Source organism: Marinifilum sp. D737 (assembly GCF_026672275.1).
Taxonomy (GTDB): domain Bacteria; phylum Bacteroidota; class Bacteroidia; order Bacteroidales; family Marinifilaceae; genus Marinifilum.
In genome coordinates this window covers 1-57671 of the sequence record NZ_JANQCD010000021.1, presented here as the reverse complement: position 1 = coordinate 57671, position 57671 = coordinate 1, and the positions used below count along the sequence as shown (strand labels likewise).

Genomic DNA, 57671 nt, shown 5'->3' with positions numbered 1-57671 from the left:
AAGTCTAAATATAAGCAGAAAGAAATAATAAGAAAAATAATTAATAAGACTAAAGCGCGAAATATCAATCTGTTGTGTTTTGTGTGGTAATTTTTTTGAAAAAAAACTTCATTTTTTGGGTTACCTTTTTGGAAAAAGGAGAATATATAGGTGTATATCAAATTTACAATGCACTTGACAATGTAAAACAAGCATTTTGTGTAAGGGTATTGTAATTAACCACTTAATCACTAACTAATAAAAATTTAATTTTTATGAAGAATTTTTTAAATTCTATGAAAGCCATGCTATTATTAGCGCTAATTGGTTCTTTAGTAACATCCTGTGATAATTCTATTGAGGATGAAATGTTGAATGAAAGCTCAGAAGCTACCTTAAATGTGAAATCGGGATTTGCTGATAATAAAGGCGGTAAGAGTACCTATGTTGTTCAATTTAATGATGATGTTGTTTTAAAGAGTGAATTAAAAGGATTAAAAGGCTACGAAAAGAAAGCAGTTCGCATGAAGTCGCACGTAGTTAAGTTCCTAAAAGGCAATGGAATCTCAGAAGAAAATGTTGAGCATACTTACAGTACTGCAATTCAAGGTTTCTCTGTAAAACTAAATGAAAATCAGGTAGCAAAATTGTTACTTGATCCAAGAGTAAAGCGTGTTGAGAAGGATATTCAAATCTCATTGGGAAAACCAGGAGGTGGAAGTACTCAACCTGCACAAGAAACTCCATGGGGAATTACACGCGTAGGTGGTGCTGGTGATGGTACTGGAAAAACAGCCTGGATTATTGATTCTGGTATTGATATGGATCACCCAGACTTGAACGTTGATGTTGCAAGAAGTAAAACTTTCATTACTCAAGGTAAAACTACTCCAGATGATCAGCATGGACATGGTACTCACGTTGCTGGTACTGTTGCAGCTTTAAACAACTCTATTGGTGTTATTGGTGTAGCTCCAAATGCAAAAGTTGTTTCTTGCCGTGTTCTTGACAGAAGAGGTAATGGTAATATGTCTTGGTCGATGGCTGCATTGGATTATATTGCTGCTGAAGGTCAGCCTGGCGATGCTGTTAATATGAGTTTAGGACCAAAATCTCGTTATACTTACGATGCTTACGATGAGACTGTAAAGTCTGTTGCTGATTTGGGAATTTTGATTTCAATTGCTGCAGGTAACTCATCTGATGATGCTTTATATTATTCTCCAGCTAGAGCTAACCATCCAAATGTTTATACTGTATCAGCTTCTGATATCAATGACAATTTTGCTTCATTCTCAAATTATGGAACACCTGTTGATGTTTGTGCTCCTGGTGTAGATATTAAGTCATGCTATTTGAATGGAGGGTATGGTACTATGAGTGGAACTTCAATGGCTGCACCTCACGTTTGTGGTTTATTGTTATTAGGTCCTATCCATACCGATGGATATGTGAATAATGATCCTGATGGAAATGCAGATCCTATCGCACACAGATAGATTTTTTTTATAAATTTTAAGAGGCTGTCGGTTGACAGCCTCTTTTTTGTAGGGGGACTACAATCATTACAAGAAAATAATTCCTGCTTTTTTACAAGTGTCTCTCAGTTCATCTGGCCAGATACTCGATTGGACTTCTCCAATGTGTGCTTTGCGCAATAAGAACATGCACAATCTCGATTGACCAATTCCTCCACCAACAGAGTAAGGTAATTCTCCAGACAATAATTTTTTGTGGAACATTAGTTCTTTTCGCTTTTCTTCTCCCTTAATCTCAAGTTGCTCCAACAATGCTTTTTCGTCTACACGAATTCCCATTGATGATATCTCGAAAGCTTGTTCAAGAACAGGGTTCCAAAGAATAATATCTCCGTTTAAGCCTTTGTATCCGTTAACCGATGGAGTAGTCCAATCGTCATAGTCAGGGGCGCGACCATCATGTGGTTCACCGTTTTTCAATTCACCTCCAATACCAATGATAAAGATTGCGCCAAACTCTTTTACAGCTTCAGTTTCTCTTTCTTTTGGACTTAAATCAGGATACTTTTCCAATAATTCTTCAGAGTGAATAAAAGTAATTTTTTCCGGCAATTGAGGGCTTAATGCCGGGTAATATTCACTTAAAATGTATTCTGTTCTTTTAATTGATGCATAAACCTGCTTTACAGTTTTCACTAGAAAATCAATGCTTCGTTCTTCTTTACTGATTGATTTTTCCCAATCCCATTGATCCACATAAATGGAGTGAAGGTTGGTAAAATCTTCGTCAGGGCGAAGGGCGTTCATGTCGGTATAAAGTCCTTTACCTTCAGGGATTTGAAGTTCGCCAAGCATGTATCTTTTCCATTTTGCCAAAGAATGTACAACTTCTGCAGTTTGTTCTCCCAGTCCTTTAATTGGAAATGCTACAGGGCGTTCAATTCCGTTCAAATCATCGTTTAAACCAGTACCTTTTAGAACAATCATAGGTGCAGTTACTCTACGTAGTTTCAGTTCCGAAGAGAGCTGTAGTTGAAACTGATCTTTAATAAATTTAATTGCTTTTTCAGTTGCATCAGGACATAAGATGCTTTTGTAAGCCTTAGGAATAATTAAGTTTTTCATGATTTTTAAAATTTTAATTAATAGAAATAAGTTGATAATAAAAAAGCCTTTCTCTGTGGTGAGAAAGGCTTGTAATATGGTATAACAATGCTACTTCCTCACCTTGGGGGAGAATTATTAGTGTTATTATTATTGTTGTTGAAAAATTGTACCATTTGATATAAATAAAAAAGCCTTCCCAATTTGGGAAGGCTCGTGTAAAATATTTTTTCGATAACAACTATAGCCTTCCCACTTCTGATGAATTATTCATCAAATTATTGAAAAGATTATTATTGTTGTTGAATTGTCTCATTTCCTTGTCTTTCTTGCTTACAAATGTAGGATTAAAATTTAAACTACCAAAAGTCATTTTTACAGATTTTTATTTTCTGTTCATCATTTTGGTATGTTTAATTCCCTGGCTTTTCTTAATATCATATTGAAAATCAGGTGTTGTATGCTTAATGGTAATTCTTTGTTAAGAAAATTGAAAATAATCAGATAATTGTTTAGTTATTAAATCAATTTACGTACATTTACTACGTAATAATTTTAAAATTTTTAAATAATGCCTACAGGTACAGTAAAATTCTTTAATGAAACCAAAGGTTTTGGTTTTATTAAAAACAATGAAACACAAGAAGACATTTTTGTTCATGTTACAGGTTTGATTGATAAAGTTGATCAAGGTGATAACGTAACTTACGATGTTGTAGAAGGAAAAAAAGGATTAAATGCAGTTAATGTAAAAATTGACTAATTTTTATTAAAATATTTTTCCTAAAGGTAAAGCTCAATTTAATTGAGCTTTTTTTGGCTCTATAAGCAAGTAATGAATGTAGTCTTAACGAAAACATTATTTTTGTAGAATGATTAAAAATACTGAGGCATTAGAATCTTTAAATAAGATGTGCTCCGAAACTTTAATGGAGCATTTGGGCATTATATATACAGAAGTAGGTGAAGATTATTTGGTAGCAGAAATGGAGGTGACTTCAAACCATTGGCAACCCATGAAGATATTGCATGGAGGAGCTACTTTGGCATTGGCGGAGTCAGTAGGAAGTGCACTTTCTGTAATTCATACCGATTTAAAGAACTACGATGTGAAAGGTATGGAGATTAATGCCAATCATATCAGAAGCCTGCGAAAAGGAAAGGTTATCGCCAAGGCTAAGTTTGTTCATAAAGGCAAAATGACTCATATTGTTGAAGTGAATGTGCTAAATGAACAGGAGAAACTTGTATCGATTTGCAGAATTACCAATGTGATCATTAAAAAATAGAGAATGAGCCAATTGGAGGACAGAGAAAAATCAATACAATATTTTTTAGAGCAGTGCTTACAAAAAAGGCTTTCGTTTTATGCTTATTCCTTGCCGGGAGATCACGAAATTAAAATCGGAATTCAAACAAGTCCATCTAGGGTTATTAATTTATTGGATTTGAAAGGGAAGGAAGGTTTTTTATTTGCGCCTTTCGATTTGGATGAAGAACAGTCTGCTTATTTCATAGATCCAGAATTCGAGTTTAGTTCAAAATCAACACAGTTTGTAGATTTTTCAGACTTACCTGATCAAAAGGATGAGGATTCGGAAGTTTACGAAAGTTCGAAGGAGGATTACCTGGAGCAAATCAAGGAAATGCTTGCCGATTTAAAGAGTAAAAAGCTTGATAAAGTGATTCTTTCCAGAGTACATGTGTTGAATGGCAAAGGACGTAAAGATGCAGCATCAATTTTTCTTCGGTTGAATAAAACTTATCCCAATGCTTTTGTTTCCATGATAGATATACCAAGTGAAGGATTGTGGATAGGTGCTAGTCCGGAGAGGTTTTTAAATTCGGATGGAAAAACCATAGAAACAGTAGCTTTAGCAGGAACACAGAAGTTAGGTGATAGTGCAGTTCAATCTGTTGAATGGGAGAAAAAAGAGATAGAAGAGCAAGCATACGTGAGTAAATATATCGAAGAGCTTCTTTCCAATTATCAGATTGATGATTATCAGAAGCAAGGTCCTTTTACAGTGCAAGCGGGTAATGTTGTTCATCTAAAAACTACCTATAAAGCAAACACAGCATTAAGTTTCGATCAGATCTCCAGTTTTGCTCAAGCCTTGCATCCAACACCAGCGGTTTGTGGCTTGCCAAAAAATAAGGCAATGGATTTAATCCGAAAAGTGGAGAAACATAAGAGAGAATATTATGCTGGATTTTTAGGCCCTATTCATGCTGATGGCGGTTTGGCTTTGTTTGTGAATTTGAGAAGTATGAAGGTGCTTCAGGAAAGTATGGCACTATTTGTAGGTGGAGGAATCACTGCTGATTCTGATCCTGAAAAAGAATGGATGGAAACCTGTTTTAAAGCGCAAACTTTGCTTAAAGTGATTAAATAAGCGAATTTGTTTTAAATTTGGATTGCGAAAGGTAGAAGTATTAAAGTATTCTACCAATAAGGTCAATAGAAAGCGAATGAATTCAGAAAGTACCACAATAATAAAAGAAAATACAAAATACATGGAGCGCAATTATTCAGATATCAAAGGTGTGAAAGAACTGATTGATATCTGCTGGGCCAAAGGAATGGAGTATGTTATCGTATCGCCAGGTTCCAGAAATGCTCCGCTAAGCATCTCTTTTGCAAAAGATCAGCGAATTAAAAGTTTGGTGATTGTGGATGAGCGCAGTGCTGCTTATTTTGCTTTGGGGATTGCACAACAAACCAGAAAACCCGTGGGTTTGGTTTGTACATCGGGAACGGCGCTGTTGAATTACGGACCTGCTGTTGCCGAGGCTTTCTATCAACGATTGCCTTTGGTGGTAATCTCGGCCGATCGCCCAACGGAATGGATCGGTCAGGATGATAGCCAGGCCATTCCACAGCCTGATGTTTTCAAAGGTTTTGTGAAAGACAGTTACCAATTGCCTTTGGATGCCAATAATCCTGATGATTGCTGGTATTTGAATCGCATGGCTAACGAGGCCTTAACAAAGGCGCAATCGGGTAGAATGGGACCGGTTCATATCAATTTTCCTTTGCGAGAGCCTTTGTATGGTGTAAAACAATATCCTGATACGGATGAAAGGGTAATCCGTAAAGTGAGTTCGGTAGATGAATTGAGCAAGGAAAGTGTGGAAGATTTGGCTACAGCTTTCAATTCGAATAAAAAGATTTTGATATTGGCAGGTTTGCTTCATCAGCAGCCAGAACTGAATGAATTGCTGAGACAATTGGCTCAAAAACCAAATGTGGCGGTAATGACCGAATCGGTTGCCAATTTGCATGGAGAAAAATTCTTGCCCTGCATTGACAGGGTAATCTGTTCGGTGAAGGAGGAAGAGAAAAAGAATTTTCAGCCTGATTTGCTGATTAATTTTGGTGGACCTTTGGTGTCAAAAATGATCAAATCTTTCTTACGTGATTATCGTCCAAAGGAACATTGGTTTGTAGGGCAAGAGGATCATTTTATTGATACTTTTAAGAACCTGACTTCTCAAATTGATGTGTCTCCACTTGCCTTTTTCCGTCAGTTGTTGCCAGCATTGAATCATACGCAAAGTGGATATGCAAATCTCTGGAGAGAGAAAGATTCAGTAGTAGGCGAAATTCATGATACTTATCTGGATAATTTACAATGGAGTGATATGAAAGCTTTCGAGAAGATTTTAGATGCTATTCCTGAGGGGGGAAATCTACAGTTGGCGAACAGCTCGGTAGTTCGATATGCGCAATTGTTCAAGACATCCGATCAAATTACATATAACTCGAACCGAGGAACCAGTGGAATAGATGGCTGCACATCAACAGCGGCAGGTGCTTCCTTGGTGAATGGCAGAACTACTACGCTGATTACAGGAGATATCAGCTTTTTCTATGATTCGAATGGATTGTGGAACAAATACCTGCAGCCAAATCTGAAAATTATTCTCATCAACAATGGAGGAGGAGGAATTTTCCGATTCATATCTGGACCATCGGGTGTGGATGAGTTGGAAGAATATTTTGAGACGGTACAGGAATACCGTGCCGATAAGCTGGCAGAAACCTACGGATTGGATTACTTTTACGCCGAAAATGAAACAGAGGTAGAAAACGTTCTGCCTGAATTCTATGCAGCAAACGAAAGAGCTGCCGTTCTGGAGATTAAAACGCCAAGAACGATAAACGATCAAGTGCTAATAAATTATTTTAAAACTATAAAAGAGAAGGTATGACAACTAGAAACTGGACTACCATTAAGGAATACGAAGATATTAAATTCGAATTTTTCGAAGGAATCGCAAAAATCACCATCAATCGTCCTGAGGTGTACAATGCATTTCGTCCGCAAACCAACTTCGATATGTTGGATGCTATGGATATCTGCCGCGAGCGAAGTGATATTGGTGTAATTGTGTTGACCGGAACTGGCGATAAGGCTTTCTGTTCAGGTGGTGATCAGAATGTAAAAGGTGTTGGTGGATACATCGATGAGCACGGTGTGCCTCGTTTGAATGTATTGGATCTGCACAAGGCTATCCGTTCTATGCCTAAGCCTGTAATTGCTATGGTTAACGGATATGCAATTGGTGGTGGGCACGTACTTCACGTGGTTTGTGACTTGACCATTGCTTCTGAAAATGCAAAATTTGGACAGACTGGTCCTAAAGTGGGTAGTTTCGATGCTGGTTTTGGTTCGAACTATTTGGCTCGCCACGTAGGCCAGAAGAAAGCTCGTGAGATCTGGTTCCTTTGTAAGCAGTACACTGCCAAAGAAGCTGAGGACATGGGTATGGTAAACACTGTGGTACCTTTGGAAAGATTGGAAGACGAAACTGTTGAGTGGTGTAAGACAATCATGATGCGTAGCCCAATGGCAATTCGTATGATCAAGCGTGGTTTGAACGCTGAATTAGACGGACAGCGCGGATTAATGGAATTTGCCGGTGATGCAACCATGATGTATTACCTAATGGAAGAAGCGCAGGAAGGTAAGAATGCATTCCTTGAAAAGCGTGATCCTGAATTCCAGAAGTTCCCGAAATTCCCAGGATAGTGATTCAATGATGAATTATTAATGATAAATTATAAATGATAAATTATAAATTGATGCTCTCACTTTAAGTGAGGGTATCAATATCAACATCCCCCTCTTGAGAGGGGGTTAAGGGGAGTGTTTTCTGATAATTTCTTTTGTGTTTACTTAGTGACTCCCTTCGTTTATCTTTGTGGTTAAGCCCTTTACAATATGCAAATCCGACTTGCTACCCATACAGACTTAAAAGCCATAAACGAGATTTACAACCAAGCCGTACGCAATCGATTCTGCACTGCCGATTTGGAAGAAATCTCCATGCAGGAACGTAAAAAATGGTTTACCTCTCACAATCCCGATACTCATCCCGTTTTTGTGGCTGAGGAGAATAATGAAATTATTGGCTGGATGTGTTACTCACCCTACCGACAAGGAAGAAGAGCCCTGCAAACCGCAGTTGAGGTAAGCTACTACCTGCATGATGATCACCAGGGCAAAGGCATTGGCAGCCAGTTAATGGATTTCGCCATCAGACAAGCACCTCAATACCATATCAAACACCTTTTTGCCATTCTGCTGGAACCCAATACGGCAAGCATTAAACTACTGGAAAAATTCGGATTCGAACGCTGGGCATGCCTGCCCAATATTGCCAATATTGATGGAGAGTGGTGCAGTCATGTGTACTATGGTAGAGAAATCAATTAACAAGTAAATAAATAAACGAAATCGTATGAAAAGTGTTTTAAGTCTAATTGGAATCGTATTTTTTTTGTCATCGTGCAATATACAAAAAGCAAGTAGTGAATATACGTATTGGGTAAATAGTAGAAAAGTTAACTGCGAAGGTGTAGCTCCAACGAAATGTTTGCTGGTGCAAAAAGGAGAAAGTCCTGATGATGCAAAATGGGAGAACTTCTATTCGGAAATTGAAGGCTTTAATTTTGAGCACGGTTACTTTTACAAATTATCGGTAAAAGAAGAAAAATTAAGTTCCGATCAAGTACCTGCCGATGCTTCTTCAATAAAATATACACTTGTGAAAATATTGGAGAAAAAGGCCGATCCAATTTTCAGGTTACATGATATATGGGTGTTGGAATCCATTAATGGGGAGTCGATCAATATAAAAGGAAAGAGACCAAGCCTGGAAATTAATCTTTCAACAATGATGGTAGGAGGCAATAATGCTTGTAATAGCTATGGTGGAAAAATTATACATGTTGACAATGATAGGCTTGAATTTGGTCCTATTGCCAGTACGAGAAGGATGTGTCAGGATATGGATGTGCCGGATAAGTTTGACCTTGCTATTGTAAATACAAGGAAATACAAGCTTGATGAATTGAAATTATTTCTTTTAGATGAAACAGGCAATGTACTCTTGCAGTTTAAAAAAGCAGACTAATAATTAAACCATTTTTACATTGATGCTCTCATTCCAAGCGAGAGTATCAATGCTATCAAAACCTTTGTGGATTTTGTGAATCCCCTTCGTGTCCTTATTGGTTAATTTATTTGTATTGACTTGGGTAATTTATGGATATAAAAAATCCCGGCAACAGACTTACCAGGATCTTTTATTTCGTTGTATAAGCTTCACCTTCTATTTGTAATCCTTCACATTTTCTTTAAGCGAGGTAGAAATCAGATTTTTCAAACGTAAGGTTTGTTGCTCTAATTTTCCTTGCTTTTCAGGATTGTAAAGGTGTTTGTACTTACATGGTACCAGCTTGTAATCCAAATCTTCCAGGGTACCGCTTACATTCAATCCCAGTCGAACTGGCAGAGGCGTATCGGTTACCGAAATGTGATAGTTAAAATGATTATCCAGGTTATGACGTCCTGAAAGCACAGCCTTGTAATTGTCCATTTCAATCAAGAAAGGGTAGAGGTCTATTTCATCCTTGTAAAGCGTCATTTCAACACTTAATCGATCGATCACGTTCTCTGTTTTTTTCTTAAACATTAGTTTGCTGGCAATCATGTCGAAGGTTTCGCTATCCATTAGTGTTAGCTCCTCACCCTGAAATGCTGCTGCACCTCTAATGGTTGAATTTTTAAGAGAGTAATCGCTTTTTAGGTAGGTTTCTCCCGCCAGGTGAAATTCGCCTTTTCCCTTAAAGGATTTAAGCATCGGAATCATGGTATCAACTGTAGGAATCAAATCAATCAATTCGGCGATATCAATATCTAAAAGGTGAAAATCGATACCGGTAAAGAGGTGATTTTTTCTATCCGATCGGTAAATTGCCGTTAGCTGCATATTGGCTGCCTTGCTTGTAAAACCCATCTGATCCAGAATCAAGGTACCATCCTTTACGGTTAATCCTCCTTTGATATTTTCAATCACATTGTTGCTTACAATGGTCTTGTCAATATTTGTATTCAAACAAATTTCTACACCTTTGGGTACCATAAAAGGATCGTTTTCTGCTTCTTTATTATCAGAGGCAGTTTCTTCGCTTCCCATGCCATTAAAAATATCCATCAGTTGGTAAACATCGGTATTTTTTGAAGCCAGGTTAAATTTCCCTTTCAGCAATGCTTCCTTCTTCAGGTACTTGCTGATATCGGTAAGTTCACCATCAAGGCTAAAGTCGGAATCTCCCAAAATTAAACTTGCCTTCTCAATTTTCATGTTATCCCTGTTAAGGGCAAATGAAATATTAGGAATTTGTCCCTTCAGCTTTTCATTCAAATTAAACATTGCCTGAGAGAAACGAATGTCCACTTCGGGCTGCCATTTTAGCATCACATTTTTTTGCGATTCGTCGTACTTCAGATTGGTTTTGGCATATAGCCCTTTGGTATCGAAAAGAACAGTATCCTTGCCCGAAACAGCTAGCTTTTCGCTATTAATTGTTGAATTGATAAGGGCAATCTCCTGTTTTCCTGTCAGAGTTGGAATGTAGGCAAGTTCTCCATTCCCATTGCCGGCATAAACCGATAAGGTATCGCTTTTAGCACGCAGGCTGGCAAATGCAAAGGCACATGAGCTGATTGGAGCAGATAAGCCTTTTGCAAGATTGTTAAGCTTCACAGAAAGCTGTAAGTTTTCAGTTGCCGCATTCATATCGGGTGACAACTCCACATCCATATTTGCCGCATCAAGTTCAATATTTGCAAACAAAAGATCCTTGTCGACCTTGTTGTGTCCCGGCAATTTCAGCTTAATATTAGCTGTGTCCAGATTCAGGTTTATGCTGTCATTATAGATGGTATGAAAATCCTGAGCCTTAAAATCCCCACTTAATTTAATGCGATGATACTTCTCTTTGAGCACATCGCCCTGAGAAAATTGCGCATGTGCATTTCCCTGCAGCGATCCCTTTAGAACTACATTCTGATCTTTTGGAATGAAGGGTTTCAAATCTGCCAGAGTAAAATTGCCTTTGGTATACAAATCATACACCGGGCTTTCGAGTATATTCGAAATGTTTCCTTTCACAGAAACCGAGCTGTTCGCAATACGAGCATAGCTGTTGCTGATACTGATAACAGAAGGCTGTTTTCCATTCAAATCCACATTGGTGACCAATGAGCATTGAAGATCTTTCACTCTAGGATAACCTGTGTATTTCACCTCTCCCCTGGAGTAGTCTAGCTTGGCTTTTACCAGTGGCATACTGGTATCGGATAGCTGACCTTTTACCGATCCTGATATTTTAGCAAGCCCTTTTGCCTTGATATCTTCTAGCGGTTCTGCATATGTTTTGGGAACAAGGGCCAGAATCTTTTCAACATCCAATTCATTGGTAGCATACTGCAGATCTGTTGCCAGGGATTCATCCTTCAGGATGCTGACAGTACCATTGCAAGTGATTTCCTGATTATCCTTAATTGTGAGTTTTGCCTTCTGTAAATCGCAAGAATTTTTCGAGATATTCAAGTCAAATGGCAAGTGACTGTCGATTTTCATCTGCGATAAAAGTTCATCACCGGCCATAGCAAGAGAAATTTCCTTGCACGCAAGCACGATATCGGAATGGTACAGGTTTTTGTCTTTACCATCGGATTTAATTTTTAGATCGCAGCCTTGAGCATCCACATGAAGAGCCATGGAGTTGGCAGTTTCAAAAAGCAGGCTGTTTGCATGCATGTCCAAATCGACCAACTGTTTCTTTCCGGTGTATATCAATGCCAGTTTGGCATTCAGGTTCTGAACTTTAGCTTTTCTCTTTGCAGAATCATCGGTAAATGTCGCATTGAAATTCTTCAGTTCCACATTGCTGATATCCATATCGCCAAGAGACATAGGTTCAGAATCCGTTTCTTCTGAATCGGAGCTGCCTTTGTAAACATCCAGATTCATCCGCCCCTGAGCGTCTATTTTCACATTCACATTACCTCCATCCACAAGAAAGGGACTAAGAATGATTTTGTCGTCGAAAAGGTAGGACATTACATCTACCGAGGTAAAGCATTTGCCAGAGTACAAGATGGTATCCTTAGGACTCTCACTCAAACAAAGATTTGTAAGCTCTAGTCCAAAAAACGGATAGGTACTAAAAAAAGTTGGCTCAACTTTTTCGATAGTAGTAGTACACGTCAAATAATTTTTTGCCTGCTTATTGGCTAATGGAGTTATTTTTTCCGGTGTAAAAAGATACCACAGCGATATAGCCGCAGCTATTGTCAATACAACAACCAATACCAGAAAAGCCAGCCCAACTTTTTTCAATATTCGCATTGTATTATATTTTGCTGAATGATTTAGATTTTCCGTAAGCATCTTCGTACTCTAAAGTAGTTGCTGTTAGATTGGTAATGGTGTATACTTTAGGAACTTTTCCACCATTTTCGATGATATGAATTTGTTCCAACTGATCTTTGGTAATTGTCCAGGTAAAATTCTGTGCTTCTTCCTCTGTTACATCATCGGCGGTATCCCAGGTGGCTCCTGAATAATCAAGGTCGTATCTTTCATATATGGTACCACTTTTCCACTTTCCGATAATTAAGCTTTCATCAAAATTTGGATTAAAATCATCGTCATCACTCGAACATGAAGTCATGGATAGTACGGTTGCAGCAATGCTTACAAAAATAAGTGCAAATCTTTTCATCGGTTTAATTTCTTTCTATTTGTCATATGGAAACTGAAATCTTAAAAGAATCATGCTTGTTTCATATGTTTCATTTGTATTTGAGAATTGTTTGATTTTTAATGTCAAAATCAGTGTAAAAATAGTAGTATTTCTCATCAAATTGTTGACAAAAGTCAAAAAATATTGATAAACTGTATTGGTCGTTTATGTTTGTACTGTCAGGAGGCTGTAAATTGAAGGTTTGAGGTGGGAAAAAGAAGGTGCTGATTGATTTGATAGGTTAAGATCGTTAAGTTTGATCTATATCTGCCTTTTTCCATGTTAAAGGGTCAATTTCATTTACTCTTATTTCTTTGTTCCATTCAAAGTAGGGAAAAATTTTCGTTCGGTCGATTGTTCTTGATTTAGTACCAAAAGCGCCCAAGTCCATTTTTTGAAATTCAATGGTTCGGTTTCGAAGATGAAGATTTTTGTAGAGGATTGTTTCAGTTTTCCATTCTAATCGCCAGGTAAACACATATGCAATGGCAAAAAGTAATGCTACACTCATTGAGAATGACATGACCAATGTTTCCCCTTTTATTTTTAGCCAGAATCTTAGGATGATGATTGCCAATAAGGCAAAGGAAGTAATCAAGAGAGAATAATAGATTTTGATACTGGTAATTACCAATGGGGTGGTTTTATCCAGAATGATAATTCCTGTGGAAAGTATCCAAAGTATAAGGGTAAGAATTAATATGATTCTAGGTGTTTTCATTTAATTGAAATATATCTGTATAACCTATGGCTTCTTAATTCGATTTTCTCTACTTGGGCATTCCCCTGCGGGTCGGGCTATTCACTTATACTCCTCGCTCGTACCTCGCTGTGGGGTAACCGTTTCTATCCCTAATGCAAACAAAGCTGTCATTCCGAGGAGGTACAACGAAGGAATCTGTTCAAAATTACTACCTGCGTATTTTAACAGATCGCCAAGTCCTCATTCTTCATCCTCGCGAAGACAGTCAGCAGGAGGGATAAATCCTGTGTCGAGATAATTTGTGAATTATCTCGACTGGGTACTGCGATTGGAAGTCGATTTATTCCAGGTAAATTATATAGAATCATACCTTTCTGCGTCAAAAATCAATCATTCTGAAGGGATCAACTTGTGGTTTCTAACTTTGTGTCCTTTGTGAAAAACCTTCGTGTACTTTGTGGTTAGACTTTTATAAGTTCCCCTTCAGCTCCAATTCTTCAGCTACCTCTTTCATGGCCTCTATGCAATCGTGAATCAAATCAGGAATTTCCATGCCCAGCATTTCGGCGCCACGTTCAATCACCGTGCGGTCTACTCCGGCTGCAAATCGTTTGTTCTTCCAGTTGCGCTTTACCGATTTTACCTTCACATCCAATACCGATTTCGATGGGCGAATTAAAGCTGTGGTACGAATCAGTCCTGTTAATTCATCAACGGCATAAATGGTTTTCTCCATTAGGCTTTCAGGAACAACCTCGGTACAGGTGAGGTAGGCATGAGCTTCCACCGCACGAATGTATTCCTCGGGCCAATTGGCTGCCTCCAGTATCTCACGGGTCTTTTGGGTGTGCTCCTCAGGAAACAGTTCCCAATCCATATCGTGAACCAGACCAATAATTCCCCATTTTTCTTCGTCCTCGCCATGTTTGCGTGCGTAGTATCGCATGCAGGCTTCAACGGCTTTGGCATGAATAATTAAACTTGGATTTTTGATGTATGTAGTAAGCAGTTCCAGCGCTTCTTCTCTTTTGGGAATATGTGACATGAATTACAAATTATTAATTACGATTTCCAAATTTATAAAAAATAGGTCCGCAAATGCACCAAAATGAAAAACTAGGTCCACGAATGGACACAAATTAGCACAAATGAAAAGAGCGGTGACATTATCATTTGAATTCATTTGTGGATAAAAATATTAATCTGCGTTTGCCTATTGTTTAAACTGAATTTAAATAGTAGTTTTAAGACCCGAAAGTCTTTTATTAAACTCTTAAAACTTTTAAAGAGTGGAAATCAAAAGATGTTGTTGGAATTAAAATTGCACTTATGAGTAATCAAAATAGTACACGAAGAGGTTTTTTACAGAAATTAGGATTAACGGTTGGAGCTGCTGCTTTAATTGATACTGAGGTGTTAGCTGAAGTTAATCCGAATAAATATTCGAATGTTGAAGATCGAGAAGCTTTCCTTACACGATACGAAAAATGGGTAGACCAGTACATTGATGTTGTTGAGGAGGAGAAGAAAAACAAAGAGAATATTGCCAACAAGAAAAGAATAATGGAGCTATCGGAAGAGGCCAACGGATGGCAAGAAGAGATTAAAGAATACATCAAGCATGATGATTTTAAATCCAAATATATTGAAGTATCGAAAAGATTTGCCAATTCCATAACTCCCGAATTAGAAGCATAACCTTTCATATCAATTATTTAGTCAATAATTAGGGCGGTGCATTGCACCGCTTTTTTTTATGAAAGTTCTTGAATGCTTAGAATCGTGAAAAAGCTCAAGGAATTAAGAATGATAAGGCAATTCTAATTGTACTTCAGCGGTCATGGTAATGCCTTGTCTTTGCAAAATTATTAAATTTACAGCCTGATCAATTCTATAACACCGATGAGTAAAACAAAAGCATGGATTCATGCATTTAGACTAAGGACTTTGCCTTTAGCACTTTCTAATATTTTTCTTGGCAGTTTGCTGGCTGCATCCGATCACAAGTTTAGCCTTAAAATATTCTTACTGGCAACCTTAACAACCTTGTTTTTACAGATATTGTCTAATTTGGCCAACGATTTGGGAGATTCCATTTCGGGTGCTGATAATGAGAATAGAGTTGGTCCGGAAAGAGCAGTTCAGAGTGGTGTGATTACCAAGAAAGAGATGACCAGAATGGTAATTGTATTTGTTTTGTTATCACTGGTATCAGGACTTTGGTTGTTGTGGGAAGCATTGCAATTGTTGAATTATACCCAGGCATTAATCATGTTAGGAGTTGGTTTGCTGGCCATAGGAGCGGCCATAAATTATACGATGGGAAAGAATCCATACGGATATAGTGGCTTTGGAGATTTGTTTGTATTCCTGTTTTTTGGATTGGCCGGAGTTATGGGTACTTATTTTTTGCATACCGGAGATTTAAATTGGACCATTTTCTTGCCGGCAACATCGGTTGGATTGCTAAGTGTAGGGGTTTTGAATTTGAATAACATGCGTGATATCGAAAATGATTCTCTTTCAGGAAAACGAACTTTGGTGGTGAAAATTGGTTCTGAAACAGCTAAGAAATACCATTTGTTCTTGATTGGATTTGCAGTGCTTTCGGCTTGCGCATACATGTATGTCCACTGGAATTCATTTTATCAGCTTCTATTTGTGATTAGCTTACCCTTGTTGATTAAACATACTGCGGTGGTAATAAAAAACAAGGTAGCAAGAGAATTAGATCCTGAATTGAAAAAACTGGCCTTGTCAACTCTTTTGTTTAGTTTGAGTTTTGGAATAGGCTTACTACTTTAGATTACTGATAACTGATCATTGAAAAAGATGCTTAAAGCAGATTACGTACATTACCCTCTAAATTTTAAACGTCCGAGTGGAACATCACGTGGGGTTTTAACTGAAAAAGATTCTTGGTTTATTCGTTTGTGGGACGACCAACAACCTGAAATAATTGGAATAGGCGAGTGCTCTATCATAAAAGGCTTAAGCCCGGATGATCGAGACGAGTATGAAGAGAAACTACAAGAGCTTTGCCATCAGATTGGCGATTACTGGTACTATATGGAAGGAGGCTTGAGAGAATGGCCATCCATTTATTTTGGTTTGGAAACTGCATTTCTGGATTTTAAAGCCAAAGGTTCTAAAATTTTATTTCCTTCTGATTTTAGCAATGGTGCCGATAAAATTCCTATTAATGGATTGATATGGATGGGCGATCCTGTTTTTATGAAAGAACAGATCGAACAAAAGTTAGAGACCGGATTTGATTGCATCAAGATGAAAATTGGCGCCATCGATTTTAAGGAAGAATTAAGACTGTTGAAATCTATCCGTAAAGACTTCGACAAAGATAAAATTGAATTGCGTGTGGATGCCAATGGTGCTTTTTCTCCCAATTCTGCCATGGAAAAATTGAAGGCTTTGGCTCAATTCGATTTGCATTCAATTGAGCAACCCATAAAGCAAGGTCAGGTAAAAGAAATGGCTGATCTGTGTGCCAATACTCCTCTGCCAATTGCTTTGGATGAGGAGTTAATAGGAGTTTACGATACACCCGCCAAAGCTGAATTATTGGAAAAAATAGCTCCGCAGTATATCATTTTAAAGCCAAGCTTGGTTGGCGGAATTAAAGGATCACAAGAGTGGATTGATCTTGCCAATGATAGAAATATTCCTTGGTGGATTACCTCAGCTTTGGAATCGAATATTGGATTGAATGCAATAGCCCAATGGACTTATACTTTGAACAACTCCATGCCGCAAGGATTGGGAACAGGGCAGCTATATACCAACAATATTGCTTCTCCATTGATTATCGATAATGGGTTTTTAAAGTACGATACGAATTTAGACTGGGATAAAATATAATGAACAAAGAACTTACAATAAACGGTAAAAACTACAGAGAAATAGAGCTTTTAAGCTATTGTAGCGATATTATTTCAAATTCGGATCACGAATGGGAAAAAGACTATTGTAAGTTTATTTTGGAGTGGTTGGATGATGCTGATCAGGTAAAAGCGAAAACTTCGGGCTCAACAGGTGTACCAAAGGCAATGTACTTGTCGAAGCAAAAAATGAGAAATTCGGCCAAACTCACAGGGGAGTTTTTCAATTTTAAAGCAGGACAGAATGCGCTTTTTTGCTTGTCTGCTAATTATATTGCTGGCAAAATGATGATTGTGCGTGCTTTCGAGTGGCAATTGAATTTGATGCCGGTTGCCCCTGATGGGCACCCTTTAGAAAATATCAGTTCGGATATTGATTTTGCAGCAATGATTCCTCTGCAGGTAAAGAACAGTTTGAAATTAGAGAAAGGCATTCAGCAAATCAAGAAGTTGTTAATAGGGGGTGGAGCTGTCGATCAGGTTCTTGAGAATGATTTACAGGATTTATCTGCCGAATGTTTTATTGGCTATGGAATGACTGAAACAGTTTCGCATGTTGCCATTCGTGCATTGAATGGGAAAAATAGATCTCAATCGTACCAGGCAATGGGGAATGCGAAGTTTTCTATCGACAGAAGAAATTGTTTGAGTATAAATGCGCCAGCAATTTTAGATAAACCTTTGCTTACCAATGATGTTGTAGAGTTGCTTGATGAAAGCCAATTTGAATGGAAAGGAAGGTTCGATAATGTGATTAATTCTGGCGGTATAAAATTGTTTCCGGAGCAAATCGAAAAGAAGCTTGAAACCATAATCAATCAGCCTTTTTTCATTTCCGGATTGCCTGATGAGCATTTGGGACAAAAAGTGGTTCTTTTGATTGAATGGAATGATGTTGATGAAAATTATAAAAGGGAATTGAAATATAAAATTAAAAGCCTGCTCAATAAATATGAACAGGCTCGTGAAATATTTTATGTTTCCGAATTTAAACGAACATCAACCGGTAAGGTTCAACGTGATGCTACACTGGATGCAGTTAGTTTTTCCAGGTAATTAACCAGCAGAACTAATGCTTTTGAATCATTCCAGTGATAGTTGTTCTTCTTCATAAACGAATTAGCATAGCTCGCTTGATTTTTATAAATACTTAGAATTTCTGATCTTAAAGAATTTACCTTTCTAGGTAAACTACCCGGTATCTCTACAAAAAATACATTCTTAGTATCCCATTTTAAATGTGGGTTTTGAGATTCTTTTAAAAATTGCTTTACATACAAGTTTTGCTGCCCTGTGTGGATTTTTTGCAGATAGCCTTTAACAGAGTCTCCTCTATAAAGATATTTCTTATAAACATACAGATCTCCATTAATTTCTACTTCACTAATTTTTTGAGGAGATGAAATCCTACTGTATTGTGTGTTAATTTGACATTCAATTTCATCTTCTACAATATTATATCGTACACCTTGTGGAGTAATGATATTCTTATCAAGAGTAATTATTTTTCCAGGGAGAAAGCTTTTACAAGTTAAATCTTGAGAGGGAACGAAATACTGAAATATGCCATAGTTTGGAAACTGTTGGGTTTGAATAGAATTGTCTGTGCAAAATCCCAAAGGGATGTTAATTGTTAAAATTAACAATAGGGGTAAAAGTTTTTTCATAGAATTAATTTAAGTTATCCATTCTAAATATAGAAACAAAAACTAAAAGTATTATTAATGAATGTATTAAGGATTTGTAGGATTTGATTGATGATTACTTTTTAGGCTTCGCACACGTTTGCGGGGTTTGGGAATAAAAAAAAAGCACCTTAATGGTGCTTTCAATTATTTCAGCTTGTTTTTAAATACCTTTTTAAACTTTTCCATCTTGGGTTTGATTACAAAACTACAGTAAGGTTGGTTCGAATTGTTATTGAAATAATCCTGATGGTAGTTTTCTGCAATATAAAACTTCGAAGCAGGAGTAATTTCTGTAACAATAGGATCATCCCAGGCTCCAGAATCACTTAGTTTTTCTTTATACTTCAAAGCAAGTTCTTTTTGTTCGTCAGAATGATAAAATATCGCCGATCTGTATTGTGTCCCAACATCTGCTCCTTGTCTGTTTAAAGTTGTCGGATTATGTGTTTGCCAAAATACCTCGAGAAGTTCCTCAAAGCTAATTAAATTTGCATCATAGGTGATTTGACAAATCTCTGCATGTCCGGTTTCCCCAGAACAAACTTCTTTATAAGTTGGATTCTTTGTATCACCACCCATATATCCCGATTCTACTTTCACAACTCCATTTAGCTCTTGAAAAATTGCTTCCACACACCAAAAACATCCAGCACCAAAACTCGCTATCTCTATTTTTTTTGATTGATTTTCCGTATTCATATTTGTTTTACCGAATATTACTCCGGAAACTAACATGAAAATTAAAACTATTGACTTTTTCATTCTTTCCGGCTTTAAGTTATTTATAATGATTCTAAAGATAGTGTTTGGTTTTTTCATATAAAAGTTAAAAGTTCTTAAAGTGGTGATCTTTCCTAATCTTATCTATATTTGGATATGATTCAGGAAAAAAAATCAATAGGAATAGTTCTTTCTGGTGGCAAGAGTTCAAGAATGGGAACAGAGAAGGGATTGGTAAAGTGGCAAAGTAAAGCTTTAATAGAATACTCAGTAAATTGTCTAAATTCCATTTGCAATGATATTGTGATTAGTTCTAATAATGAGGATTACAACTATTTGAATCTTCCTGTTATTAAGGATGAAATTGCCAATTGTGGCCCAATAGGAGGAATCTATTCATGTATGAAGAATTTCCAAGCTGATTATTACTTTGTAATTTCCTGTGATGTTCCTAATGTTCCGACTGAACTTTTTAAAGACTTATTGAAAAATATAGGTGAGGCCGATTTAATTTATGCCGTTGACAATAAAGGTAAAAAGCAACCTCTGGTGGCAATCTATAAAAGGTCATGTTTCTCAATTATCAAGGCTGAACTTCTTAATGGGAATTACAAGATGATGAAATTGATTGATAAGATTAAACACAAGGAGTACCTCGTGACTAGAGATTTAAAATATTATCATGATAATATTTTAACAAATGCGAATAGCCCGGAAGATTTGAAAAAACTGTAGTGTCTTTATGGATTTTTATCGCTAAATCTGAGAGCAGATAAATCTTTATAGGTATTGATATATCTTTAAATAAAGGATGTAAAACTCTCTTATTAAAGAAATAATGTATCAAATGTAATTTAGTAAAGATCTAAATAGTTGCATATATGTTTAAATCAGAGGATTTCGACATTTTACTTTGTTTAGATCAATTACAAATCCCTAAAATATGTTGTAGAGCATGTTGTCTGTTCTTGATTTGATATATGTTTACATGCAGAGATGTAGTTTTCTAGATGTGTTCATGTGTTAAAATAAAAAATCACAATATGAAGAGCAGAAGAGAGTTTTTAAAAATCAGCTCCCTGAGTGCAGCAGGCTTAATATTTGGAGGTGGAATATTAGATTCTATAGCTAATAACTTAGTCAATAATAACAAATCTTTTTTTAAAGGACCATATGATTTTACCAGAACTCCTACCTATTGCGAAGTGTGCTTTTGGAAGTGTGCAGGATGGGTTTATAAGGATGAGAATGGTAAGATAAAGAAGATCATTGGAAATGATTTGGATCCCAATTGTAATGGGCGATTCTGTCCGAGAGGTACAGGTGGAGTAGGTATGTATTACGATGAAGATCGTTTGAAAACACCATTAATTCGTACCGAAGAAAGAGGTAAGCAAACATTTAGAGAGGCCTCTTGGGATGAGGCTTTTGAATACATTGCCTCTAAAATGAAACAAATTAAAAAGGAGTATGGGCCTGAGAGTACAGCTTTATTTACACATGGTTCAGGAGGTAAATACTTCGGAAAACTTTTAAAAGCATTTGGATCAAACAATATTGCAGCTCCTTCATATGCTCAGTGTCGTGGACCAAGAGAAGTTGCATTTATTTCAACTTTTGGACAAGGAATTAATTCTCCAGAGAATACTGATATTAGAGATACCAAATGTTTGGTGTTAATAGGTTCGCATTTGGGTGAAAATATGCACAATGGTCAGGTACAGGAAATGTCTGATGCCATTGATAAAGGAGCCAATATTATTACTGTGGATCCAAGATTTTCAACAGTTGCAGGAAAATCTAAACATTGGTTGCCAATTAAACCTGCTACTGATAATGCTCTTTTACTTGCATGGATGAATGTAATCATCAATGAAGGATTATACGACAAAGAATACGTTGAAAAATACACTTTTGGATTTGATCAATTAAAAGATCACGTTCAAAGATATACACCAGAGTGGGCCTATGGTGTAACTACCATTGAGCCACAGCAAATTAGAGAAACAGCCAGAGAAATGGCCAATGCAGCTCCTGCTGTAATTGTACATCCAGGTCGTCATGTAACCTGGTACGGAGATGATACGCAAAGATTACGTGCTGTTGCTATTTTGAATGCATTACTAGGAAGTTGGGGAAGACGTGGTGGATTCTACAATCCTGAAAAGGCAGAAGTACCACATTATAAATTACCAGCATTTCCAAAACCAAAGAAAAACTGGCGTGATGCAATGGATGGCAAATACAATTTGGCGGACTTAGCTTTAGCTTCTGGTGTTTGCGATGCATCCATTCCTGGTCCGGATATGGATTATGCCATTAAGGGATGGATTGTAAATGGAACGAACCTAATCAATACCTTACCAAATCAAAAGAAAACCATTCAGGCTATTCAGGAACTTGACTTAATTGCAGTTGTGGATACCATGCCTATGGAAATTACGGGTTATGCCGATGTGGTTTTACCAGAGTGTACTTATTTGGAAAGATATGATGCACTTAGAATATCACAGGGAAGAGAACCAAGTATTGCCTTAAGAATGCCAGCTGTTGATCCACTTTACAATACCAAGCCTGCATATTGGATGGCTAGAGAATTGGCGAAGAAATTAGATCTTCAGGATTATTTCCCTTTCGAAACCATCGAGGAAGAAATTGACTGGGAATTGAAGCAAGTTGGAACATCCTTAGAGGAAATGCAACGAGTTGGAGTTAAGAAATTGGAACGAGAATTCGATGATTTGTACTTTGCTGATGGAGAAGATGTGGAGTTCAATACTAATACAGGAAAAATAGAGTTGTATTCTACTGCCCTTGAAGAAGAAGGATTCGATCCAATGCCGGTTTATACTCCACATCCAGAACCAGAAGAAGGATTTTATAGACTAATATACGGAAGAGCTCCTATGCACACTTTCAGTAGAACTGCCAATAATCCAAATTTGACTGATTTGATGGATGAGAATACCTGTTGGGTGAACCCAAAAGTTGCCAAAGAATGGGATTTAAGCAGCGGACAGTATGTTTTCCTGGAAAATCAAGATGGAGTTATTTCTGAGTTTCCAATAAAAGTAAGAGTAACCGAAAGAATAAGATTCGATTCAATATATATGGTACATGGTTTCGGTCATGCCGATAAGAGAATGAAAAGATGCTTTGGTAAAGGAGTTAGCGACACTCAGCTAATTACCAATGTAATGACCGATCCGATTATGGGTGGTACCGGAATGAGAGGAAACTTTGTAACATTTAGAACTGATATTAAAAAATCGGAGGTGTAAGCTATGAGATATGCAATGGCTATTGATACTAAAAAGTGTGTAGGTTGCAGCGACTGTGTAGTAGCTTGCCAAACCGAAAACGATGTGCCAATCGGGTATTGCCGCGATTGGGTGGTGGAAGTAATGGATGGAACTTATCCTCAATTGGAAATGGAATTGCGCTCGGAACGATGCAATCACTGTGAGAATTCTCCTTGTGTGCGTTGTTGTCCAACAGGTGCAAGTCATTACTCAGAAGGAGGTACTGTTCTTGTAAGCAAGAATGAATGTATTGGTTGTAGTGCCTGTATAACTTCTTGTCCATACGATGCGCGTTTTGTTCACCCGGAAGGATATGTAGACAAGTGTACATTCTGTTTGCATAGGGTAAAAAAAGGAATGCAGCCAGCTTGTGTGGCAGTTTGTCCAACCAAATGTATGTACTTTGGCGATTTGGATGATCCAAGAAGTGAGGTATCTCAAATTCTAAAAAAGAGAAAATATAAAACTTTAATTCCTGAGGCTGGTACAAAACCTCATTTGTATTTCCTAATCTAAAACTGTTAAAAAATGAGAGAAGAAATTATTGTAAGCGGGAGAAACAATCCTCTAATCGACCCTCAATTACATGTTTGGCATTGGGAAATTCCAACTTACTTGTTTTTGGGAGGTTTGGCTGCTGGTTTAATGTTTTTTGCAGCCCTTTATACCATTCGCAACAAAGAAAACGAATACAAAACCGCGGTTAAAATTGCTCCTATTATTGCACCAATTGCTTTGGTTTTGGGCCTAATTGCTTTGTTTTTAGATTTGCATCACAAATTGTATTTCTGGAGATTGTATACCACCATTCGCCTGGAATCACCAATGTCTTGGGGAGCATGGACTTTAATGGTAGTAACACCATTGTCAATGATTTGGACGGCAATACACATGAAGGACATATTCCCAAAATGGAATTGGAAATTTGAAGTAATCGAAGAATTGATTGAATTTTTCAAGAAGCATAAAAAAACGCTTGCGTGGATCATGCTGATTTCATCTGCGATTTTGGGAATTTATACAGGAATATTATTTTCTGCATTTAACGCTCGTCCACTTTGGAATACTTCAATACTTGGACCTTTGTTCCTTGCTTCGGGATTATCTGCAGGAGCAGCGCTTGTAATTTGGATGTCGAAAAACCATGCAGAACGTAAGAGATTTGCGCAATTGGATCTAATGATTATTGGAATTGAATTGTTCTTGATCATCCATATGTTTATGGGATTCCTGGCAAGTACTCAGGTGCAGATTGATGCTGCCAATTTATTTTTAGGAGGAGCATATACTGCACCATTCTGGATTTTCGTTGTATTCCTGGGAATGATTGTTCCTGCAATCCTTGAAGGAATGGAGTTGAAAGGATTTAAAATTCCGGTTGCAATCCCAGTTGTTCTAGTACTTTTCGGAAGTGTTATGCTTCGATTTATTATAGCTTATGCAGGACAGGCTAGCAGATGGCTTTACTAATCTAATTATTGAAAAACTTAAAAACACTATAAAATGAGCGAAGTGAAAAAAACAAAATACTTTAATCCGTATATCGGAGGAGTATTGTTAGGACTTGTGCTTTTGGCGGCAAATTTTGTATCCGGTCGTGGATTGGGAGCAAGTGGGGCAATTAAAAGTGCAGTGGTATCTACAGTAAATACTGTTGCTCCTACCCATGCTGAAAATTCAGCATTCTATAAAAACTATAATGAAACTCACGAAAACCCAATGAAATCGTGGTTGGTATTCCAAATGATGGGAGTTTTAGTAGGTGGATTTTTATCGGGAGCTTTTGCGAAACGATTAAAATTTAAGGTTGAGCATTCACCAAAAATTACATCTAAAAGAAGAATTATTTTTGCCATCCTTGGTGGGATGTTTTTCGGATTTGGCTCACAACTGGGGCGCGGATGTACCAGTGGTTCTGCACTAAGCGGAATGGCAGTTTTATCAGTTGGAGGTTTTTTAACCATGGCTTGTATATTCGGAACTGCTTTTGCCTTGGCTTACTTTTTTAGAAAGAATTGGATTTAATTTTAAATGTATAAACAAATAGATTATGGCACCATTAATTGTTAATGAAATAATTTCACCGGATACCAATTTGTTAATTGCATTTTTAATTGGAATCGGATTTGGATTTGTGTTGGAAGGAAGTGGTTTTTCTTCAAGTCGTAAATTGGCAGGAATGTTCTATGGTTACGACACAACGGTTTTAAAAGTATTCTTTACTGCTGCAATTACAGCAATGGTAGGAATGTTATTTTTTAGTCTTTTTGGTTGGATCGATTTGGATTTTGTATACATCAATCCAACCTATATAACATCAGCAATTGTTGGTGGAGTTGTAATGGGTGTTGGTTTCATTATGGGGGGATTTTGCCCGGGAACTGCTTTTTGTGCCATCTCAATTGGTAAATTGGATGCTTTGGCATTTATTGGAGGATTAACTTTGGGTATTGTTTTCTTTACTGAGGGATATCCATTATTTGAAGAGATGTACAAAGCCAATTACCTTGGTACTCCAACAATGAATGAACTGCTTGATATTCCACGAGGTGTATTTGCTCTTGGGCTTATTCTAATGGCATTTGCCATGTTTTGGGTTGGCGAATGGGCAGAAAAGAAATTCCCACGTGAAGAGTACTAATTATTAATTACCAAAAAATCACGATCATGAAAATGAGATTAATATTAGCTTCGGTATTTATTCCTTTAGGGATAATTATTGCAGCGATACCCGAAAATACAACGAAACCTTTTAAACTAACGGCAGAAGAATTGCTTGATGAAGTCAAGGATGGAACACAATTCGTTAGTACTGATGAGATAGCAGACATGTTGGTTCTAAAAGACCCTAGTCTTCAGCTTATCGATGTTCGTAGCCAGGCAGAGTTTGAAAAATATAGCTTGCCAGGAGCAATCAATATTCCTTTAACCCAGATTCTATCTGATGAATATGAAGAGTATATCGATCAAGGTGTGAAGATGAATGTTTTTTATTCGAATGGGAACCTAAAGGCTAACGAAGCCTGGATGTTGACCAGACAATTGGGATACGAAAACAATTTTGTATTGCAAGGCGGATTAAACTATTGGGCAGAAACCATTTTAAATCCTCAGGCACCAAAATCTGTTATGGCAGATGATGAAATTGCAAAATATGATTTTAGAAAAGGTGCAAGTGCTGCCTTGGGAGGTGGAAATGCTGTGGTAACGAATACCAATACTGTGAAAAAACCAAAGCCTACTATTAAAAAGCGCAAAAAGAAAAAACGTGCTGCAGGAGGTTGTTAGTATAACAATTAATATAAAAAAAGCCTTTTCAATAAATTTCGAAAAGGCTTTTTTTGATACCTGTTGTGAATTAGATAGATAAAAATCGGAAACATCAATGATATATATCTTCTTGAATTTTCAATTATGCAAGTGATTGATACTCTGTTTATTTACATTGAATAAAAATTAGCCGATTGTGTGAAAAATCAAAAAAATAAAGTATTGAAATATAGATAGTTAAAAATGTTATAGGATTAATATATAGATATATGATATACAACATATATGGATGTGATTAGACTTTCTATTTTGTGTTCAAATCCTAATTAATTAAAACTAATTCATTAAGAATATGAAACAAACTATTAAAATTATTATTGCAGCGGTGGTGGTGCTTTCTGGAATGTTTGTAACAAATCCGGCAATGGCAACCGATGGATACTTTAGTTGTGGGTACGGTACTCAAAGTAAAGGTATGGGTGGTGTTGGTATCGCATGGTATAAAAATTCTTTAATCAATGGAAACCCAGCAGGTTTGGTTTCTTTAGGAAAGCAATATTCTATTAGTGTTGGATTGTTTAATCCGAATAGAGAATATACTGTTACAGGTAACCCTTCTATGATGCCTGGTACTTTTGGTTTACTTCCAGGGACTGTTAAAAGTGATAGCAAGATGTTTGTTATTCCTTCAATTGGTGCAAACTGGATGTTAAATGATAAAAGTAGTTTCTCTATTGCTTTGTTTGGAAATGGTGGAATGAACACGGATTATCCGCCTACAACATTACCGGATGGAAGTAAGATGGGAACTTTTGGTAGTACTGGGTCTACTGGAGTAAATCTAATGCAGATGTTTCTTGGAGTATCTTATTCTAGAAATATTGCTAAAAACCATAGCTTTGGTATAACAGGTTTAATAGCATACCAGATGTTTGAAGCTAAAGGCTTGGGAGCTTTTGCACCATTTTCAAGTGCTCCTGATAAGTTAACTGATAATGGTATGGATAATGCTACTGGTTTTGGATTCAAACTTGGTTACATGGGTAAATTGGCCAAAGGTCTAACTCTTGGAGCTAGTTATCAGACCATGTTATATATGAGTGAATTTGATGATTATGCTGGATTGTTTGCTGAGCAAGGTGACTTTAATATTCCTTCAACTTGGACCATTGGTTTGGCTTATGAAATTAATGAAGACTGGGCTGTGATGGCAGATTTCAAGAGAATTAATTATACTGATGTTGCTTCTGTTTCAAATCCAATGGATCCAATGGCATTGCCACCTGCATTTTTAAATCCAGGTGGAAATCCAAATAATCCATCAGATTATACTCCAAATCCAAATCATGTACCACTTGGAGCGGACAATGGAGCTGGTTTTGGTTGGGAAGATATCAACATATTGAAATTTGGTATGGAATATTCAGGTATTAAAGACTGGACATTGCGTGCAGGATATTCTCATACCGAACAACCAATTCAAAGCTCAGAAGTATTGTTTAATATTCTTGCTCCTGGTGTGATTGAAGATCATGTTACATTTGGATTTAGTAAGAATATTGGAGATTCTGGAAAAGCAATACATGTAGCCTTCTGTTATGCATTACCAGCATCAGTTAAAGGATATAATCCAATGGATTATGAGTTTGATACAAATACAGGTATGCCTACCGGTCATAATCAAACCATTAATTTGGATATGAATCAGTTGGAAATTGATATAGCATTCACATTTTAACAGAACTTTATTCTAAAAAAGAGAGGATTTTACTGATAAATCCTCTCTTTTTTTATGCTTTTTGGGTAAAAGTTCGCTTGTATAAAGCACTCATAATTTCTTTAAAAGAATCAGGTTCGTAACCAAGTTTCCTGTTTTCCATGCTGATTTCATATACCAATCTCATGTGTTGTATTATCACTTTATATGCTTTTAGTAAAGGAAAGTCAGGATCATAGATATGTGCTGGTTCAGAATTGGTACCATTTAATTCTATAATTTTGATATTTCTTCCTTTGTACAAGTCTTCAATGCTGTTTACCTTCATATCAAATCGACCATAGTAATATCCATCTAGCGGTTCTGAAATCTTCCTAAAAACAGAAATTAGTTGATCGTTAATTAGCTTGCTTCCATCCAGAAATTTGGTTCCTCGATTATGATTTCCAATGGGTTCTAACTTGTAACTAATGCCAGCTGGAACAATTTGATTCCATTTCGAATTGTATTTGTTTTTTAGATAGGATATTCTGCTCGTAGCCCTGATATTTGCCTTTACCAATTCCGAAAATTTTAATTTTCCATTACCTGTGATTGTTAGAAATTCTTTTCTTACAATGGAAGTAATTCCATCTTTTTTTGAAATTGGGAAACGATGATAGAATACGCCTAATTCAATGGGATAATCGATAAATTCCTGAAAAAGGATGTCTTCATGTTTGTTTTTTAAAAAAGGAAGAAGGTCAGATTCGGAATCAATTTTTTCGACCCCAACACCTCTTTCTCCAACATTAGGTTTGCACACTATTGGAAAATCTATTTCGTGTTCATTCATTAATCCCTTTATTTCAGATATTGGTAGGGAGGAGTTTGCTACAAATCCTTGAGGTATATACTTCCTGTCAAGCTGACTAAGAATTTTCATTTTATCCATTCCAAATGCACCTCCAAATTTCATTGCAGGATTGGCAGGTGTAAAATAAGCAAATGCATTAGCTTTAATAGCAAGGTAAAATCCGTAAAAAAACATTGGGATATAGAAAAACCAGAATGGCCAAAACTCGAAATGAAACCACTTATAAATTATGAATGGGATTTTTATTTTTCTACTCATAGTTTTTTTATAATGATTAAAATGATCTTTTAAGGTAGTAATTTATCTTTTAACTTGAGTTCGATTAAAAATATATACCACAGAAAGTCAGATTTATTTGAGAATTTCTGCTCAAAATCTATTCAAACGGTGACCATATTTATAATTGAACCCAGGTTTTTATTAAAAGTTGATTGGAACGAAATCATGTAAGTATTTGTTAAAATTTCAAAGAACTATGAAATATTTTGATAATTTGATATCTTGTACTTATAACCATTTGAATCATACCTATGCAGAATCAAATATTATTAGCGAATAGAGAAATTTTAAACCAATTAATTCATTTGTGTGAAAATATAACTCCTGCGCAATATTGTATGAGATTAAGCCTCTTGTCTCAAAATACGATAGGTAAACATATGCGGCATATTATTGAATTTTATGATATTTTAATTGAAGCTTACAATGAGAATAAACCAATAAGCTATGATAATAGAGTGCATTGCAGCAAAACAGAAACAAGCCTGGAGTTGACCTTGCAAAGATTAAGAAAAGCTCTTAATTGGGTGGAAAGTGAAGAGCCAGCTAAGGAATTAATGCTGGTTGTTAGTTACGATAGTGAAGGTAAAAATAACATTTCCATTCCTTCCAGTATAGAACGAGAATTGGTATACAATATTGAGCATGCAATTCATCATATGGCAATTATTCGTATTGCTATCGAAAAAGAGTTTCCAGATCTTAAATTGCATAAGAATTTTGGGATAGCTTACTCGACAATTAGGTATAGAGACGATTTATGTGCACATTAACATACATACCAGTAGGGGGAACGAATTTCATTTTCACGACTAATAGAGATGAAGATCCAAATAGAGTAGCCTTGCCACCAGGTAATTATATTGCTAATAATATTGAAAGCTTATACCCTAAAGATCCCGAAGGAAATGGAACCTGGATGTTGTGTAATAAATATTTCAGTGTTTGTTTATTAAATGGAGCTTTTATAAAGCATAAGCATGAACCACCCTATAAAAAGAGTAGGGGACTTGTTGTATTGGAATATGAACGGTTTAAAAATTCACTCGATTTTATATTGAATTTTGATTTCATGGATATTGAACCATTTACAATGATTGTTGTAAGATATGAAAACAAAGTTTCGTTAGAGGAAATTAGATGGGATGGTAGTTCTGTTCATTATAAGCAACTTGATCCGAAAAGAGCTGAGATTTGGTCATCATCCACTTTGTATGATGAAACTGCAAGAGAAATGAGAAAAGCATGGTTTGCAGATTGGAAAATTATGGATGAATTATCATGCTCAAATGTTCTTAATTTTCATAAAAATGCCGGTTGTGATGATTTGCATAATGGGTTGATAATGAACAGAAAAGAGGTGGTAAAAACCACTAGTATTACTCAAATTGTACATGATAGATTAGGAGTGAGAATGAGATATGAAGATCTTCGTTCGGAAGAAGTGACAGAAAGATATTTGACAAAAGAAAAGAGTCTCGATTGAGACTCTTTTTTTTTATATAAGAAATAAAATAACAAGTAGAGTTAATTATTTTCCTGGACATTGTGAAAGGATATCCTGTGGAATGTTTTGATTACCATATGATTTGTCAAAATCAACGGAGAATTTTTTTGCAAGCTTTTCTGCCGTTTTATTGTAATCTTCTTTGTTTTCCCAAGTATTAATAGGATTTAAGATTTCAGTTGGAACATTTTCACAAACAGCAGGAATATTTACATGGAACAACTTGTCTTCAGTATATTCTACATCATTTAATTTTCCATTTAAAGCTGCATCTACCATTGCTCTTGTATACTTTAACTTGATACGAGAACCAGTTCCGTATGAACCACCGCTCCAACCAGTGTTAATCAAGAAAACATTGGTATTGTGTTTCTCCATTTTTTCACCTAACATTTCAGCATAGATGTTTGGATTACAAGGCATAAATGGTTGTCCAAAGAAACGTGAGAAAGTTGCCTGTGGCTCTGTTACTCCGGTTTCGGTTCCAGCTAATTTAGAGGTGTATCCCATTAGGAACCAAAGCATTGCTTGTTCTTTGGTTAGTTTTGAGATTGGAGGCAATACGCCATATGCATCAGCAGTAAGGAATAAAATGGTGTTTGGATTTCCAGATGTTGAACTTTCTTTGATGTTCTTTAAGAAATTAAGTGGATAGCTCGCTCTTGAGTTAGGCGTAAATCTATCGTCAAAGAAATCTAATTCACCATTAGGATAAATCATTGCATTTTCAATAATTGCACCATGTTTGGTATAATCATCTTCGTGCATTACAGCTTCGTAAATTTCAGGTTCGTTTTCAGGCTTGATGTCGATCATTTTAGCGTAACAACCATTTTCAAAGTTGAAAATACCATCGTCACTCCATCCATGCTCATCATCACCTAAAAGTGCTCTGTTAGGATCTGCCGATAAAGTTGTTTTACCAGTACCAGAAAGTCCTAATAGAAGTGCTGAATCCCCATTTTTACCTTCGTTTGCCGAACAGTGTAAAGGAAGAACACCTTTAAATGGTAAATAGTAGTTCATTACTGTAAACATCAATTTCTTCATCGCACCCATGTACGAAGAACCAATAACGATACCGATTTTTTGATCGAAATCAACAACAACGCAAATGTCAGATGTTTCCCCATTAGGAAGTTCTCTTACCAAGCCTTTGTAGCGCTCTTTATTCAACTTGTTGTTTGGTAAAGCGATCAAATGAAATTCATCATTTACAAAAATCGATTTGTGAAGATCATTAGGTACTGGTCTAAACATGTTGTCAATAAAAACCTGACTTAAACTTTTATCAGTAATGGTTTTTACTGGTAATGCATATTTAGAATCGGCACCAATTACTCTATCTGTAGTATAAACTGTTTCTTTCTCATCAATCATCTTTAAAGCGTCTTCAAAAATCATCGAAAACGTTTGCGGATTCATAGCAATATTATTGGCTGATGACCAGTCTATATTTAATTCACTTTCAGGATTTCTTACAATATAAGTATCCTTAGGACTTCTACCTGTAGAATGAGGAGGTGTCCATGTTGCAAGTGAGCCGTTCTTTGTTAAAACAGCTTCTTTGTTTTCTACTGCTTGAGTAATTAGAGATTCTCTTGAAAGATTCTCTTGAATGTTAGAATGCTTTTTTAATGATTCTTGTAATTCTGTAATCATATTAACTTCAATAGCGTTCATGTGACATTTAATATTTGGTTTGGAGCTCCAAAAGTATGACTATATATGCATAAATCCTACTATGTATATATTTTTTTGTAATTTTTAATGTATTATTTCTCAGTAAGTTTTACTACTTTTACCGTGGGGAAAATTGATCTAGGGACGTTGAAAACGCTTCTTTTTTTCAGTTTTCCCTTCTTTTTTTGTTTAAAATAATCCCATCTTTTCTTTGAAATACAAACGTTTGCGTAAATATTACTAGTTCTAAATGATTAAAAATTATGATTAAGTATAGAGTACGCTTGAGAGATAGAGTAGCAGGAAGAATTCTAACTAAAAGTTATAAAAAAACCTCCAAAGCAACCGCCTTGGAGGTGTAAAAAGTGACATTTATTTCAAAATTCCATTATAAAATGGAAAGAAAATTCAATTAGTCTTTAGATCTTGGATGGAAATTTTTGATTGTTTCTTTCAAATACTCTCTATCCAAATGAGTGTAAATTTCAGTTGTTAAAATTGACTCGTGACCTAACATTTCTTGTACAGCTCTTAAATCAGCACCACCTTCTACCAGATGAGATGCAAAAGAGTGACGGAAAGTGTGAGGAGAAACATTTTTCTTCAAGCCAACTTTCTTAGATAAGTTCTTAATGATAGTAAAGATCATTACACGTGATAACTTACGACCTCTTCTGTTCAAGAACAAAATGTCTTCACTATCCTTATCGATATTTAATTTACCGCGATAGTTTTTAAGATACAATTTGATTTCTTTTTTAGCTTTCTTTCCAATTGGAATTAAACGCTCTTTGTTTCCTTTTCCATGAATTTTAATGAATCCCATACGGAAGTGAAGGTTAGAAACTCTTAAATCGATTAACTCTGATACTCTCAATCCACAAGAATATAAAGTTTCAAGAATTGCTCGGTTTCTTTGACCTTCTGACTTGTTCATGTCAACAGCTTTTACCAAAACGTCAATTTCGTCAGTAGTTAAAGTGTCAGGAAGTTTACGTCCAATTTTTGGAGCTTCTAATAAAGCAGTTGGATTTTTTTCGATAATTTCTTCCAATAATAAATACTTAAAGAAAGCTTTAATACCAGAAATTACACGTGCTTGTGTGCGAGGGCTAGTACCTGCATCATTAATCCAAGCAACAAAATCCTTTAAATGCTGAAGTACTACTTCTTCAGGAGTTACCTCAATATTCTTTTCTCTAAAGAAAGTAGTTAACTTAGTAATGTCATTAATGTAAGCATCTACCGAGTTCTTAGAGAGTGACTTCTCTAAGGTGAGGTAGGTCTTAAAATTTTCAATTGTTGTTGTCCATTTCATTTTTATCCAGTTTTTAGTATGTAGTTATAGTTGTAAATAATTTGCTTTATAATTTGTAGTTTTACTCAGTCGTTTAAATATACGAAATGTTTATGATAATTCTTGTGTGCAATTTAAAAAAATATTACGTAAGCTGACAAATTTTTCATATACTATTTATGTTTAACCTTAATTATTTTTGATAAGATGAATTTTTTGATAATAAATGGCCCTAACCTAAATTTGCTTGGAGTACGCGAAAAATCTATATATGGAGAGGTTTCGTTTGAAACTTATTTTGAGGAGTTAAAGAAGATGTACGGAAAAATTCAACTCGAATATTACCAATCCAATATAGAAGGAGAATTGATAAATGAAATACATCGTGTAGGTTTCGATTATGATGGTATTATTCTAAATGCTGGTGCTTATACTCACACTTCTGTAGCTCTTGGAGATGCGATTTCTGCTGTGAATGCGCCTGTTATTGAGGTGCATATATCAAATATCCATAAAAGAGAATCTTTCCGGGGAAAAACCATGATTGGAAAAGATTGTATTGGCACAATTGCAGGATTTGGCTTGGATTCTTATCGCCTGGCGGTAGAAGCTCTTTTATCTCGTTTGGATTAACGTTTATTTTTTTGTGATAAAAGTTTTTTTTACATCGTTTGCAATTTATGCTATAGAATATTTGCCTATATCCTTGTGGTAATATTGACTATCTTTGTATCGCCAAAACTAATAATGAAAGAGTTTTTCTATGAAGAAGCATACGAAAATTATTGCAACGATTTCTGACAAGAGGTGTGATGTCGAATTTCTTACACAACTTTTTGAAGAGGGTATGAACGTTGTAAGGCTTAATACAGCACATCAAACACATGCCGATGCCCAAAAAGTAATTGATAATGTAAGAGCTGTTTCAGACAGAATAGCTTTACTTGTGGATACAAAAGGTCCTGAAATCAGAACAGTAGATGTTGAAGATGATTTATTCCTTAATAGTGGTGATAAGATTAAAATTAAGGGAAAGAAGGAGGATGAAGAGGCAGGTGACTGCTTGTTGGTTAGCTACGAAGATTTTGTAAATGATGTAGAAGTAGGTAAGAAGATCTTGATTGATGATGGAGAACTTGAGTTATTAGTTATTGAAAAGCATGATGACTTCTTGCTTGTAGAGGCTAGAAACGAAGGTCCAATTAAAAATCGAAAGAGTGTAAATGTACCTGGAGTTTCTATCAAACTACCTTCACTTACTAAAAAAGATAGAACTTTTATCGACTTTGCTATCGAACAGGATATTGATTTTATCGCTCATTCCTTTGTTAGAAACAAAGAGGATGTTATTGAAATTCAAAAAATCCTGGATAAATATGATTCCAAAGTTAAAATCATAGCAAAAATAGAAAATCAGGAAGGTGTTGATAATATTGACGAAATTCTTGATCATGCGTATGGTATAATGGTTGCAAGAGGCGATTTGGCTATTGAAATACCTGCACAAAAATTACCTGTTATTCAACGAAAAATCATTAGAAAATGTATGGAGCGTAAAAAACCTGTGATTATTGCAACCCAGATGCTCCATTCAATGATTAAAAGTCCTAGACCAACACGTGCAGAGGTTAGTGATATTGCAAATGCAATATATAATAGAACTGATGCTATCATGCTAAGTGGAGAAACTGCTTATGGTGATTATCCGGTTGAGTCGGTTCGTACAATGAAAGAGGTTGCCATTGAGGTTGAGAAAGAATTGTATCCTGATACAAGAAAGAATTTTGTGCCTAGTAACCAGGAGTTAACAGCAATTTTGGCTCGATCAGCAGTAAAATCATCTCAATTACTTCCTGTAAAAGCAATTGTAACCGATACCTTAACAGGAAGAACAGGCCGTTATCTTTCAGCTTATAGAGGAACTTCTCCGGTTTATGCATTGTGTTATTCAAAAAGAGTTATGCGAGAATTGGCTCTTTCATATGGAGTTGAAGCTGGTTATAGAAAATTATTAGCTAGTAGAGATGAGTACGTGAAACAATCGATGTATACTTTAATGGAAAAGAAATACTTCACAGGTGATGATATGGTGATTATCATTGGAGGTAGTTTTGGTCCATCTAAGGGTGTTTCTTTTATGGAGATCAGTAAAGTAGATCAGTTGACACATAAAGTGTAACAAGATAATATTGAAGCAAAAAAAATGCGAATCATCTCGATTCGCATTTTTTTTAAATCCTACTGGATTAATACCTTAAATATATTAGAACCAGTGCTATTCCAATGCCAATTCCCGATATGGAAAGCTTAAAACTTTTCCTGTCGGTTTTGAATACAGCAATAATTATAGCAGAAATCAACAATCCTACCAATATAATTAATAGGAATGCTGCCAATACTCCAAGGCTGTATCCTGATAAGTGAATGAATTTTAAGTTACTGCCAAATGCTTTCAGGTAATGTAAGCTAATACTGGTGCCAACTACCAATCCGATTAATGCGAAAAAATTGTATCGAATTGCATTTGCCGATAAGTTGTTTGAAATCATATGGTGAACTCCAACAGCCAATATTGAAATTGCTGTTGCCAACCTGATGGTTGAATAAGAGAAATGTGTGATTTTAAAACATGCTAATAGTAATCCCACAAGAGAACCAATACCAAGGGCAAGGAAAAGTGAAAATAAATTTTTCCATTCTTTTAGCTGAAAAACAATGCCGAAAAGCAATAGGATTAAAAGATGATCAAAAAGAGATAGTGAAATTAAGTATGAAAAAGCGGATTCGAATCCGGATAAAAATTGTTGCATATTGTTCTTAAGTTATTTCCATTTAATAATTGACCTGCAATTTTCTACATTGCTTTTGTTGTTTCTAATTACAAAATGAGATTCGCGGTCATTACTGTTATTGCAATTATTATAAATGTTTAATTGATCGCTGAACTTGGCCTCGTGCAGAAAATTAACTTCTAATTCATCAATCAGCCCCGAACGTAATTTTTCGATAGGACACGAATCTATAATCCATTTGATGTATTTCACATTATTAACATGCTGGTTAATGTCAATATCGCTGAAATGTACATCAATACTTAAGGTTGGATTTTCAGGAACATCAGTATTTAATTTTTGCAATGGCGTTTCAAATACTTTTTCAGCATTGCCATACTTGTCACCATCTATAATGGAGTGGGGACGAGTTGGTCTTTTACTCTTGATATTAATGATTAACCATGACGAACTTGCCAGAATGATTGTATTGCCATGCTTATCTAGAATTCTAAAATCTCGATTCCCAAACAATCCTTCAATTCCGGTAGGCCAGGTTTCAATAGTAATCTCATCCATCCATTTTGGATAATCGATTACTTTAACTTTTAATCGTGTTAAAACCCACGATAAATTTTGTTGCATTAATTTATCGATTCCCCAATTTAAGGCATCGGCATGCATACCCGCAATTTCTTGCAGGTAATTGCATATGGATGTAAGTTTAACTCTTCCGTTAAAATCAGTGTCGAAAGAGCCAATTCTGAATGTTTTTGTAAATTTTGTTTGATTAATTTCTAAAGTATCCATTAAATCAACTTAAGTTTTAATTTTTTAACGATATAGATTGATCGTATAAATAATAAGGCCACAATCGGTAAAATTTCATTTGGCAATGATTGTGGAATGATAGACCATGCGGCCAAAACAATTAATAATAGTACCGAGCTTGCAAAGAAGAAAAAGTATGATGCTTTATTTTTCATGCTCAGCAAGATGTTTGCCAATGGAAAATAAAATGGTAAGGCCCAAAGAATATTCCAGTTTGGTCCGGTTGCCTGATGATCGGTAAAAAACCAAAGGAAAATTATTACCCATCCAACTAAACCAGTTGCTCCGAATAAAACATGATCGATAATAAAATAATCGCGTTTGTTTTTTAGTGTGCGAATGCTTACGAATAAAACGATTAGTGAAAGTATCCCGAATATAAAACCAGGACGCTTGTACCATTCTGTCATCTTGTAATCCAAAGCTGGTTTTAATACTTCCTTGGTGTGGCTAACTAAGGGAACTCTTTCTCCATTATTTAACACGGTAGCATCGGCAAAGGCAAACATCATATTGTCAGGTAAAAACATATACTGGTATGGTGTGGCTTCAACATCACATGGCGAACCTAGAATTAAATGAATGCCAAGGTAAACCCATCGACTTCGTTCCATAAAATGATCCAGTAAATTCCAGAAGTTTTTAGGCTCCTCAGTATTTTCTTTATAGATGATTTTTCCACCTACATTGTCCTCAATAATATCTCGTATTCGAGTTGAACAATTATCAAATAAGAAATCGTAATGATAATACCTGTTTTCAGGTCTGTAATTTTCTACTATTGCGGCAAATAGTTTTCTTTTTGTTTCCAGGTCTAAATTTAACTTCTGTTCAGTAACTCCTTGCCCGGATCTCATATACTCAGGTAAAAAATCACGATAAGATTCAAATGCCAATCGGTACTTTAATTTACCTCTGGCAAACTTCGTGTAAAAGTTTGGCGTGTTAAAATTGAATGTTCCATAATTAAAAACCAGGTCAATTTTGTTTAATGGATCATGAAATCGCAATGCCGAGTGTCCCCAATGTCGGTAAATATCTTCGCCTGGCGAACAGGTTAGAAGACTTACTTCTGATTGTTCTGAAAGTTGCTTTGCATATGAGTTAGAGAATGATAGAATGCCAATTAAGATTAGGCTTGCCAAGAATTTGAATCTTTTCATAAGTATGAATATTTATCTGATCGAAGATATACAAAATACCAATATTTTGTATGGTGTTGATCTTATAAAACGTTCATATTTCAGATATATTAAAGGAAATGACAGCTTTAATGAATAAAGGCAGAGCTCTCTTTTAAACAGTTTACTTTGGAAGATGGAAAAACGACTTTGTGTCAAAAATTTCACTCTATTTTCTTTTTGCAAATAGTCAACTTTAAAATAAAATGGGTGTGGAATCCCGATATTTCTTAGGTGCAAAAAAAATCCCCTGCGAAAACAGAGGATTGTAATATAGATTTTAGAACTATCTTATCTCATATCGTTAACATCCACATCGGGATTGGCAGCAGTATCAAATACAAAATCCTTATCGGTTAAGCTAACATTAGGCGTTAACTTTTTAAGAACAATGCTAACATCGTTTCCATCTTTACCAACTGATTTAAGAGCACTGATTTGGTTTGTAGCCTGATCGATTTTTAGTCGTATGTGAGTGAAACCACGTTCTTCATCAGTTGGAAATAAATCAATTACATGAAGCTTTTTCCCGTTTTCACTTACTTCGTTTACATACTTATAAGTAAAACCATTTTCGTAAATCGAAAATATTTTAGCAGGGTTTAATGCTTCATCTTCGTCTTCATCTGGTTCTTTAATGCTTACTTCTTCGGCATCAATAATGTGAGAATATTGAGTTGTACCATCAAAATAGGTATCAACACCCATTAACTTTAGTTTGTATTTGTTTTCTTTTAAAAGAATACTTCCATCAGATATTTCGTGAATGTCCTCTTCCGCGTTGTCCATAGAAAAGGTAAATTCAGCTTTAATGCTCTTGTATTGTTTGTTAATTTCTGATACTTTATCTAGAATAGCTTTTGCTTTAGCATCTTGTGCCGATACATTTAGACTAATAAGTCCAAGTAAAAGGAAACAAAAAAAGTTTTTCATTTGTTATGATTTTATAATTTGTTCGATTTTTAGTTCAATTATTGTGCCAGACCTAATTCGCAATGTTGTTTAATAGTTGTTCCAGCGAATATTCGTCTTGAATAAGTACCTGACGGGCCTTACTTCCTTCAAAAGGTCCTACAATTCCCGCAGCTTCCAACTGATCTACAATTCTACCAGCACGGTTATAACCAATAGAAAAACGGCGTTGAATTCCCGATGTTGATCCTTGTTGAGAAGTAACTACCAGGCGAGCAGCTTCTTCGAATAAAGCATCACGTTTTTGCAAATCAATTTCTCCAGCACCACTTTCCGATGATTCTCCAACATATTCAGGTAACATCAGTGCAGAAGGGTAGGATTGTTGCTCCATAATATAATCTGTAATTGCCTCAACCTCTGGGGTATCAACAAATGCACATTGTACACGAACCAAATCGCTACTGGTTGATATCAGCATATCACCTCGTCCAATTAACTGATTGGCTCCAGGGCTGTCCAAAATGGTTCTCGAGTCAATCATAGATGCTACTTTAAATGCAATTCGGGCAGGGAAGTTTGCCTTAATTACACCGGTAATGATATTTGTTGAAGGTCGTTGTGTTGCAATAATCATGTGAATCCCAATTGCACGAGCCAGTTGGGCAATTCTGGCAATTGGAGCTTCAACCTCCTTACCTGCAGTCATAATCAAATCGGCAAACTCATCAATTATTACCACAATGTATGGCAAATATCTGTGTCCATTTTCCGGATTTAATTTACGTTTTACAAACTTGGTATTGTATTCTTTTATATTTCTTGCATGCGCTTTTTTTAACAAATCGTAACGAGAATCCATTTCGATACACAAGGAATTCAACGTAGCAATTACCTTATGGATATCGGTAATAATAGGCTCTTCTTCGTCGGGAAGTTTTGCTAGAAAGTGTTTTTCGATGGTAGAATAAATACTTAACTCTACCTTTTTAGGGTCAATCAAAACGAACTTTAGTTGCGATGGATGCTTTTTATACAAAAGAGATGTAATAATGGCGTTCAAGCCAACCGATTTACCTTGACCAGTAGCTCCAGCCACCAAAAGGTGAGGCATTTTGGTTAAGTCAAGTGTGTATGTTTCATTGGAAATGGTTCTACCCAATGCAACAGGTAATGCAAATTTTGATTCCTGAAACTTCTTGGATGCGATAATGTTTTTCATCGAAACAATTTCAGGAGTACGGTTCGGAACTTCAATCCCAATTGTACCTTTTCCTGGAATAGGAGCAATAATACGAATTCCTAATGCTGACAAACTTAGTGCAATGTCATCTTCAAGGTTTTTAATCTTGGAAATTCGAACACCTGGTGCGGGAACAATTTCGTAAAGAGTAACCGTAGGTCCTATGGTTGCTTTAATTTGTACAATTTCAATTTTATAATGTCGAAGAGTTTCAACAATCTTATTCTTATTACTTTCCAGCTCTTCCTTGCTCACCACCGAATTGTTGATTTGGTGATCTTCCAACAAGTCGATGGTAGGGAATTTATATCTTGATAAATCCAAGGTTGGATCAAAGTCTTCTAAAGGCTCTTGATTAATCGGAACCGTCTCTTCCTGTTCTCTTACAGTTTCAATTTTCAACTCTACGCCATCTTCACTTTCAGCTTGCTTTGCTATAGGTTCTTCTGCTGCGGAGATAGGATTTTCCGACTCTTCTGTTAATAGAATTTCAGATTCGAAGCTTGGAGTTTCTTGTTCTATTTTTTCAATGGCTTCTGATTGTTCTGTAACGTCTTCATCAAGTTCTTCTTCAAAAATATCATCTTCTAAAGTAGCATCTACGGCTTTTTCTTTTTTCTTTACCAAGCCTTTAAAGAATCCTACAGTGTTTTGAAAACCGAATGTTAAAAGGCAAAGAAGACTTAATATTAGTAGGAATAAAGTTCCTACGTTACCAATAATGGAAATTAGCCATTCGCTAATAAAGAATCCATGAATACCACCCAAAAATAGAAACGAGTCGCTGGTTGAATCCACAAAAACAAAAGCCATTCCTATTGAAAACCAAATGCTAAACAGTAAAGTGTAAAGAATACTTCTTTTGATGGATTGAATCTTTAATCCCCAAGAACGTAAAGATAGCACCACCATTACATACAGAAAAGAAAATGATGCAATTCCAAAACCTTTGTTGATGAATAAATTTGAAAGATAAGCCCCGGTTTTACCCGTCCAGTTTTCTACTCTTATTTCCGAATCTGTAATTAATTCGAGCCATTTAATATCCAGTTTGCTTTGATCTGCACCTCCTGTAAAAAAGAAAGATACAAATGCCAGACATGTGTATATGGTAAAAAGCGAAAGAGTAACTCCCAAAATAAAACGAGCTCTTTCGTCATTTAAAAAATTGGGTTTTGTGAATATCTTTCTTCTGGATTTAGGTTTTGATTTCTTTTTTGTAGCCATTCGATTATTTTTCAGTGTGTTGCTGATGTCACGCTGTTGCGAAATTTATGTAAAAGTAATAAAAATGGCTTGGAAATCCACAGTTTTACCAGTGTACAGAAGATTAATTTTTGCCTAAAATCTTTAACTAGTTGAAACCTAAAATATATTTCTTCAAAGTTGCCTTATCAGAAAGAACATAGTCTGCAGGAACTGTAAATTCATCTGGAGCTATTTTTTCTAAGCTTACACTTTTTGCAGTAAATTTTGTTCTTATTTTATTCATTGTAGTTTCAAACTCCATAAGAACTCCTTCAATTTCATTTAATGGTGTGTTTCTGTTTGGATTTGCAAGACCAATTTCTTCTGTATACGCAACCTTAATAAAATTTATTGTCTCATCTTCAAAAAAAAGCTGGGCAACTTTACATTTGTACCCCGCTATTATTTTACTTTCATCTAAGTATTTTATTTTTCTGGGAGATAGTTGGTTGTAGATAAAAGCAATCTCACCTTTCGGAAATTCATAGTTGAACTTGTTGTTTAGTACTTTTAGGAGAATATGGCTTTTATCACAATCGAAATTCGAAATAAACTTTGTACTGAAAAAACCAAGGTATCCTTCAGAAGTTAAACTGATGTTATTTTGTTTGAACCTTAATTCCACTTTGTTTGGCAGAAGTGCTACAATAGGATTTTCTTTCTCTGAGGCGTAATAACTAACATCGTAAACAATAAGTCCTTCGTCGGCATTGATCTTATTTTCTGATTTATTCTTGCAAGAACTTAAGATGACTGCAATTAAAAAAAGGAAAATGGGTAGCCTCATAAATTTCGAGTTAGTTGGTAAATTAGTTAGGTATATTATCTTTTAAAATACTCCTTAAATGTATAAAAACATACTAGAATAAATGTTAAAACTAATCTTCTTTCTCAAAGAATCTAAAGTTTCTACGATTAATTTGGTTTTTGGTTTTTAAATATGCTGATAATATGAATATAATTGATTTGAATACAAAATTAAAAAATATAAACATAACAGCATTGTTTAATTTAGTCTGTGCAAACGAGTGATATGAAGTTTTCAGTTTGCTTTGAATTTCATTATTTTACAAGAATAACTACTGAACAGTAAAAAATAAAACTCTGTAATGTGTTGAAAAACAGTGTGTGAAAAAGTTTTCAAAAAAATGCAAAATTTCTTGTTTTGTAATTTATTTTTTTAGTTTTGCAAAACTAACAAGAAAAACATAAAGCGAAAAGTAATGAATAAATTAGCAGTTGTAGCCTTAGGAGGTAATGCGTTGCTTCGAGGCAACCAGAAAGGTACTGTTGAAGAGCAAAATGCAAATACAACAGACACTCTTGAAAATTTGATTTTCCTTATTAAGGAAGGATATGATATTGTATTAGCTCATGGTAATGGTCCACAGGTTGGAAACATTTTGATGAGAAATGATGCAGGTGAGCAAATGTATAATATTCCTCAAATGCCATTGGATATTGATGTTGCCGATTCTCAGGGTGGTATTGGTTACATGATTGAACGTAACTTGAGAAATATTCTAAAGAAACATGGCATCAAAAAAGATGTTATTACTTTAGTTACTCAAGTGGTAGTAGATAAGGATGATCCTGCATTTGAAAATCCAACAAAACGTGTAGGTAAAATTTATACTAAAGAAGAAGCTGATGCATTGGCTGCTGATAAAGGATGGATTTTTAAAGAAGAGGTAAAAGCAGATGGTGGTTGGAGAAGAGTAGTTCCTTCGCCAAGACCAATGCGAGTAATGAACGAAGAAATCGTTTCAAAATTGGCTCGTGAAGGAAATATTGTTATCACTGTTGGTGGTGGTGGTGTTCCTGTATACGAGGATGCTGAAGGTCAGATTTGTCCAGTGGAAGGTGTTATCGACAAAGATTTAGCTTCTGCCTTAATTGGTGCAAGAATTAAAGCTGATGAATTCTATATCTTAACTGATGTGCCATACATTTACAAGAACTTTAAGCAGCCAAACGAAGAGATTTTGGAATTCCTGGACTATAAAGATACTATGGAATTGATGAAAGATGGTCAATTTGCTGAGGGTAGTATGGCTCCAAAAATTAGAGCATGTCTGGAGTTTGTTCAGAATGGTGGTAAGAAATCGGTAATTACCGAAGCTACTAAACTTGAGGACAGAAAGTATGGTAGTAAAATTACTATGGAATACGAAAACTAAAATTAAATAAGAATCTTGTGTCTTCGTTTTGTTATGTTGGCACAAGACTCTATTTTTGACAAATATTTGTTTATCCTATTAAAATTATAACAATGGCTTTCAATCTTAGAAACAGAAGTTTTTTGAAGCTTTTGGATTTTTCTCCAAAAGAAATTCAGTACATGTTAGATCTTGCAAGAGATTTAAAAAGAGCTAAATATGCTGGTAACGAAGTTCAAACTCTTAAGGGTAAGAACATCGCTTTAATTTTCGAGAAGTCTTCTACTCGTACGCGTTGTGCTTTTGAAACAGCTGCTTACGATCAGGGAGCTCACGTAACTTATTTGGGACCTTCAGGATCTCAGATTGGTGTTAAGGAATCTATGGCTGATACTGCACGCGTACTAGGTCGTATGTATGATGGTATTGAGTACCGTGGTTTTGGTCAGACTGTGGTTGAAGAGTTGGCTAAGCACGCTGGTGTACCAGTATGGAATGGTTTAACTGACGAATTCCACCCAACTCAAATTTTGGCTGACTTCCTTACTATGATGGAGCACTGCGATAAGCCATTACACCAAGTTTCTTTTGCTTACTTAGGTGATGCTAGAAACAACATGGCTAACTCATTAATGGTAGGTGCTGCTAAAATGGGTATGGATGTAAGAATCGTTGGTCCTAAGAATCTTCAACCAGAAGAAGAATTGGTAGCTCAGTGTCTTGAAATTGCTAAAGAAACAGGTGCTAAGGTAACTGTTACTGATAACACTGAAGAAGGTGTTAAAGGTTGTGATTTCCTTTATACTGATGTTTGGGTATCAATGGGTGAGCCAGATGAGGTATGGAAAGAAAGAATCGATATGTTGAAACCTTTCCAGGTGAACAAAGAGACTATGGCTATGACAGGTAACGATAAGTGTAAATTTATGCACTGCCTTCCTGCTTATCACAACAGAGAAACTAAGGTGGGTGAAGAAGTTTTCCAGAAGTTTGGTTTAGATGGAATCGAAGTAACTGAAGAAGTATTCGAATCTCCGGCATCTATCGTATTTGATGAAGCTGAAAACCGTCTTCATACTATTAAAGCTGTAATGGTTGCTACTTTAGGAGCATAATTAAGCTTAAGGCATAAGATAAATGAAAAGGGATAACAATTGTTATCCCTTTTTTTTTGTTGTAGTTATGATTGTATTGTACATCTTAAAATGCTTGCATACAGAAGCTTGAGAGTTAGTTAGTTTTTAAGATATGTAAATTTATTGTTCTTGTCAATTGAAATTGTATGAATCCCCTTGCTTTTAAGTTCATTCTTAAAATCACATCCACTGCATCCGCCACCACAAGCAGATTCTTTTTGATTTTTTATCAATTTAAACAGGTGGTAGAATGTATATCCAACTGCATAAATGATAATTAGGTATGTAAGTGCAAGTTGTATGCTCATGATTTAAATTATTAAGTTTCCTACCTGGTATACAATGAATGAAACCAGCCATGCAAGTCCGGTTGTATAAAATACAACAAATGCAGCCCACTTCCAATTTGCTTCTTTAACTAATGCTGCAACTACAGCTACACAAGGAAAATAAATCAAAGTAAAAATCAAGAATGATAAGGCAGTTAAGGCGCTAAATACCTTTTCACCTGTTCTGTGACTCCCTGTGAATTCCTGTTCTCTTAATTTGCTTCTCAAGCTTTCGCTCGATTCATCGCTACCTTCTCCTTCCTGATATAAGACACCCATTGTGCTAACAACTACTTCTTTTGCTGCAATACCTGTAAGCATACTTACCGACATTTTCCAGTCGAAACCCAAAGGGTGCATTGCAGGAGCAACAAAATGTCCAATTCTGCCGATGTATGAATTTTCCTGCTTTTCTTCAAGCATATCATTGCGTAGAATAGCTATTTCAGCATCGCTTTGTTCTTGAATTAAACCTTTATCAGCTTCATTTGCATTTATTAGTTTTTCTTTAGTGCTGGCTTCGTTTTGTGCTATTAAGCTATTATAATCCTTAGAGTAATCTACGTCTAATGGGAAATACCCCAAAGCCCATATTATTACAGAGGCAACCAAAATAACACCACCCATTTTCTTTAAATACTGTACTCCTTTGCTCCACATGTGCCTTGTGGTTGCTTTTAGAGTTGGTATTCGATATGGAGGCAATTCCATTACAAATGGCGCATCTTTTGATTTAAAAAAGCTGGCTTTAAAAATCTTGGCAAACAAAACTGCTAATACAATGCCAAGCATGTATATGCCAAAAAGCATTACACTGGCGTTGTCAGGGAAAAAAGTTCCAATGATTAGAATGTACACAGGCAGTCGAGCACTACACGACATGAATGGAATAATCATCATGGTAAGTATCCTGTCGCTTCTGTTTTCCAGTGTTCTGGTAGCCATCATTGCAGGTACATTACATCCAAATCCCATAACCAAAGGAATAAATGACTTTCCATGTAGGCCTATTTTGTGCATCAATTTATCCATGATGAAAGCAGCACGTGCCATATAACCCGTATCCTCCATAAATGAAATAAAGAAGAATAGGATAAGAATGTTAGGGAGAAATACAATTACTCCACCAACACCTCCAATAATTCCATCAATAAGTAGATCTTTTAATGGACCTTCTGCCATTAAATTATCAATTAGATTGCTTAAACCCTCTACGCCAATTTCTATCCAACTCATTGGGTATTCTCCCAAATTGAATGTAGCATAGAATGTTAAAAACATAAAGCTTAAGAAGATTGGAAAACCAAATAATTTATGAGTGATAAATGTGTCAATCAATGTGGTATTTCTCCTTCTCTTAATAGGACTTTCCTTGTAGGTTTCTTTTAAAGCACCATCGATAAAACCATATTTGGCATCTGTTATAACCGTTTCGCAGACTTCACTAAACTCTTTTTCAATCTTTGCAATTTGTTCTTTTGCTACCGATTTTATCTCAAAATGAAGATCGCTTTCGTGAATAATATGACGAGCACTCTCATCATCTTCCAAAAGCTTTATCGATAGATATCTGGGCGACATGCTAGATGATAGTTTTCGATCTTTCTTGATTACGCTTTGTATTTTGGAAATTGCACTTTCTACAATTTTACCGTAATTGATATGAATGTGTCGAACGATTGGATCTTTGTCCTCATAAACTTCAATCGCCTTGTCGAATAATTCTTTTACACCTTTACCTTTTGAGCTAACAGTTGGAACAATAGGAATTCCCAACATTTTTGAAAGTTCTTTATAGTTGAAAGTTGCCCCTTTTTTTTCCAGTTCATCATACATGTTTAAAGCTAATATCACCTTAATATCCATGTCGATAAGTTGAGTTGTCAGGTAAAGATTTCTCTCTAAGTTTGAAGCATCCACAACGTTGATAACAACATCAGGACTTTCATTCATGATGTACTTTCTAACGAATAATTCTTCAGGAGTGTAAGCAGTTAGAGAATAAGTTCCTGGTAGATCTGTTACATCAAACTGATATCCATTTTGCTTTACTTGAGCTTGTTTGGAGTCAACGGTGACACCACTATAGTTTCCTACGTGCTCTTTAGAACCAGATGCATAGTTGAATAATGTTGTTTTTCCGGCGTTAGGGTTTCCAACAAGAGCTACATTTATTTTTTTTCCTTTTTCCTTTGCTGAAGTTTTCAGGATTTCATCACTAATGGTTCCTTCAAAATCGGATAATTTAATGCGATTCGCTTCTGTTTGGGTGATTACTTCTATTAGTGCAGCTTCGCTTCTTCGCAAAGAAACTTCATACCCCATAATTTCATACTCTACAGGATCTTTTAAAGGAGCATTTTTGATAACAGTAACTTTTTTCCCCTTAACAAAGCCCATTTCGGTAATTCTCTTTCGAAATGCACCATGTCCTAAAACTTTGGTAATTATTCCTTCTTGATTATCTGTTAACTCAGATAGCTTCATTCGTTTTTAAATTTCCTTGTTGTGTATTGTTGCCTGATTCTTCAGGTAATTTAGCATTCATTAGGTGATGGTGTTTTTACACTGAGCATCACTGTTCTTCCTAAAGTTGGTCAAACGTATAGGAAAAATTCAATAATTACAATCCCTATTAATAGGGATTTTTGCTTACTCTTTTAAAAGTGTTTGGCGATATATTTGGACTTAATAAAAATATGCCCAATGCAAATGTAACAGTTTTGCGTTATTTTTTGATACTAGTGTGCAAGAAACAAAAAAAGCTGCTCGTTAAAAGCAGCTTTAAGTTTTATAAAATGATATTTATTCCGATAAATCTTCAAATTCAACGTTTGAATAGGCCTCCGCTTCTAATCCTTCAATTAGTTCTGAGTTTGTATTTTGTTCTTCGGTTACGAACAGTTCTTCTACTTCATTGGTTTCCTTATTCGATGATCTGATAAAATCCAAAGCTTCCAATAAGCCTTCGGAAAATTTGTCAAAATCTTCTTTGTATAAAAATACTTTGTGTTTCTCGAAGGTATAGTTTCCTTCCTTGTCGTAGCGCTTTTTACTTTCTGTAATCGTAAGATAATAGTCGTCTTTCCTTGTTGCTTTTACATCAAAGAAGTATGTCCTTTTTCCAGCCCTAACCGCATTCGAAAAAATTTCATCGCGATTCTTTTTTCTATACCCATCTTTATTGTCGTAACCTTCCATTTCAAATAAATTTTAATTTATTCTGTTTATTGTCTTCAAAAATAAAAAAATCTACGTACTAATTGCTATGTGTTAGTAATTTATTATCGTAAAAAAGTAATTTAAATTCAGTATGCAAACCTTTTCAATTGGCTTTGATTGACTTACAGGATTTTGTTATATGTAAAGTGTAGGGTAGTCTGATCTTTAATTCTTTTTAGTGTTTTTTTTAAAAATACTTGTTGAGTTATAAAAAAAGTCTAATTTTGCAGCCACAATAACAATTTTGTAAAAGTTCTTTAAGGATATGATTAGTAGAAGATTACTTCGAGTGAAAGTATTGCAATTGCTGTATGCGTACTATAAAAACCAGGATCGCACAATTGCAAAAGCTGAAAAAGAATTGTTTTTCAGCATTGGAAAAGCTTACGATTTGTACCATTATTTGCTTCTGCTGATTGTAGAGCTAGCTTTTGTTTCAGAAAAAAAGATTGAAACTGCGAAAGCTAAGATTATCCCTACCCAAGAGGATCTTAATCCTAACACCAGATTCATAGACAATAAAGTAATTAGGCAATTGGCAGAAAATATTCAGTTGAATAGCTATGCTGAATCGAATACGATTAATTGGATGGATCAGGAAGATTACATTCGAATGTTATTTGATAAGTTGGTGAAATCAGATTTGTATATTAATTATATGAATGCTGAGAAGAATTCTTATCAAGATGATAAAAAGTTTGTAGAGAAATTCTTCTTGACTTTAGTTGCAGCAGATGAAGACTTTTATTCTTTAATGGAAGAAAAAAGTATTTATTGGAATGATGAAATTGAGTTTATCATTAGCATGGTGATTAAAACCATTAAAGGATTTAACGAGAATGATGATCAGCATACTTCCATTATGTCTTTGTTTAAGGATGATGAAGATGAAGATTATGTGAAAACATTGTTCCGAAAAGCTGTTGTGAATCATACCGAGCACGTTGAGATGATTCAGAAAAATACCAAGAACTGGGATTTGGAGCGAATTGCTTTTATGGATATTCTTATAATGGAATTAGCTCTTACCGAATTGAAGGAATTTCCGAATGTTCCCGTAAAGGTAAGCTTTAATGAGTATCTTGAAATTGCAAAATTTTATAGTACTTCAAACTCAAGCAACTTTATTAATGGTATACTTGATAAGTTAGTTAAAGAGTTAAAAGAAAATGGAAAAGTTAAGAAAGTAGGTAGAGGACTTGTAGGAGAAGTATAGTCCTAACTTTTAACAGATAATTAAAATGCGCTAATCAATGGATTATGCGCATTTTTGTTTTATATGAACTGATGTGAATGGATTCATTGAAATTTTTGTACTTTCGAAATCCGAAAATTAAAGTATGAGCACATTAAAATTTAGATATAAAAAGTGGGTGATTTTGGCTCAACTGTTGATGTTTTTGTTGATATTAGGCTGCACGGGAAATGCATCTAAAGAAAATAAGACAGTTGGTGTTGATCGATTAGAATCAGTGAAATCAGGCAAGTATCCTAAGTTTGAGTTTAGTAAAGAAATACATAAATTTGGAAAGATTTCGGAAGGAGAAATTGGAGTTTGTGATTTCTACTTTAAAAATGTCGGCGGAGGCAACCTAATTATTAAAAGTGTAGAAAGTGATTGTGGTTGTGCAAACTTTAAATGGACCAAGAAGCCCATTAAGGTGGGAGAAGAATCGAAAATTACCATTGAGTTTAATTCCAAAGGGCGACATGGTAAGCAATACAAAGTAATTACCATTTTTAGTAATACTTTGCAGAAAAAGAAAAAGCTGATTATTACAGCTAGTGTGGAATAGTAATTAAATGATTTGTAATTTTATAATAAATCGGTCGAAAGACCATTAAATTTGGATTGAAATGAATATGCTAAACATCTTATTGATGACTCAGCCTGCAGAAGGTCAGGGAGGTTTAACTTCTTTTATTCCTTTAATTTTAATTGTCGTAGTATTCTATTTCTTCATGATTCGTCCTCAGATGAAAAAGCAGAAGGAATTAAGAAAATTCCGTGATGAATTGAAGAAAGGTGATAAAGTTGTAACAACTGGTGGTATTTACGGAAAAGTACTGGAAATCCAGGAGCGTGCAATTATTATGGAAGTAGAAGGACAAAACCGTTTGAAAATTGATAAAGCTGCGGTTGTAAAAGACATGAGTGACGTTGCTCAAAAATAATTTATCAGGCTGTGCCTACCAAGGCACAGCTTTTCTAAATACTGTGTACCTTGAATAATCTCGATCTTCAGAAACTAAAAGGATATTTTAACAAAGAAAAAATAACATCGAATAAAAAACTATTGGTTTATTTATTCTTTGTTGGTTTATCAACAATTTTTTGGTTTTTGAATGCACTGAGTAAAGAATATACAACGAGTATCAATTACCCTGTATATTACATGAACTTTCCGGAAGATAAGGTGCTTACCAATGATCTTCCCAAGAAATTAAACTTACGTGTAAAAGCTTATGGTTTCGAGTTGCTTCGTTACAAATTGAGTACAGCTTTTTTATCAAATCCATTTGATGTTAATAAGTATACCAATAATAGAATTACTGGTAGTTCACTTAATAATTACAATTTACTAACCTCAAACATTAAAGAGAGGATTGAGAAAGAATTGTCGGGTGGCATTCGTTTGGAAGCCATTAGTCCGGATACCATTCGTTTTCAGTTTTCGCCTATTTTGGAGAAGAAGGTGCCAGTGGTATTGGATTTGAAATTGAATTATGAGCAGCAGTTTATGAAGGGAGGATCCATTCTTCCTGAATTAGACAGTGTTTTGGTAAAAGGACCTAAATCATTGCTTGATTCTGTACATATGGCAAAAACAGAATTATTGGAGTTATCCGGTTTAAAAAAAAGCACAGAGAAGGAAGTTGATTTTGAGAAAATTGAAGGTCTTAGCTTCTCACCTAAAAAGCTAACCGTTAACATTCCAGTTGAGCGATTTACCGAGGCAAATAAAAATGTTTCGATAAAGGTTGATAACCTGCCTGATTCGGTTCTACTGCGTTTATTTCCAGGAGATGTAAAGCTTTCCTATTTCGTAGGAATGAGTAAATATGAAAATATTACAGAAGGTCATTTCGATGTAAGAGTAGATTATTTAGAAGCTGCTCAAGGCGATGGAAACAAATTAAAGGTTGAGTTGAAGCGAAGTCCTGATTTTGTTTCAAATGTTCGTTTTTATCCTCAAACCGTTACTTTCCTAATTGAGAAACGTAAGTCGGTTCAATAACAATTTATCATGCTGAAAATAGGTTTAACAGGAGGAATTGGTACAGGAAAATCTATTGTTGCCGAAGTGTTTAAATTATTGGGAATTCCAGTGTATGTTTCCGATAAGGAAGCAAAACGCTTAATGATAGAAAGTGATGAAATCAGAACCAGCTTAACGGATAGATTTGGCCTTGATGTGTATGCTGAGAATAAAACTCTTAATAGAAAATACCTTTCTGATATTATTTTTAACAATCCTAAGGCTTTACAGGATATAAACTCCATTGTTCACCCTGTTGTTAGAAATGATTTTGAATGCTGGAGCGAGAAACAGCACTCGCCATATGTAATACAGGAATCTGCAATATTATTCGATACAGGTTTGTATAAGAATTTTGATAAGATTATTTGTGTTACAGCAAGTGAAGAGCTTAGAGTTAAGCGTGTGATGGACCGTGATGGAGTTGATGCGTATGCAGTTAAGAAACGTATGAAGAATCAACTTGCCGAAAGCTTGAAAATTGAAAAATCAGATTTCGTGATTTATAACAATTCTGATCTAATTCTGCCTCAAATCATGGAAATTCATAAGGAACTATTGGGTGTTAAACTTTGTTAAGGTTTTGCGATAAATCTGAGAAAAAACCTTAATTATACTATCTTTAATGCTTTCGGGTTTTTTCGGCCAGATAATAATAATACATTAAAAATTGATTGCCACATATGGGTAAATATGGAAAATGGATAGCAGGAGGCTTAGGTTGGGCTTTTCTTGGACCAATTGGAGGTATTTTGGGATATCTTGTTGGTTCTGCTTTTGATACAATTGAAATAGAAGGAGGGAAGGTAGCAGGCCAAACTCGCCAGGGAGATTTCGTTATGAGTTTACTGGTTCTTGTTGCCGCAGTAATGAAAGCTGATGGTAAGGTGCTTCGTTCGGAACTGGATTACGTAAAGGCCAATTTGGTGAAAAGTTTCGGGGCCGCGCGTGCTACTGAAGCTGTTGGAATGCTCAAAGATATTTTAAAGCAAAACATTCCTGTTGAAGAAGTTTGCAGACAGGTTCAGGCTAACCTTGATTATTCTTCGAGATTGCAGTTGATGCACTTCTTGTTTGGAATAGCTCAGGCCGATGGATCAATTTCAAGTTCAGAGCAGGCAATTATCGATAAGATATCATATTATTTGGGAATTCAAGGAAATGATTATTCCTCTATCAAGTCCATGTTTGTGCAGGATACTGACTCGAGTTATAAAATTCTTGGATTAACAAAAGATGCAACTGATGAAGATGTGAAAAAAGCCTACAAAAAAATGGCTGTAAAATATCATCCCGATAAGGTAAGTTATCTTGGAGAAGATGTTCAAGAGGCTGCAAAAGAGAAGTTTCAGAAAGTAAACGAAGCTTTTGAGAAGATTAAGAAAGAGCGAGGCTTTGCATAAAACAAAAGCTTTTAAACTATTTTTTGCCAAATAGTTTTGTATAATACTATGGAATTATAAATTTGTGCTTCCAAAATTAAAATTTGAAAATATGTTGAAAGGAATATTAGCTATATCAGGACATTCGGGTCTTTTTAAAATGGTATCGAATGCAAAAAATGCTTTGATTGTAGAATCGTTGGTTGATAAAAAACGCATGCCAGCTTATGCAACTTCAAAAATTAGTGCATTGGAAGATATCGCAATTTTTACAGATGAAGGAGATGTGCCATTGGCTGACGTTTTCAAAAACATTAAAGAGAAAGAAAACGGAGGAAAGGCAATTAGCCATAAAGCTTCAGGAAATGAATTAAAAGGATACATGGGTGAAGTATTGCCTAACTACGACGAAGATAGAGTGTATGTATCGGATATGAAGAAAATATTTCAGTGGTATAATTTGCTACAAGAGAACAATCTTCTTGAAGATCTTGACAAAGAGGAAGAAGTGGAAAATACTGAAGAGTAATTTTTAGTTCTAAATAATTTGCCAACCGTCTTAGTTTTAAGGCGGTTTTTTTGTGTCTGAAAATTGCGTCGAAGCGATATTTTCAAGAACTTGTTTGTAATACCAATTGTTGTATCAAATTAGCCAATTAGAAATTTTTAGATTTTCTTTTGTAGCGAAATCTAAAAAATTAAAACATAGCAGAGTTACGTTGTATTTTTAGTACAGTTACAGAAGAAAAGATTAGCTTTATAAAGCTCATTTGATGGTATAATTGGTATAAGTAATCGATCGAGGCTCAATTTTAAATACACGCGTTATGAAATCAGTTAAAGTAGAAGTGCAAAATGTGGTACTAAGAAAATGGCAAAAAGGTGACGAAGATAGTTTGGTGAAATATGCTGATAATGACGCTATAGCTAAGTTTTTAAAGGATAGCTTCCCAAAACCATATACTTATTCGGATGCCCTTAATTGGGTGCGTTTTGCGAACAGAACCATTGATTCTTATAACCTGGCAATAACTATTAACGAGGAAGTAATTGGTGCAATTGGGGTAGAAAGACAAAAGGATGTTTATCGAAAATCAGCCGAATTGGGTTATTGGTTGGGTGAGGAGTTTTGGAATAGGGGGATAATGACTAATGTGGTGAAAGAGATGGTTGAATTGGCATTTCAAAACTTTCCAATTGTTCGATTGTATGCATATGTATTTTCTGGGAATAAAGCCTCGACGATAGTTCTGGAAAAGGCAGGTTTTCAATTGGAATCAATCCAAAAATCAGCAATTTATAAAAATGGACAATTTATGGATCAGATGGTTTATGCCATTGTGAGGATGTAATTGAACTCTGGTCAATCGATAAAAAAAACGCACAAAGCAATTTGCCTGTGCGTTTTGTATTTTTATCAATTTAAATCATTATTCTCCATCGAAAATAATATTATAGGAGTCCCAGAACTTTTTGTCAAAAGGCATATTTTCGTAGTATGCTCTTTTTTCAATGATCTCAGGATTTTCGGTGTTAATCTTTGTAATCAGCATTTCCGTATTGATATCAAGTGATTTTGGAATGCCAGTTTCTTTTTCTTTCAATTCATGGTGGCGCTTGTAATTCACATAGCTTAGGTAGTATCTGCCAGAGTGTTGCTTGTATGTCACACTAAAGTCATACTCAATTTTTAGAGCTTGCCATTTTTGTCTGTTCTCATTCACATAAAAACTTCTCCCTTGAGGCGAGTAATTGGTAGCAACAACATGAGTTTCATTTTTAATTACAGCGTAATCTTTGGTTTTAATGTACAATTTGCCTGAGTAACTTTTTGCATAATAATCGCCTGTATTACTTAGCATCGGACGTTTGCTTTTATAGCTAATTACCCAAATTGAATCATTCTCATATTCAGTAATCTGATCCAATTTTAAATCGTAGAAGCTGATGTGATTTCCATTTAAAACATTACCACGACTTCTTACAATATCCATTTCAAGTAGCTCATCTAAAAAGGTTGATCCATCGGCCAAAGAAGCTGGTTCGAAGTTTTTGCGCACCTGCAGGAATTTGTAACCACGTTCTTTGAAAACCTGGTATGCATCTGCGCGCTGATATCCTTTGTCGTCATAAATTCTAACAGCAGCTTCACGAAGTCGGTTCAATTTTTCGTTCTCAAACTTTTCCGATCGATAGTAAACATCGTAGTTGAAAGGAGTTTGAAGGTAGTTTTCAGGAATTCTTTCAAGTGCAGTTTTAATTCTTTTCTGTAAAACTAGCGATTCAGCCATCACTTCCACTTCGCCAATGTTGTAGTTTTTGGGTGTCAGTACAATCTCAAGAGTATCTACCTGAGTGCAATCAGAAACCTTTGCTGTAAAAGTTGAAAAACCAACAGCCGAAGCCTGAATCATTCTTTCGCTATATTTCCCGGGGATTTTAAATTCAAAAATACCGTCTAAATTCGAAGCAGCACCAATATACGATCCAATAACACCAACATTGGCAAATGGTATTGGTTCGTTATTTTGTTTGTTGCTTAGTTTACCAACAATTCTGATGATATCTGAATTGTCTTCTTTATTTTCGTTTTCCTGCGAAAAAACTGTAAGTGAGAATGCACATAGCATTACAAGCAATAATCTAAATTTTTGCATGATATGTAGGATTGTTTCTTTTCTGTTGTTCAAATTCTTTGCCAATTTGCATTTGGCAATCATGATATACAAAGATATGTTAATATAAGAGCAAGAAAAGCGATTCTGACGAGAATCCATTTAAAAAATGTTAATTTTAGTCAGAAATATTTATTTTTTGTTGAATAAAAAATATCTTCGCTTGTATTTCAGTTATAGATATAGATAATCAACTACGAAATTAAAATATAAGTCCTTTGAAACGAACATGAATTTTAGCATACTAAACCATTCAAAAGTGTGACTAAAATTCATCGAGAGTTCCATCTGACCTAAAAACTAAAATTATTACAGATGAAAATTAAATTGCTTGTTCTGTCTTTGGCATCCTTAATGCTAACATCATGTGTTGTTTCAAAGAAAAAATACGAAGAACTAGAATATGCAAAGCGAAGAAGCGATGCAAAAGTAACTGCCTTAGATAAGGAGAACTCAAAAAAGAAAAAGCAAATCACTCAGTTAAACTCAAAGTTAGACAAGACTTTGGCAGAGTATAACGAGATGAAAAACAGTATGGCTGAAAGCAATGCCAAAAAGAATACCGAAATTGATGAGTTGAGTACCGAGTTGATGGGACTCGCATCAGATACCACAGCCTTAAAAACCCGTTTGCAAGAAACGCTTGGTAAATATAATGATCTGATTAATCAGAATAGCAATAACGAAGGTGCAATATCTGACTTGAAGAAACAAATTCAAACTTTAAAATCAGACTCAACCAAATTGGCACAAGATTTAAAAGCTGCAGGAGTTGAGGCAGAATGGGATAAAAAGAAGCTTGAGACAGAAAAGAAAAAATCAAATGAAGCTGTAGCTCGTAAAGAGAATGAAATTTCAGCTTTGATGAAGCAGATTAAAGATAAAGATGGCAAGTTAGGTTGGCTTAGAAAAGAGAAAAAGAGATTGGAAGAAGAACTTGAGTTTATGACCAATCAAAGAAATCTTTTCAAAAAGCAATACGAAAAGGCAACAGGAAAGAAATAGACTGTAAACTTCTCAAAAATATAAACCATGAATCACCTGATATAATCTTGTGATTCATGGTTTTGTTCTATGAAACGAAGAGAATGACATAGCTTGTGTTAAAAAGTATATCTAGATATTTTGATTTAATAGATCTTAATTTTTAGTTTTGCACTCATGGAAGTTTTATTGATATCGCTTGTAGTGATTGCCGCAATTGCTTTCCTTTCTACCTGGATTGGACAAAAGCTAAGAGCGCGTAAAGGGGAGGTTGAAGAAGAGCCCGTGGCGGAGCCAATGGAAGAGTGTTGTGGTGCGCATGAAATTTGCGAAACCGACATTCTGAATAAAATGTCCGAGGAAATCATTTATTATGAAGATGAGGAATTGGATGCATACAAAAACTTCGAAGAGAATGATTACAACGACGATCAGATTGATGAATTTCGCGAAGTACTTTACAGCTTGAAAGAAAAGGAAATTGCTGGCTGGATGAGAAGTTTGGAGCTTCGAAAAATAGAATTGCCATCAGCAATTAAGTCCGAAGTGGTTTTTATGCTGGTAAAATAAAGATGAAAATATTAATGAAGAGCCTGTTTTCGAGCTTTTCAATATAGAAAACAGCCTCATAATAATCAGCTATTTATTCATATCAAAAACAAGGGCCTTGTCGTAATCCTCTTGTGTAATCGAAGCTTCGAAAGACTGAAAGATGGAATGACAAGAATGTTTTTTTGTAAGATTACATTCAAGA

56 protein-coding genes are annotated in these 57671 nt (G+C 35.4%); 36 read left to right on the top strand and 20 right to left on the bottom strand.

The features are described from left to right. Nucleotides 1-254 precede the first annotated feature (254 nt). The gene (locus tag NQ163_RS13245; RefSeq protein ID WP_268190790.1) at nt 255-1478 is read left to right on the top strand and encodes a S8 family serine peptidase; all 1224 of its coding nucleotides are present in this window, start codon (nt 255-257) and stop codon (nt 1476-1478) included. Between the two features lie 66 nt (nt 1479-1544). On the opposite strand, the gene asnA is transcribed toward NQ163_RS13245, so the two are convergent. Then, nucleotides 1545-2582 (bottom strand): aspartate--ammonia ligase, encoded by a 1038-nt coding sequence (asnA, locus tag NQ163_RS13240; protein ID WP_268190789.1) that lies wholly within the window; start codon nt 2580-2582, stop codon nt 1545-1547. 550 nt (nt 2583-3132) lie between these two features. Here asnA and NQ163_RS13235 point away from each other — a divergent pair. The 7 genes from NQ163_RS13235 (at nt 3133) to NQ163_RS13205 (ending at nt 8984) form a co-directional block, all read left to right on the top strand. Continuing rightward, nucleotides 3133-3324, top strand: a complete 192-nt coding sequence (locus NQ163_RS13235; protein ID WP_110360691.1) for a cold-shock protein — start codon at nt 3133-3135, stop codon at nt 3322-3324. Nucleotides 3325-3433: 109 nt separating this feature from the next. Beyond that, complete coding sequence (locus NQ163_RS13230) at nt 3434-3850, top strand: PaaI family thioesterase (RefSeq protein WP_268190788.1); 417 nt, start codon at nt 3434-3436, stop codon at nt 3848-3850. 3 nt (nt 3851-3853) lie between these two features. Then, complete coding sequence (locus tag NQ163_RS13225) at nt 3854-4957, top strand: isochorismate synthase (protein WP_268190787.1); 1104 nt, start codon at nt 3854-3856, stop codon at nt 4955-4957. A 76-nt stretch (nt 4958-5033) separates the two neighbouring features. Further along, entirely contained in the window at nt 5034-6776 is a 1743-nt protein-coding gene (menD, locus tag NQ163_RS13220; RefSeq protein ID WP_268190786.1) for a 2-succinyl-5-enolpyruvyl-6-hydroxy-3-cyclohexene-1-carboxylic-acid synthase, read from the top strand. Further along, nucleotides 6773-7597, top strand: coding sequence for a 1,4-dihydroxy-2-naphthoyl-CoA synthase (menB, locus tag NQ163_RS13215; RefSeq protein ID WP_054717253.1), 825 nt, complete (start codon nt 6773-6775; stop codon nt 7595-7597). The genes menD and menB overlap by 4 nt, the downstream gene beginning before the upstream one ends. Before the next feature lie 192 nt (nt 7598-7789). Continuing rightward, entirely contained in the window at nt 7790-8284 is a 495-nt protein-coding gene (locus NQ163_RS13210; RefSeq protein ID WP_268190784.1) for a GNAT family N-acetyltransferase, read from the top strand. Nucleotides 8285-8309: 25 nt separating this feature from the next. Beyond that, on the top strand, nt 8310-8984 hold the full coding sequence (locus tag NQ163_RS13205; protein ID WP_268190783.1) for a DUF4377 domain-containing protein: 675 nt from the start codon (nt 8310-8312) through the stop codon (nt 8982-8984). 198 nt (nt 8985-9182) lie between these two features. Here NQ163_RS13205 and NQ163_RS13200 read toward each other — a convergent pair whose 3' ends face one another. From NQ163_RS13200 to NQ163_RS13185, 4 genes are all read right to left on the bottom strand, one after another. Continuing rightward, entirely contained in the window at nt 9183-12269 is a 3087-nt protein-coding gene (locus NQ163_RS13200; RefSeq protein ID WP_268190782.1) for an AsmA family protein, read from the bottom strand. A 4-nt stretch (nt 12270-12273) separates the two neighbouring features. Continuing rightward, nucleotides 12274-12645: a lipocalin family protein gene (locus NQ163_RS13195; protein WP_268190781.1), complete on the bottom strand. Its 372-nt coding sequence runs from the start codon at nt 12643-12645 to the stop codon at nt 12274-12276. Between the two features lie 271 nt (nt 12646-12916). Then, nucleotides 12917-13387: a hypothetical protein gene (locus NQ163_RS13190; RefSeq protein ID WP_268190780.1), complete on the bottom strand. Its 471-nt coding sequence runs from the start codon at nt 13385-13387 to the stop codon at nt 12917-12919. Between the two features lie 451 nt (nt 13388-13838). Beyond that, nucleotides 13839-14414: an HD domain-containing protein gene (locus NQ163_RS13185; protein ID WP_268190779.1), complete on the bottom strand. Its 576-nt coding sequence runs from the start codon at nt 14412-14414 to the stop codon at nt 13839-13841. A gap of 284 nt (nt 14415-14698) precedes the next feature. Here NQ163_RS13185 and NQ163_RS13180 point away from each other — a divergent pair, with 284 nt between their 5' ends. The 4 genes from NQ163_RS13180 to NQ163_RS13165 all read left to right on the top strand — a co-directional run bounded on the left by NQ163_RS13180 (nt 14699) and on the right by NQ163_RS13165 (nt 18321). Continuing rightward, complete coding sequence (locus tag NQ163_RS13180) at nt 14699-15067, top strand: twin-arginine translocation signal domain-containing protein (protein ID WP_268190778.1); 369 nt, start codon at nt 14699-14701, stop codon at nt 15065-15067. A gap of 204 nt (nt 15068-15271) precedes the next feature. Continuing rightward, complete coding sequence (locus tag NQ163_RS13175; RefSeq protein WP_268190777.1) at nt 15272-16174, top strand: 1,4-dihydroxy-2-naphthoate polyprenyltransferase; 903 nt, start codon at nt 15272-15274, stop codon at nt 16172-16174. Nucleotides 16175-16201: 27 nt separating this feature from the next. Beyond that, nucleotides 16202-17245: an o-succinylbenzoate synthase gene (locus tag NQ163_RS13170; RefSeq protein ID WP_268190776.1), complete on the top strand. Its 1044-nt coding sequence runs from the start codon at nt 16202-16204 to the stop codon at nt 17243-17245. Then, on the top strand, nt 17245-18321 hold the full coding sequence (locus NQ163_RS13165; RefSeq protein ID WP_268190775.1) for an AMP-binding protein: 1077 nt from the start codon (nt 17245-17247) through the stop codon (nt 18319-18321). The genes NQ163_RS13170 and NQ163_RS13165 overlap by 1 nt, the downstream gene beginning before the upstream one ends. Here the strand turns inward: NQ163_RS13165 and NQ163_RS13160 are convergent. Both NQ163_RS13160 and msrA read right to left on the bottom strand, forming a co-directional pair. After that, complete coding sequence (locus NQ163_RS13160) at nt 18279-18932, bottom strand: hypothetical protein (RefSeq protein ID WP_268190774.1); 654 nt, start codon at nt 18930-18932, stop codon at nt 18279-18281. The genes NQ163_RS13165 and NQ163_RS13160 overlap by 43 nt on opposite strands. A gap of 165 nt (nt 18933-19097) precedes the next feature. Then, the gene (gene msrA / locus NQ163_RS13155; protein ID WP_268190773.1) at nt 19098-19715 is read right to left on the bottom strand and encodes a peptide-methionine (S)-S-oxide reductase MsrA; all 618 of its coding nucleotides are present in this window, start codon (nt 19713-19715) and stop codon (nt 19098-19100) included. 114 nt (nt 19716-19829) lie between these two features. On the opposite strand from msrA, the gene NQ163_RS13150 reads away from it, so the two are divergent. The 8 genes from NQ163_RS13150 (at nt 19830) to NQ163_RS13115 (ending at nt 27983) form a co-directional block, all read left to right on the top strand. Further along, the gene (locus NQ163_RS13150; protein WP_268190772.1) at nt 19830-20408 is read left to right on the top strand and encodes a molybdenum cofactor guanylyltransferase; all 579 of its coding nucleotides are present in this window, start codon (nt 19830-19832) and stop codon (nt 20406-20408) included. Nucleotides 20409-20716: 308 nt separating this feature from the next. Next, entirely contained in the window at nt 20717-22954 is a 2238-nt protein-coding gene (locus NQ163_RS13145; protein WP_268190771.1) for a molybdopterin-containing oxidoreductase family protein, read from the top strand. Nucleotides 22955-22957: 3 nt separating this feature from the next. After that, on the top strand, nt 22958-23491 hold the full coding sequence (locus NQ163_RS13140) for a 4Fe-4S dicluster domain-containing protein (protein WP_268190770.1): 534 nt from the start codon (nt 22958-22960) through the stop codon (nt 23489-23491). 12 nt (nt 23492-23503) lie between these two features. After that, nucleotides 23504-24445: an NrfD/PsrC family molybdoenzyme membrane anchor subunit gene (gene nrfD / locus NQ163_RS13135; protein WP_268190768.1), complete on the top strand. Its 942-nt coding sequence runs from the start codon at nt 23504-23506 to the stop codon at nt 24443-24445. A 33-nt stretch (nt 24446-24478) separates the two neighbouring features. Then, entirely contained in the window at nt 24479-25000 is a 522-nt protein-coding gene (locus tag NQ163_RS13130; RefSeq protein WP_268190767.1) for a YeeE/YedE thiosulfate transporter family protein, read from the top strand. Between the two features lie 25 nt (nt 25001-25025). Beyond that, entirely contained in the window at nt 25026-25616 is a 591-nt protein-coding gene (locus tag NQ163_RS13125; RefSeq protein ID WP_110360673.1) for a YeeE/YedE thiosulfate transporter family protein, read from the top strand. Between the two features lie 26 nt (nt 25617-25642). Continuing rightward, nucleotides 25643-26263: a rhodanese-like domain-containing protein gene (locus NQ163_RS13120; RefSeq protein WP_268190765.1), complete on the top strand. Its 621-nt coding sequence runs from the start codon at nt 25643-25645 to the stop codon at nt 26261-26263. A 334-nt stretch (nt 26264-26597) separates the two neighbouring features. After that, nucleotides 26598-27983: an OmpP1/FadL family transporter gene (locus NQ163_RS13115; protein WP_268190764.1), complete on the top strand. Its 1386-nt coding sequence runs from the start codon at nt 26598-26600 to the stop codon at nt 27981-27983. Nucleotides 27984-28035: 52 nt separating this feature from the next. On the opposite strand, the gene NQ163_RS13110 is transcribed toward NQ163_RS13115, so the two are convergent. Next, nucleotides 28036-29076, bottom strand: a complete 1041-nt coding sequence (locus NQ163_RS13110; RefSeq protein WP_268190762.1) for a hypothetical protein — start codon at nt 29074-29076, stop codon at nt 28036-28038. Nucleotides 29077-29348: 272 nt separating this feature from the next. Between NQ163_RS13110 and NQ163_RS13105 the strand changes: the two genes are divergently transcribed. Continuing rightward, on the top strand, nt 29349-29870 hold the full coding sequence (locus tag NQ163_RS13105; RefSeq protein ID WP_268190761.1) for a DinB family protein: 522 nt from the start codon (nt 29349-29351) through the stop codon (nt 29868-29870). Beyond that, nucleotides 29858-30583, top strand: coding sequence for an NRDE family protein (locus NQ163_RS13100; protein ID WP_268190760.1), 726 nt, complete (start codon nt 29858-29860; stop codon nt 30581-30583). The genes NQ163_RS13105 and NQ163_RS13100 overlap by 13 nt, the downstream gene beginning before the upstream one ends. A gap of 45 nt (nt 30584-30628) precedes the next feature. On the opposite strand, the gene NQ163_RS13095 is transcribed toward NQ163_RS13100, so the two are convergent. Next, complete coding sequence (locus NQ163_RS13095) at nt 30629-32287, bottom strand: phosphoenolpyruvate carboxykinase (ATP) (protein WP_268190759.1); 1659 nt, start codon at nt 32285-32287, stop codon at nt 30629-30631. A gap of 412 nt (nt 32288-32699) precedes the next feature. Continuing rightward, the gene (gene xerD, locus NQ163_RS13090) at nt 32700-33605 is read right to left on the bottom strand and encodes a site-specific tyrosine recombinase XerD (RefSeq protein ID WP_054717346.1); all 906 of its coding nucleotides are present in this window, start codon (nt 33603-33605) and stop codon (nt 32700-32702) included. Between the two features lie 186 nt (nt 33606-33791). On the opposite strand from xerD, the gene aroQ reads away from it, so the two are divergent. Beyond that, nucleotides 33792-34217, top strand: a complete 426-nt coding sequence (gene aroQ, locus NQ163_RS13085) for a type II 3-dehydroquinate dehydratase (RefSeq protein WP_268190758.1) — start codon at nt 33792-33794, stop codon at nt 34215-34217. A 130-nt stretch (nt 34218-34347) separates the two neighbouring features. Further along, a complete protein-coding gene (pyk, locus tag NQ163_RS13080) occupies nt 34348-35763 on the top strand; it encodes a pyruvate kinase (protein ID WP_120240226.1) in 1416 nt (471 codons plus the stop codon). Nucleotides 35764-35830: 67 nt separating this feature from the next. On the opposite strand, the gene NQ163_RS13075 is transcribed toward pyk, so the two are convergent. The 6 genes from NQ163_RS13075 to NQ163_RS13050 form a co-directional block, all read right to left on the bottom strand. Further along, a complete protein-coding gene (locus NQ163_RS13075; RefSeq protein ID WP_268190757.1) occupies nt 35831-36394 on the bottom strand; it encodes a HupE/UreJ family protein in 564 nt (187 codons plus the stop codon). A 12-nt stretch (nt 36395-36406) separates the two neighbouring features. Continuing rightward, nucleotides 36407-37165 (bottom strand): acyl-[acyl-carrier-protein] thioesterase, encoded by a 759-nt coding sequence (locus tag NQ163_RS13070; RefSeq protein WP_268190756.1) that lies wholly within the window; start codon nt 37163-37165, stop codon nt 36407-36409. After that, the gene (locus tag NQ163_RS13065) at nt 37165-38349 is read right to left on the bottom strand and encodes a lipoprotein N-acyltransferase Lnb domain-containing protein (RefSeq protein ID WP_268190755.1); all 1185 of its coding nucleotides are present in this window, start codon (nt 38347-38349) and stop codon (nt 37165-37167) included. The genes NQ163_RS13070 and NQ163_RS13065 overlap by 1 nt, the downstream gene beginning before the upstream one ends. A 309-nt stretch (nt 38350-38658) precedes the next feature. Next, a complete protein-coding gene (locus NQ163_RS13060) occupies nt 38659-39300 on the bottom strand; it encodes a LolA family protein (RefSeq protein ID WP_268190754.1) in 642 nt (213 codons plus the stop codon). Nucleotides 39301-39352: 52 nt separating this feature from the next. Then, a complete protein-coding gene (locus NQ163_RS13055; protein ID WP_268190753.1) occupies nt 39353-41749 on the bottom strand; it encodes an FtsK/SpoIIIE family DNA translocase in 2397 nt (798 codons plus the stop codon). Nucleotides 41750-41876: 127 nt separating this feature from the next. Next, entirely contained in the window at nt 41877-42395 is a 519-nt protein-coding gene (locus tag NQ163_RS13050) for a hypothetical protein (RefSeq protein WP_268190752.1), read from the bottom strand. A 598-nt stretch (nt 42396-42993) separates the two neighbouring features. Here NQ163_RS13050 and arcC point away from each other — a divergent pair. Next, nucleotides 42994-43950: a carbamate kinase gene (arcC, locus tag NQ163_RS13045; RefSeq protein ID WP_268190751.1), complete on the top strand. Its 957-nt coding sequence runs from the start codon at nt 42994-42996 to the stop codon at nt 43948-43950. A 92-nt stretch (nt 43951-44042) separates the two neighbouring features. Then, nucleotides 44043-45044, top strand: a complete 1002-nt coding sequence (locus tag NQ163_RS13040; RefSeq protein ID WP_268190749.1) for an ornithine carbamoyltransferase — start codon at nt 44043-44045, stop codon at nt 45042-45044. Nucleotides 45045-45163: 119 nt separating this feature from the next. Here the strand turns inward: NQ163_RS13040 and NQ163_RS13035 are convergent, their stop codons facing one another. The 3 genes from NQ163_RS13035 to NQ163_RS13025 all read right to left on the bottom strand — a co-directional run bounded on the left by NQ163_RS13035 (nt 45164) and on the right by NQ163_RS13025 (nt 48595). Further along, the gene (locus NQ163_RS13035) at nt 45164-45373 is read right to left on the bottom strand and encodes a FeoB-associated Cys-rich membrane protein (protein WP_268190748.1); all 210 of its coding nucleotides are present in this window, start codon (nt 45371-45373) and stop codon (nt 45164-45166) included. Nucleotides 45374-45376: 3 nt separating this feature from the next. Continuing rightward, nucleotides 45377-47881 carry a ferrous iron transport protein B gene (feoB, locus tag NQ163_RS13030; RefSeq protein WP_268190747.1) on the bottom strand — a complete coding sequence of 835 codons (2505 nt, stop codon included), beginning with the start codon at nt 47879-47881 and terminating at the stop codon, nt 45377-45379. A 318-nt stretch (nt 47882-48199) separates the two neighbouring features. Beyond that, a complete protein-coding gene (locus NQ163_RS13025) occupies nt 48200-48595 on the bottom strand; it encodes a DUF3276 family protein (RefSeq protein WP_268190746.1) in 396 nt (131 codons plus the stop codon). Nucleotides 48596-48881: 286 nt separating this feature from the next. Between NQ163_RS13025 and NQ163_RS13020 the strand changes: the two genes are divergently transcribed. The 8 genes from NQ163_RS13020 (at nt 48882) to NQ163_RS12985 (ending at nt 54610) form a co-directional block, all read left to right on the top strand. Continuing rightward, nucleotides 48882-49832: a transcription antitermination protein NusB gene (locus NQ163_RS13020; RefSeq protein ID WP_268190745.1), complete on the top strand. Its 951-nt coding sequence runs from the start codon at nt 48882-48884 to the stop codon at nt 49830-49832. A 124-nt stretch (nt 49833-49956) separates the two neighbouring features. Continuing rightward, nucleotides 49957-50412 (top strand): DUF1573 domain-containing protein, encoded by a 456-nt coding sequence (locus NQ163_RS13015; protein ID WP_268190744.1) that lies wholly within the window; start codon nt 49957-49959, stop codon nt 50410-50412. Nucleotides 50413-50473: 61 nt separating this feature from the next. Next, nucleotides 50474-50791, top strand: a complete 318-nt coding sequence (gene yajC / locus NQ163_RS13010; RefSeq protein WP_120240167.1) for a preprotein translocase subunit YajC — start codon at nt 50474-50476, stop codon at nt 50789-50791. 50 nt (nt 50792-50841) lie between these two features. Further along, on the top strand, nt 50842-51855 hold the full coding sequence (locus tag NQ163_RS13005; protein WP_268190743.1) for a YbbR-like domain-containing protein: 1014 nt from the start codon (nt 50842-50844) through the stop codon (nt 51853-51855). Nucleotides 51856-51864: 9 nt separating this feature from the next. Next, a complete protein-coding gene (coaE, locus tag NQ163_RS13000; RefSeq protein ID WP_268190742.1) occupies nt 51865-52455 on the top strand; it encodes a dephospho-CoA kinase in 591 nt (196 codons plus the stop codon). Nucleotides 52456-52559: 104 nt separating this feature from the next. Further along, a complete protein-coding gene (locus NQ163_RS12995; protein ID WP_268190741.1) occupies nt 52560-53279 on the top strand; it encodes a TerB family tellurite resistance protein in 720 nt (239 codons plus the stop codon). Between the two features lie 91 nt (nt 53280-53370). Next, nucleotides 53371-53787, top strand: coding sequence for a DUF5606 family protein (locus NQ163_RS12990; RefSeq protein ID WP_110360946.1), 417 nt, complete (start codon nt 53371-53373; stop codon nt 53785-53787). 298 nt (nt 53788-54085) lie between these two features. Continuing rightward, the gene (locus NQ163_RS12985) at nt 54086-54610 is read left to right on the top strand and encodes a GNAT family N-acetyltransferase (protein ID WP_268190740.1); all 525 of its coding nucleotides are present in this window, start codon (nt 54086-54088) and stop codon (nt 54608-54610) included. Nucleotides 54611-54688: 78 nt separating this feature from the next. On the opposite strand, the gene NQ163_RS12980 is transcribed toward NQ163_RS12985, so the two are convergent. Further along, the gene (locus NQ163_RS12980; protein WP_268190739.1) at nt 54689-55915 is read right to left on the bottom strand and encodes a carboxypeptidase-like regulatory domain-containing protein; all 1227 of its coding nucleotides are present in this window, start codon (nt 55913-55915) and stop codon (nt 54689-54691) included. Nucleotides 55916-56248: 333 nt separating this feature from the next. Between NQ163_RS12980 and NQ163_RS12975 the strand changes: the two genes are divergently transcribed. Then, a complete protein-coding gene (locus NQ163_RS12975) occupies nt 56249-56938 on the top strand; it encodes a hypothetical protein (protein WP_268190738.1) in 690 nt (229 codons plus the stop codon). A 156-nt stretch (nt 56939-57094) separates the two neighbouring features. Further along, nucleotides 57095-57487, top strand: a complete 393-nt coding sequence (locus NQ163_RS12970; RefSeq protein ID WP_110360645.1) for a phospholipase — start codon at nt 57095-57097, stop codon at nt 57485-57487. Nucleotides 57488-57671: the final 184 nt, after the last annotated feature.

What these genes read in the sequence shown, in the direction of transcription:
- NQ163_RS13120 (WP_268190765.1), top strand. Translation starts at nt 25,643, where the DNA reads ATGAAAATGAGATTAATATTAGCTTCGGTATTTATTCCTTTAGGGATA.
- feoB (WP_268190747.1), bottom strand. Translation starts at nt 47,881, where the DNA reads ATGAAGCTATCTGAGTTAACAGATAATCAAGAAGGAATAATTACCAAA.
- arcC (WP_268190751.1), top strand. Translation starts at nt 42,994, where the DNA reads ATGAATAAATTAGCAGTTGTAGCCTTAGGAGGTAATGCGTTGCTTCGA.
- NQ163_RS13035 (WP_268190748.1), bottom strand. Translation starts at nt 45,373, where the DNA reads ATGAGCATACAACTTGCACTTACATACCTAATTATCATTTATGCAGTT.
- asnA (WP_268190789.1), bottom strand. Translation starts at nt 2,582, where the DNA reads ATGAAAAACTTAATTATTCCTAAGGCTTACAAAAGCATCTTATGTCCT.
- NQ163_RS12970 (WP_110360645.1), top strand. Translation starts at nt 57,095, where the DNA reads ATGGAAGTTTTATTGATATCGCTTGTAGTGATTGCCGCAATTGCTTTC.
- NQ163_RS13195 (WP_268190781.1), bottom strand. Translation starts at nt 12,645, where the DNA reads ATGAAAAGATTTGCACTTATTTTTGTAAGCATTGCTGCAACCGTACTA.
- pyk (WP_120240226.1), top strand. Translation starts at nt 34,348, where the DNA reads ATGAAGAAGCATACGAAAATTATTGCAACGATTTCTGACAAGAGGTGT.
- NQ163_RS13185 (WP_268190779.1), bottom strand. Translation starts at nt 14,414, where the DNA reads ATGTCACATATTCCCAAAAGAGAAGAAGCGCTGGAACTGCTTACTACA.
- NQ163_RS13190 (WP_268190780.1), bottom strand. Translation starts at nt 13,387, where the DNA reads ATGAAAACACCTAGAATCATATTAATTCTTACCCTTATACTTTGGATA.
- NQ163_RS13130 (WP_268190767.1), top strand. Translation starts at nt 24,479, where the DNA reads ATGAGCGAAGTGAAAAAAACAAAATACTTTAATCCGTATATCGGAGGA.
- NQ163_RS13165 (WP_268190775.1), top strand. Translation starts at nt 17,245, where the DNA reads ATGAACAAAGAACTTACAATAAACGGTAAAAACTACAGAGAAATAGAG.
- NQ163_RS13100 (WP_268190760.1), top strand. Translation starts at nt 29,858, where the DNA reads ATGTGCACATTAACATACATACCAGTAGGGGGAACGAATTTCATTTTC.
- NQ163_RS13150 (WP_268190772.1), top strand. Translation starts at nt 19,830, where the DNA reads ATGATTCAGGAAAAAAAATCAATAGGAATAGTTCTTTCTGGTGGCAAG.
- yajC (WP_120240167.1), top strand. Translation starts at nt 50,474, where the DNA reads ATGAATATGCTAAACATCTTATTGATGACTCAGCCTGCAGAAGGTCAG.
- NQ163_RS13175 (WP_268190777.1), top strand. Translation starts at nt 15,272, where the DNA reads ATGAGTAAAACAAAAGCATGGATTCATGCATTTAGACTAAGGACTTTG.
- NQ163_RS13205 (WP_268190783.1), top strand. Translation starts at nt 8,310, where the DNA reads ATGAAAAGTGTTTTAAGTCTAATTGGAATCGTATTTTTTTTGTCATCG.
- NQ163_RS13140 (WP_268190770.1), top strand. Translation starts at nt 22,958, where the DNA reads ATGAGATATGCAATGGCTATTGATACTAAAAAGTGTGTAGGTTGCAGC.
- nrfD (WP_268190768.1), top strand. Translation starts at nt 23,504, where the DNA reads ATGAGAGAAGAAATTATTGTAAGCGGGAGAAACAATCCTCTAATCGAC.
- NQ163_RS13065 (WP_268190755.1), bottom strand. Translation starts at nt 38,349, where the DNA reads ATGAAAAGATTCAAATTCTTGGCAAGCCTAATCTTAATTGGCATTCTA.
- NQ163_RS13060 (WP_268190754.1), bottom strand. Translation starts at nt 39,300, where the DNA reads ATGAAAAACTTTTTTTGTTTCCTTTTACTTGGACTTATTAGTCTAAAT.
- NQ163_RS13055 (WP_268190753.1), bottom strand. Translation starts at nt 41,749, where the DNA reads ATGGCTACAAAAAAGAAATCAAAACCTAAATCCAGAAGAAAGATATTC.
- NQ163_RS13015 (WP_268190744.1), top strand. Translation starts at nt 49,957, where the DNA reads ATGAGCACATTAAAATTTAGATATAAAAAGTGGGTGATTTTGGCTCAA.
- NQ163_RS13170 (WP_268190776.1), top strand. Translation starts at nt 16,202, where the DNA reads ATGCTTAAAGCAGATTACGTACATTACCCTCTAAATTTTAAACGTCCG.
- NQ163_RS13230 (WP_268190788.1), top strand. Translation starts at nt 3,434, where the DNA reads ATGATTAAAAATACTGAGGCATTAGAATCTTTAAATAAGATGTGCTCC.
- msrA (WP_268190773.1), bottom strand. Translation starts at nt 19,715, where the DNA reads ATGAAAAAGTCAATAGTTTTAATTTTCATGTTAGTTTCCGGAGTAATA.
- NQ163_RS13225 (WP_268190787.1), top strand. Translation starts at nt 3,854, where the DNA reads ATGAGCCAATTGGAGGACAGAGAAAAATCAATACAATATTTTTTAGAG.
- aroQ (WP_268190758.1), top strand. Translation starts at nt 33,792, where the DNA reads ATGAATTTTTTGATAATAAATGGCCCTAACCTAAATTTGCTTGGAGTA.
- NQ163_RS13235 (WP_110360691.1), top strand. Translation starts at nt 3,133, where the DNA reads ATGCCTACAGGTACAGTAAAATTCTTTAATGAAACCAAAGGTTTTGGT.
- NQ163_RS13040 (WP_268190749.1), top strand. Translation starts at nt 44,043, where the DNA reads ATGGCTTTCAATCTTAGAAACAGAAGTTTTTTGAAGCTTTTGGATTTT.
- NQ163_RS13210 (WP_268190784.1), top strand. Translation starts at nt 7,790, where the DNA reads ATGCAAATCCGACTTGCTACCCATACAGACTTAAAAGCCATAAACGAG.
- menD (WP_268190786.1), top strand. Translation starts at nt 5,034, where the DNA reads ATGAATTCAGAAAGTACCACAATAATAAAAGAAAATACAAAATACATG.
- NQ163_RS13020 (WP_268190745.1), top strand. Translation starts at nt 48,882, where the DNA reads ATGATTAGTAGAAGATTACTTCGAGTGAAAGTATTGCAATTGCTGTAT.
- NQ163_RS12980 (WP_268190739.1), bottom strand. Translation starts at nt 55,915, where the DNA reads ATGCAAAAATTTAGATTATTGCTTGTAATGCTATGTGCATTCTCACTT.
- NQ163_RS13070 (WP_268190756.1), bottom strand. Translation starts at nt 37,165, where the DNA reads ATGGATACTTTAGAAATTAATCAAACAAAATTTACAAAAACATTCAGA.
- NQ163_RS13160 (WP_268190774.1), bottom strand. Translation starts at nt 18,932, where the DNA reads ATGAAAAAACTTTTACCCCTATTGTTAATTTTAACAATTAACATCCCT.
- NQ163_RS13145 (WP_268190771.1), top strand. Translation starts at nt 20,717, where the DNA reads ATGAAGAGCAGAAGAGAGTTTTTAAAAATCAGCTCCCTGAGTGCAGCA.
- NQ163_RS12975 (WP_268190738.1), top strand. Translation starts at nt 56,249, where the DNA reads ATGAAAATTAAATTGCTTGTTCTGTCTTTGGCATCCTTAATGCTAACA.
- NQ163_RS13105 (WP_268190761.1), top strand. Translation starts at nt 29,349, where the DNA reads ATGCAGAATCAAATATTATTAGCGAATAGAGAAATTTTAAACCAATTA.
- NQ163_RS13245 (WP_268190790.1), top strand. Translation starts at nt 255, where the DNA reads ATGAAGAATTTTTTAAATTCTATGAAAGCCATGCTATTATTAGCGCTA.
- NQ163_RS13095 (WP_268190759.1), bottom strand. Translation starts at nt 32,287, where the DNA reads ATGAACGCTATTGAAGTTAATATGATTACAGAATTACAAGAATCATTA.
- NQ163_RS13110 (WP_268190762.1), bottom strand. Translation starts at nt 29,076, where the DNA reads ATGAGTAGAAAAATAAAAATCCCATTCATAATTTATAAGTGGTTTCAT.
- NQ163_RS12995 (WP_268190741.1), top strand. Translation starts at nt 52,560, where the DNA reads ATGGGTAAATATGGAAAATGGATAGCAGGAGGCTTAGGTTGGGCTTTT.
- NQ163_RS13125 (WP_110360673.1), top strand. Translation starts at nt 25,026, where the DNA reads ATGGCACCATTAATTGTTAATGAAATAATTTCACCGGATACCAATTTG.
- NQ163_RS13115 (WP_268190764.1), top strand. Translation starts at nt 26,598, where the DNA reads ATGAAACAAACTATTAAAATTATTATTGCAGCGGTGGTGGTGCTTTCT.
- NQ163_RS13075 (WP_268190757.1), bottom strand. Translation starts at nt 36,394, where the DNA reads ATGCAACAATTTTTATCCGGATTCGAATCCGCTTTTTCATACTTAATT.
- xerD (WP_054717346.1), bottom strand. Translation starts at nt 33,605, where the DNA reads ATGAAATGGACAACAACAATTGAAAATTTTAAGACCTACCTCACCTTA.
- NQ163_RS13180 (WP_268190778.1), top strand. Translation starts at nt 14,699, where the DNA reads ATGAGTAATCAAAATAGTACACGAAGAGGTTTTTTACAGAAATTAGGA.
- NQ163_RS13200 (WP_268190782.1), bottom strand. Translation starts at nt 12,269, where the DNA reads ATGCGAATATTGAAAAAAGTTGGGCTGGCTTTTCTGGTATTGGTTGTT.
- NQ163_RS12990 (WP_110360946.1), top strand. Translation starts at nt 53,371, where the DNA reads ATGTTGAAAGGAATATTAGCTATATCAGGACATTCGGGTCTTTTTAAA.
- menB (WP_054717253.1), top strand. Translation starts at nt 6,773, where the DNA reads ATGACAACTAGAAACTGGACTACCATTAAGGAATACGAAGATATTAAA.
- NQ163_RS13025 (WP_268190746.1), bottom strand. Translation starts at nt 48,595, where the DNA reads ATGGAAGGTTACGACAATAAAGATGGGTATAGAAAAAAGAATCGCGAT.
- NQ163_RS12985 (WP_268190740.1), top strand. Translation starts at nt 54,086, where the DNA reads ATGAAATCAGTTAAAGTAGAAGTGCAAAATGTGGTACTAAGAAAATGG.
- coaE (WP_268190742.1), top strand. Translation starts at nt 51,865, where the DNA reads ATGCTGAAAATAGGTTTAACAGGAGGAATTGGTACAGGAAAATCTATT.